Annotated in this window: 57 protein-coding genes (1 of these 57 running past the window's edge); 24 read left to right on the top strand and 33 right to left on the bottom strand. The window is 69.5% G+C overall.

Annotation, left to right across the window (positions count from 1 at the left end; all coding sequences use genetic code 11):
* From BMZ25_RS03300 to BMZ25_RS03285, 4 genes are all read right to left on the bottom strand, one after another.
* Positions 1-461: the 5' portion of a F0F1 ATP synthase subunit B' gene (locus BMZ25_RS03300; RefSeq protein WP_092688421.1), read on the bottom strand. Its footprint begins 160 nt before the window's first position; only the first 461 of its 621 coding nucleotides appear in the window; the start codon lies at positions 459-461; the stop codon falls past the left edge of the window.
* Between the two features lie 77 nt (positions 462-538).
* Positions 539-775 (bottom strand): F0F1 ATP synthase subunit C, encoded by a 237-nt coding sequence (locus BMZ25_RS03295; protein WP_092688419.1) that lies wholly within the window; start codon positions 773-775, stop codon positions 539-541.
* 51 nt (positions 776-826) lie between these two features.
* The gene (locus BMZ25_RS03290; protein WP_268874188.1) at positions 827-1,600 is read right to left on the bottom strand and encodes a F0F1 ATP synthase subunit A; all 774 of its coding nucleotides are present in this window, start codon (positions 1,598-1,600) and stop codon (positions 827-829) included.
* A gap of 71 nt (positions 1,601-1,671) precedes the next feature.
* Complete coding sequence (locus BMZ25_RS03285; RefSeq protein WP_092688416.1) at positions 1,672-2,013, bottom strand: AtpZ/AtpI family protein; 342 nt, start codon at positions 2,011-2,013, stop codon at positions 1,672-1,674.
* Between the two features lie 209 nt (positions 2,014-2,222).
* Between BMZ25_RS03285 and BMZ25_RS03280 the strand changes: the two genes are divergently transcribed.
* Positions 2,223-2,576 (top strand): ArsR/SmtB family transcription factor, encoded by a 354-nt coding sequence (locus tag BMZ25_RS03280; protein ID WP_092688413.1) that lies wholly within the window; start codon positions 2,223-2,225, stop codon positions 2,574-2,576.
* A gap of 12 nt (positions 2,577-2,588) precedes the next feature.
* Here the strand turns inward: BMZ25_RS03280 and BMZ25_RS03275 are convergent, their stop codons facing one another.
* From BMZ25_RS03275 to BMZ25_RS03265, 3 genes are all read right to left on the bottom strand, one after another.
* Positions 2,589-3,017, bottom strand: coding sequence for a hypothetical protein (locus tag BMZ25_RS03275; RefSeq protein WP_092688411.1), 429 nt, complete (start codon positions 3,015-3,017; stop codon positions 2,589-2,591).
* 64 nt (positions 3,018-3,081) lie between these two features.
* Positions 3,082-3,975, bottom strand: a complete 894-nt coding sequence (locus BMZ25_RS03270; RefSeq protein WP_092688408.1) for a LysR family transcriptional regulator — start codon at positions 3,973-3,975, stop codon at positions 3,082-3,084.
* 137 nt (positions 3,976-4,112) lie between these two features.
* Positions 4,113-4,361 (bottom strand): hypothetical protein, encoded by a 249-nt coding sequence (locus BMZ25_RS03265; RefSeq protein WP_092688405.1) that lies wholly within the window; start codon positions 4,359-4,361, stop codon positions 4,113-4,115.
* Positions 4,362-4,778: 417 nt separating this feature from the next.
* On the opposite strand from BMZ25_RS03265, the gene ffh reads away from it, so the two are divergent.
* The 11 genes from ffh to BMZ25_RS03210 all read left to right on the top strand — a co-directional run bounded on the left by ffh (position 4,779) and on the right by BMZ25_RS03210 (position 11,343).
* The gene (gene ffh / locus BMZ25_RS03260; protein ID WP_092688402.1) at positions 4,779-6,299 is read left to right on the top strand and encodes a signal recognition particle protein; all 1,521 of its coding nucleotides are present in this window, start codon (positions 4,779-4,781) and stop codon (positions 6,297-6,299) included.
* 8 nt (positions 6,300-6,307) lie between these two features.
* A complete protein-coding gene (locus BMZ25_RS03255) occupies positions 6,308-6,814 on the top strand; it encodes a GNAT family N-acetyltransferase (protein WP_235859764.1) in 507 nt (168 codons plus the stop codon).
* Complete coding sequence (locus BMZ25_RS03250; protein WP_092688397.1) at positions 6,811-7,116, top strand: chorismate mutase; 306 nt, start codon at positions 6,811-6,813, stop codon at positions 7,114-7,116. The genes BMZ25_RS03255 and BMZ25_RS03250 overlap by 4 nt, the downstream gene beginning before the upstream one ends.
* Before the next feature lie 14 nt (positions 7,117-7,130).
* Positions 7,131-7,496 carry a 30S ribosomal protein S16 gene (gene rpsP, locus BMZ25_RS03245; RefSeq protein ID WP_092688394.1) on the top strand — a complete coding sequence of 122 codons (366 nt, stop codon included), beginning with the start codon at positions 7,131-7,133 and terminating at the stop codon, positions 7,494-7,496.
* A gap of 60 nt (positions 7,497-7,556) precedes the next feature.
* On the top strand, positions 7,557-7,976 hold the full coding sequence (locus BMZ25_RS03240) for an EVE domain-containing protein (RefSeq protein ID WP_092688391.1): 420 nt from the start codon (positions 7,557-7,559) through the stop codon (positions 7,974-7,976).
* A complete protein-coding gene (rimM, locus tag BMZ25_RS03235) occupies positions 7,973-8,491 on the top strand; it encodes a ribosome maturation factor RimM (RefSeq protein WP_092688388.1) in 519 nt (172 codons plus the stop codon). The genes BMZ25_RS03240 and rimM overlap by 4 nt, the downstream gene beginning before the upstream one ends.
* Positions 8,492-8,561: 70 nt before the next feature.
* Complete coding sequence (locus BMZ25_RS03230; protein WP_092688385.1) at positions 8,562-8,723, top strand: DUF1328 family protein; 162 nt, start codon at positions 8,562-8,564, stop codon at positions 8,721-8,723.
* A gap of 52 nt (positions 8,724-8,775) precedes the next feature.
* On the top strand, positions 8,776-9,606 hold the full coding sequence (gene trmD / locus BMZ25_RS03225) for a tRNA (guanosine(37)-N1)-methyltransferase TrmD (protein ID WP_092688382.1): 831 nt from the start codon (positions 8,776-8,778) through the stop codon (positions 9,604-9,606).
* 51 nt (positions 9,607-9,657) lie between these two features.
* Entirely contained in the window at positions 9,658-10,062 is a 405-nt protein-coding gene (gene rplS, locus BMZ25_RS03220) for a 50S ribosomal protein L19 (protein WP_092688379.1), read from the top strand.
* Positions 10,059-10,280: a 50S ribosomal protein L31 gene (gene rpmE, locus BMZ25_RS03215; RefSeq protein WP_092688376.1), complete on the top strand. Its 222-nt coding sequence runs from the start codon at positions 10,059-10,061 to the stop codon at positions 10,278-10,280. The genes rplS and rpmE overlap by 4 nt, the downstream gene beginning before the upstream one ends.
* A 253-nt stretch (positions 10,281-10,533) precedes the next feature.
* Positions 10,534-11,343 (top strand): division plane positioning ATPase MipZ, encoded by an 810-nt coding sequence (locus tag BMZ25_RS03210; protein ID WP_092688373.1) that lies wholly within the window; start codon positions 10,534-10,536, stop codon positions 11,341-11,343.
* Here the strand turns inward: BMZ25_RS03210 and BMZ25_RS03205 are convergent, their stop codons facing one another.
* Positions 11,344-12,210, bottom strand: a complete 867-nt coding sequence (locus BMZ25_RS03205) for a hypothetical protein (protein ID WP_092688370.1) — start codon at positions 12,208-12,210, stop codon at positions 11,344-11,346. It lies immediately after the preceding gene.
* 234 nt (positions 12,211-12,444) lie between these two features.
* A complete protein-coding gene (locus tag BMZ25_RS03200; protein WP_177190368.1) occupies positions 12,445-13,047 on the bottom strand; it encodes a DUF4168 domain-containing protein in 603 nt (200 codons plus the stop codon).
* 321 nt (positions 13,048-13,368) lie between these two features.
* Here BMZ25_RS03200 and BMZ25_RS03195 point away from each other — a divergent pair, with 321 nt between their 5' ends.
* Entirely contained in the window at positions 13,369-13,575 is a 207-nt protein-coding gene (locus BMZ25_RS03195) for a cold-shock protein (protein WP_092688364.1), read from the top strand.
* A 61-nt stretch (positions 13,576-13,636) separates the two neighbouring features.
* On the opposite strand, the gene parA is transcribed toward BMZ25_RS03195, so the two are convergent.
* On the bottom strand, positions 13,637-14,272 hold the full coding sequence (parA, locus tag BMZ25_RS03190) for a ParA family partition ATPase (protein WP_092688361.1): 636 nt from the start codon (positions 14,270-14,272) through the stop codon (positions 13,637-13,639).
* 353 nt (positions 14,273-14,625) lie between these two features.
* Between parA and BMZ25_RS03185 the strand changes: the two genes are divergently transcribed.
* The 6 genes from BMZ25_RS03185 to BMZ25_RS03160 all read left to right on the top strand — a co-directional run bounded on the left by BMZ25_RS03185 (position 14,626) and on the right by BMZ25_RS03160 (position 23,305).
* Positions 14,626-15,594, top strand: a complete 969-nt coding sequence (locus tag BMZ25_RS03185; RefSeq protein WP_092688358.1) for a LysR family transcriptional regulator — start codon at positions 14,626-14,628, stop codon at positions 15,592-15,594.
* A gap of 61 nt (positions 15,595-15,655) precedes the next feature.
* Positions 15,656-17,041, top strand: a complete 1,386-nt coding sequence (locus BMZ25_RS03180; RefSeq protein WP_092688355.1) for an aminotransferase family protein — start codon at positions 15,656-15,658, stop codon at positions 17,039-17,041.
* A gap of 370 nt (positions 17,042-17,411) precedes the next feature.
* Positions 17,412-18,641: a DEAD/DEAH box helicase gene (locus tag BMZ25_RS03175; RefSeq protein ID WP_092688352.1), complete on the top strand. Its 1,230-nt coding sequence runs from the start codon at positions 17,412-17,414 to the stop codon at positions 18,639-18,641.
* A gap of 173 nt (positions 18,642-18,814) precedes the next feature.
* The gene (locus BMZ25_RS03170; protein WP_092688349.1) at positions 18,815-21,640 is read left to right on the top strand and encodes a molybdopterin oxidoreductase family protein; all 2,826 of its coding nucleotides are present in this window, start codon (positions 18,815-18,817) and stop codon (positions 21,638-21,640) included.
* A 61-nt stretch (positions 21,641-21,701) separates the two neighbouring features.
* On the top strand, positions 21,702-22,445 hold the full coding sequence (locus BMZ25_RS03165) for a 4Fe-4S dicluster domain-containing protein (protein ID WP_092688346.1): 744 nt from the start codon (positions 21,702-21,704) through the stop codon (positions 22,443-22,445).
* Complete coding sequence (locus BMZ25_RS03160) at positions 22,442-23,305, top strand: dimethyl sulfoxide reductase anchor subunit family protein (RefSeq protein ID WP_092688343.1); 864 nt, start codon at positions 22,442-22,444, stop codon at positions 23,303-23,305. The genes BMZ25_RS03165 and BMZ25_RS03160 overlap by 4 nt, the downstream gene beginning before the upstream one ends.
* 6 nt (positions 23,306-23,311) lie before the next feature.
* On the opposite strand, the gene BMZ25_RS03155 is transcribed toward BMZ25_RS03160, so the two are convergent.
* The 6 genes from BMZ25_RS03155 to BMZ25_RS03130 are packed head-to-tail and all read right to left on the bottom strand — an operon-like array spanning position 23,312 to position 29,593.
* Positions 23,312-24,313 carry an aldose epimerase family protein gene (locus tag BMZ25_RS03155; RefSeq protein WP_092688340.1) on the bottom strand — a complete coding sequence of 334 codons (1,002 nt, stop codon included), beginning with the start codon at positions 24,311-24,313 and terminating at the stop codon, positions 23,312-23,314.
* A 55-nt stretch (positions 24,314-24,368) separates the two neighbouring features.
* On the bottom strand, positions 24,369-25,220 hold the full coding sequence (locus BMZ25_RS03150; protein ID WP_092688337.1) for an SMP-30/gluconolactonase/LRE family protein: 852 nt from the start codon (positions 25,218-25,220) through the stop codon (positions 24,369-24,371).
* The gene (locus BMZ25_RS03145) at positions 25,217-25,822 is read right to left on the bottom strand and encodes a 2-dehydro-3-deoxy-6-phosphogalactonate aldolase (protein ID WP_092688334.1); all 606 of its coding nucleotides are present in this window, start codon (positions 25,820-25,822) and stop codon (positions 25,217-25,219) included. Before BMZ25_RS03145 ends, BMZ25_RS03150 begins: the two co-directional genes overlap by 4 nt.
* Positions 25,819-26,736, bottom strand: coding sequence for a 2-dehydro-3-deoxygalactonokinase (locus tag BMZ25_RS03140; RefSeq protein WP_092688331.1), 918 nt, complete (start codon positions 26,734-26,736; stop codon positions 25,819-25,821). The genes BMZ25_RS03145 and BMZ25_RS03140 overlap by 4 nt, the downstream gene beginning before the upstream one ends.
* Entirely contained in the window at positions 26,733-27,503 is a 771-nt protein-coding gene (locus BMZ25_RS03135) for an SDR family NAD(P)-dependent oxidoreductase (protein WP_092688328.1), read from the bottom strand. Before BMZ25_RS03135 ends, BMZ25_RS03140 begins: the two co-directional genes overlap by 4 nt.
* Before the next feature lie 14 nt (positions 27,504-27,517).
* Positions 27,518-29,593, bottom strand: coding sequence for an alpha-galactosidase (locus BMZ25_RS03130; protein WP_092688290.1), 2,076 nt, complete (start codon positions 29,591-29,593; stop codon positions 27,518-27,520).
* Between the two features lie 239 nt (positions 29,594-29,832).
* Here BMZ25_RS03130 and BMZ25_RS03125 point away from each other — a divergent pair, with 239 nt between their 5' ends.
* On the top strand, positions 29,833-30,513 hold the full coding sequence (locus tag BMZ25_RS03125) for a DUF6639 family protein (RefSeq protein ID WP_092688287.1): 681 nt from the start codon (positions 29,833-29,835) through the stop codon (positions 30,511-30,513).
* Positions 30,514-30,520: 7 nt separating this feature from the next.
* Here BMZ25_RS03125 and BMZ25_RS03120 read toward each other — a convergent pair whose 3' ends face one another.
* The gene (locus tag BMZ25_RS03120) at positions 30,521-30,967 is read right to left on the bottom strand and encodes a c-type cytochrome (protein WP_092688284.1); all 447 of its coding nucleotides are present in this window, start codon (positions 30,965-30,967) and stop codon (positions 30,521-30,523) included.
* 622 nt (positions 30,968-31,589) lie between these two features.
* Here BMZ25_RS03120 and BMZ25_RS03115 point away from each other — a divergent pair.
* From BMZ25_RS03115 to cynS, 3 genes are all read left to right on the top strand, one after another.
* On the top strand, positions 31,590-32,441 hold the full coding sequence (locus BMZ25_RS03115; RefSeq protein ID WP_092688281.1) for a formate/nitrite transporter family protein: 852 nt from the start codon (positions 31,590-31,592) through the stop codon (positions 32,439-32,441).
* Between the two features lie 63 nt (positions 32,442-32,504).
* Entirely contained in the window at positions 32,505-34,226 is a 1,722-nt protein-coding gene (locus BMZ25_RS03110) for a bifunctional protein-serine/threonine kinase/phosphatase (RefSeq protein WP_092688278.1), read from the top strand.
* Positions 34,227-34,251: 25 nt separating this feature from the next.
* Entirely contained in the window at positions 34,252-34,719 is a 468-nt protein-coding gene (cynS, locus tag BMZ25_RS03105; RefSeq protein ID WP_092688275.1) for a cyanase, read from the top strand.
* 47 nt (positions 34,720-34,766) lie between these two features.
* Here cynS and BMZ25_RS03100 read toward each other — a convergent pair whose 3' ends face one another.
* From BMZ25_RS03100 to tkt, 8 genes are all read right to left on the bottom strand, one after another.
* Complete coding sequence (locus BMZ25_RS03100) at positions 34,767-37,094, bottom strand: Tex family protein (RefSeq protein WP_092688272.1); 2,328 nt, start codon at positions 37,092-37,094, stop codon at positions 34,767-34,769.
* A 70-nt stretch (positions 37,095-37,164) separates the two neighbouring features.
* The gene (locus BMZ25_RS03095; RefSeq protein ID WP_092688269.1) at positions 37,165-37,755 is read right to left on the bottom strand and encodes an exopolysaccharide biosynthesis protein; all 591 of its coding nucleotides are present in this window, start codon (positions 37,753-37,755) and stop codon (positions 37,165-37,167) included.
* A 48-nt stretch (positions 37,756-37,803) separates the two neighbouring features.
* Entirely contained in the window at positions 37,804-38,280 is a 477-nt protein-coding gene (locus BMZ25_RS03090) for a hemerythrin domain-containing protein (protein WP_092688266.1), read from the bottom strand.
* A 91-nt stretch (positions 38,281-38,371) separates the two neighbouring features.
* Positions 38,372-38,812, bottom strand: coding sequence for an ion channel (locus tag BMZ25_RS03085; protein WP_177190367.1), 441 nt, complete (start codon positions 38,810-38,812; stop codon positions 38,372-38,374).
* A 170-nt stretch (positions 38,813-38,982) separates the two neighbouring features.
* A complete protein-coding gene (locus BMZ25_RS03080) occupies positions 38,983-40,008 on the bottom strand; it encodes a substrate-binding domain-containing protein (RefSeq protein WP_092689431.1) in 1,026 nt (341 codons plus the stop codon).
* Positions 40,009-40,182: 174 nt separating this feature from the next.
* On the bottom strand, positions 40,183-41,136 hold the full coding sequence (locus BMZ25_RS03075) for a sugar-binding transcriptional regulator (RefSeq protein WP_092688263.1): 954 nt from the start codon (positions 41,134-41,136) through the stop codon (positions 40,183-40,185).
* Between the two features lie 5 nt (positions 41,137-41,141).
* Positions 41,142-42,599, bottom strand: a complete 1,458-nt coding sequence (xylB, locus tag BMZ25_RS03070; protein ID WP_092688261.1) for a xylulokinase — start codon at positions 42,597-42,599, stop codon at positions 41,142-41,144.
* Between the two features lie 62 nt (positions 42,600-42,661).
* A complete protein-coding gene (tkt, locus tag BMZ25_RS03065; protein WP_092688258.1) occupies positions 42,662-44,653 on the bottom strand; it encodes a transketolase in 1,992 nt (663 codons plus the stop codon).
* 158 nt (positions 44,654-44,811) lie between these two features.
* Between tkt and BMZ25_RS03060 the strand changes: the two genes are divergently transcribed.
* Complete coding sequence (locus BMZ25_RS03060) at positions 44,812-45,552, top strand: sulfite exporter TauE/SafE family protein (protein WP_092688255.1); 741 nt, start codon at positions 44,812-44,814, stop codon at positions 45,550-45,552.
* Between the two features lie 10 nt (positions 45,553-45,562).
* On the opposite strand, the gene BMZ25_RS03055 is transcribed toward BMZ25_RS03060, so the two are convergent.
* From BMZ25_RS03055 to BMZ25_RS03015, 8 genes are all read right to left on the bottom strand, one after another.
* Positions 45,563-47,149 (bottom strand): winged helix-turn-helix domain-containing protein, encoded by a 1,587-nt coding sequence (locus BMZ25_RS03055; RefSeq protein WP_092688252.1) that lies wholly within the window; start codon positions 47,147-47,149, stop codon positions 45,563-45,565.
* 486 nt (positions 47,150-47,635) lie between these two features.
* Positions 47,636-48,223 (bottom strand): L,D-transpeptidase, encoded by a 588-nt coding sequence (locus tag BMZ25_RS03045; protein WP_092688246.1) that lies wholly within the window; start codon positions 48,221-48,223, stop codon positions 47,636-47,638.
* A gap of 125 nt (positions 48,224-48,348) precedes the next feature.
* Positions 48,349-49,377, bottom strand: a complete 1,029-nt coding sequence (iolG, locus tag BMZ25_RS03040) for an inositol 2-dehydrogenase (RefSeq protein WP_092688243.1) — start codon at positions 49,375-49,377, stop codon at positions 48,349-48,351.
* Positions 49,374-50,180: a 5-deoxy-glucuronate isomerase gene (gene iolB / locus BMZ25_RS03035; RefSeq protein ID WP_092688240.1), complete on the bottom strand. Its 807-nt coding sequence runs from the start codon at positions 50,178-50,180 to the stop codon at positions 49,374-49,376. The genes iolG and iolB overlap by 4 nt, the downstream gene beginning before the upstream one ends.
* Complete coding sequence (locus tag BMZ25_RS03030) at positions 50,177-50,404, bottom strand: hypothetical protein (protein ID WP_092689424.1); 228 nt, start codon at positions 50,402-50,404, stop codon at positions 50,177-50,179. The genes iolB and BMZ25_RS03030 overlap by 4 nt, the downstream gene beginning before the upstream one ends.
* Positions 50,405-50,408: 4 nt before the next feature.
* Entirely contained in the window at positions 50,409-51,323 is a 915-nt protein-coding gene (iolE, locus tag BMZ25_RS03025; protein ID WP_092688238.1) for a myo-inosose-2 dehydratase, read from the bottom strand.
* 28 nt (positions 51,324-51,351) lie between these two features.
* On the bottom strand, positions 51,352-53,181 hold the full coding sequence (iolD, locus tag BMZ25_RS03020; RefSeq protein WP_092688235.1) for a 3D-(3,5/4)-trihydroxycyclohexane-1,2-dione acylhydrolase (decyclizing): 1,830 nt from the start codon (positions 53,179-53,181) through the stop codon (positions 51,352-51,354).
* Between the two features lie 26 nt (positions 53,182-53,207).
* The coding region (locus BMZ25_RS03015) for a bifunctional 5-dehydro-2-deoxygluconokinase/5-dehydro-2-deoxyphosphogluconate aldolase (RefSeq protein WP_092689420.1) at positions 53,208-55,091 on the bottom strand (1,884 nt) is incomplete at its 5' end.

Genomic DNA, 55,091 nt, shown 5'->3' with positions numbered 1-55,091 from the left:
GATTCCGACGTGCGCTCGGCAATCTGAGCGTTCGCCTTGGCCAGCGCCTCGTCGAGCTCGGCCTGCATTTCGGCCTTGGTCTCTTCCGAGATGCGGTTGGCCTCGGACCGGGCCTCGGCCAGCGCCTTCTCGTAGGCGGCTTCGGCCTCGGTCGCCTTGAGCTTGAGCTCTTCGGCGGCGGCCACGTCGTTGGTCATCGTGCCCTGACGCTCGGCCAGGACGGCCGCGATGCGCGGCAGCGCGATGCGCGACAGGATGTAATAGATCGCGACCAGCGTCACCAGAAGCCAGAAGATCTGGTTCGGGAAGGTGGTCACATCGAGTTGCGGCATGCCGACCGCTTCGCCGCCGCCGTGGGCGGCGCTGGCGCCGTGCCCGGCGGCCGCATCGGCACCGTGGCTACCGGCGGCCGTGGCGGCATCGGCGCCTTGCGCCTGGGCCTCTTCGGTGTGCTGCGCCATGTCGTCCCCCTGGAACCTGTGATGCACACGGACGGGTGCGATGCACCCGCCCGGTCGTAAGGATCGTCAGGGTCGTATCAGACCGCGAACATCAGCAGAAGCGCGACGAGGAACGAGAAGATCCCCAGGGCTTCCGCGAACGCGATGCCGATGAACAGGGTCGCGGTCTGCGCGCCGGCGGCCGACGGGTTGCGAAGCGCACCCGACAGGAAGTTGCCGGCGACGTGGCCCACACCGATTGCCGAGGCGCCCGAGCCGATCGCGGCCAGGCCGGCACCGATGAATTGACCCATGTTTGCGATATCGCCTTCCATGATTTCTCTCCTTACGATGGAATTGGCTGAGGTTACGTACCGACGGCTGCGTCAGTGATGCGGATGCAGGGCATCCTTCAGGTAGACGCAGGTCAGGATGGTGAAGACGTAGGCCTGGATGAAGGCCACCAGCAGTTCGAGCGCGTAGATCGCGGTGATCGCCAGGATCGGGAAGAACCCGAACAGGCCAAGCGCCCCTGCGAAGCCGGCGAACACCTTGATCACGGCGTGGCCCGCCATGAGGTTGCCCGCAAGACGGATGGAGTGGCTGACCGGGCGCACGAAGTACGAGATGACCTCGATGATGGCGAGCACCGGCCGCAGCGGCAGCGGCGCCGCGCTGACCCAGAACAGGCCCAGGAATTCCTTGCCGTTCAGGACAAAGCCCAGGATCGTGACGGTCAGGAACACAGCCAGCGCCAGGACCGCCGTCACGGCGATGTGCGAGGTCAGCGTGAACGCCATCGGGAGCAGCCCGAGGAAGTTCGCGACCACGATGAACATGAACAGCGTCATCACGTAGGGGAAGTACTTCAGCCCCTCGCGGCCCGTGACGTCCTCGATCATCTTGTGGACGAAGCCATAGCTCAGCTCGGCCACGGACTGCGCCCGCGACGGGATCACCGCCCGGCCCGACGTGCTGGAGACCAGCAGGACGAAGACCGCCGCGACCGCGATCAGCATCCACAGGGTCACGTTCGTGGGCGTGTACCACGCAACGGAGTCGCCGAAGAGCGGCGTGACCACGAACTGGTCCATCGGGTGAATGCTGGTGGCGGCCTCCTGCGGCTGCAGGAACAGCGTGGCGATCACCAGAAGCGCCAGCGCCGCGTACAGGATGATGCGTCCGTATCCGCCGCCTTGGGCGGAACTTTGATCGGTCTGATGGGCCACGCTCAGGTCCTTTCGTCATCATCGCGGGAGGCATCCTCGCCGTCCCGGCCCCGGTTCTGGAATTCTTGGGCGGAGCGAAGCATTGTCTTCACGCCGGCCACGAAGCCCAGCATCGTAAATATCACCAAGAAGATCGGTATCGTGCCGAACACCGCGTCCAGCCCGTACCCGATCCAGAAGCCGATCACCAGCCCGGCAACCAGCTCGATGACCATCCGCCAGCCGAGCTCGGCATTGGAATGGGCATCCTCGGTCGGTTTCGGCTTGGGGGTCTGTTTCGCCTTCGCCGCCGCGATCCGGTCCTCGAGCGCCTTCATGCGCTCCTTCTCCGTCTCGTCGACCATCGAGGCCCCCGTCGCCAGTCGGCGGGAAGCTAGGGAGGGAGGCGTGCCGAGTCAAGCATCGCCGCGCCGCCGAAATAATCCCATTAAGTCATTGGTTTTCAACGATTCCATGAAAGCCGCGCCGCCGCATCGCGCAGCGTGACGCCACAGGGTGCGCGGAAACCATATTCAACCATTCAGTTGACGTTTCGCGCTGCATGAGGCACCGCATGGGCGTGGCACATCATCTCGACCTCGTCTTCGCGGCCCTCGCCGACCCCACCCGCCGGGCGATCCTTCAGCTCTTGCTCGAGGACGACATGGCCGTCACCGACATCGCCGAGCCGTTCGAGATGTCCCTCGCCGCCGTGTCCAAGCATGTCTCCATCCTCGCCGCGGCCGGGCTGATCACGCAGGAAAAGCGCGGCCGGCTGAAATGGTGCATGCTTGATCCCGACGCCCTGCGCGAGGCGTCGGCGTGGATGCAATCCTTCGGGCAGTTCGAGGCGGTGAACCTCGACGCGTTCGAGCGCTTTCTCAGCACCGAACTGGCCGCGCCGCCCGCCGCCGATCCGGCGGGCTGACGCCGACGTCGCCTATTGCGCCAGCGGCACCGTCGCCGGGGTCGAGCCGCCGCCGTCGTCCGACAACACGCCGAACAGCACCGCCGCGCCGATCAGGCCGCCCGCGATGGCGCCCTGCCCCACGGCCCCGGCCCCTTCGGGCAGGACCGGAGAACTGGCCGGCGTGCTGACGCGCTGATCCGTCGCCGCGAGACCGACGAAATCCGACGCCTCGCACTCCGGCACGTCGATCGTCACGATGTTGCCGCCCGTCGGCACCGGGGCCCGGATGCCGTATTCCGCGGCGAGCACATCGCGCAGCGCGGCGTTCTGGCCGGCAACCTCGGCGTTGCCGCGCGGATCGGGCATGCGCACCTCGCAGGTGGCCGCCTGTGCGACCCCGGTCGCGGCGATCGCGGCGGCGGCCAGCGCCCCGCGCGTCAGAATGGTAATGCGTGTCATTGTCCCTCGCTCAACTCTCGTGCTTGCGTCGTTTGTATCAGGACGGGCGCGCCGGGCAACGCCGCTACGAGGTGGCGTCGGACCGCCACTCCTTCGACGCCTCCTTCAGCGCGGCGAGAAAGGCCTGCACCTTGGTGGTGCGGTGGAGGTCCACGTGGGTGACGATCCACAGCCGCGCCTGCCATTCCGGGCGCGACGGCATCACCTGCACGAGATCCGGCACCGCGTCGCGCTGCAGCATCGAGATGAAGCCCAGCCCCACCCCCGCCTGCACGGCCTCGCGCATCACGCGGTCGTCCGTGGCGCGGAAGATCACGTTGTCGGGCCCGATCGTGTCATAGAGCCAGCGGAAGAACGGGGCGCGGGTCGTGGCGATGTCGTCGTTCGCCACGAAATCGTGGTTGGCCAGGTCGGCGTCGCTCTGCGGATACCCCTTGCGCTCGAGATACCCGCGCGAGGCGAAAAGACCGAACTGCTCGGTCAGCAGCGGTTGCACGACGTTGTCGGGCTCGTCCGGGGCGGCACCGGCACGGATGGCGACATGCGCCTCGCCGTATTCCAGCCGGAACACGCGCGCATCGGCCAGGAAGCGGACGATCAGGCCGGGATGGTCGGCTTGGAACTGCGCCAGCACCGGCGTCAGCTTGTAGGACATCGAGGGCAGCGTGGTAATCACCAGCTCGCCCGTGACGGTATGGCCGCGTCCCTTGATTCGCCCTGCAAGCTGCGTGAACTGGTCGTCCGTCGCCTGCGCGACCTGCAACAGGTCCGAGCCCGCCTCGGTCGGGGTGTAGCCGCGCGCATGCCGCTGGAACAGCTTGACCCCCAGCCGCCCCTCGAGCGCGTCGATATGCCGGATGACCGTCGCGTGGTGGACGCCCAGCACCTCGGCCGCGCCGCTCACCGTGCCGCGCTTGGCCACCTGGAAGGCGGTGCGGATTTCGTCCCAGTTGTCCATCACGCCCACCTATGCGCGAAACCGCCCATTTCGGCAAGACGGCGCGACGGGGCCAACAATAACAGGCCCCAAAACAAGACGGGCGCCCCGTTGGGGGCGCCCGTCATTCGGTCACGAGACCGGCAATCCTGAACGGATCACTCGGTGGTCGTGGTTTCCGTGTCGTCGTCGTCGTCGTCGTCCGCGAGGACGGCGGCGGCCAGGGCCGCGGTCGCCACACCGGCGCCGATCACGACGGGGCTGATGCCGCCCGCGCCAGCGGGAAGCGCGGCCTGGCCGGTAACCGGAGCAACCGGGGCCGGCTCTTCAGCCGCGGGGGACAGGCCGCCGGCGAGCGCCGGAGCAGCTGCGAGGCACAGGGCCGAGATAGATGCGATAAGTTTCATGTCTGCCTTCCTTCAGGAATTGCCAGTGTCGGAGGCTAGTAGATTCTGCACGTTTTACCAGACCCCTCTTTCACGAAGTCCGCGAGATCAGCACGACACCGCCGCAGCGTTGCCGGAATCCCACGTATTCAGCCCCCGACGCGAGGGCGCGCGGCTTGACTCGCACGGCCGCTTGGGCCACAAGCGCGCGCAATTCCGGATGGTTCCACACCTTCCGGTCCCGGTCCATAGGCCGGGATCGCCCCCCGCCAGCGAGGATTCGCCCGCGGGGGCATTTTTGCATTGCCTCCCCCCGGAGGCGTTTATCGCGCGCCCGCCGCTCCCTAGATCGGGGTGGACTGGCATCCGCTCCGGCCTTCGGAGCGGTCCCACACGCCTCCGCGGGGGCCCGAACGAAACGGTGGAAGGAGCCGAGACATGTTCGAAAATCTGTCCGAACGCCTCTCCGGCGTCTTCGACCGCCTGACCAAGCAGGGCGCGCTGAGCGAAGATGACGTCAAGACCGCGCTGCGCGAAGTGCGCACCGCCCTGCTCGAGGCCGACGTCTCGCTTCCGGTGGCCCGCAGCTTCATCAAGCGCGTGCAGGAAAAGGCCACCGGTCAGGCGGTGACGAAGTCGGTCACGCCCGGCCAGCAGGTCGTCAAGATCGTCCATGACGAGCTGGTCGCAACCCTGACCGGCGAGGGCGAGCCCGGCGCGCTCAAGATCGACAGCGCTCCGGCGCCGATCCTGATGGTGGGCCTCCAGGGCTCGGGCAAGACGACGACCACCGCGAAGCTCGCCAAGCGGCTGAAGGACACGCAGAACAAGCGCGTGCTGATGGCCTCGCTCGACACCAACCGCCCCGCGGCGATGGAGCAGCTGCAGGTGCTGGGCCAGCAGATCGGGGTCGACACCCTGCCCATCGTGCAGGGCGAGGATCCGGTGACGATCGCCAAGCGCGCCAAGACCCAGGCCAGCCTGGGCGGCTACGACGTCTACATGCTCGACACCGCCGGCCGCCTGCACATCGACCAGGAGCTGATCGAACAGGCCGCCGCCGTGCGCGACGTGGTCACCCCTCGCGAGACTCTGCTGGTGGTCGACGGCCTGACCGGCCAGGACGCGGTCAACGTGGCCGAAGAATTCGACGGCCGCATCGGCGTCTCCGGCGTCGTCCTCACCCGGATGGACGGCGACGGCCGCGGCGGCGCCGCGCTGTCGATGCGTGCTGTCACCGGCAAGCCCATCAAGTTCGTCGGCCTCGGCGAGAAGATGGACGCCATCGAGGAATTCCACCCCGAGCGGATCGCCGGCCGCATCCTCGGGATGGGCGACATCGTCAGCCTGGTCGAGAAGGCGCAGCAGACGCTCGAGGCCGAACAGGCCGAGCGCATGATGAAGCGCATGGCCAAGGGTCACTTCACCATGAACGACCTGCGCATGCAGCTCGAGCAGATGCTCAAGATGGGCGGCATGGAAAGCATGATGGGCATGATGCCCGGCATGGGGAAGATGGCCAAGCAGGTCGAGCAGTCGGGCTTCGACGATTCGATGCTGCGCCGCCAGATCGCGCTGATCCAGTCGATGACCAAGAAGGAGCGCGCCAATCCGCAGCTCCTCCAGGCCTCGCGCAAGAAGCGCATCGCCAAGGGCGCCGGCCTGGAAGTGTCCGAGCTCAACAAGCTTCTCAAGATGCATCGCCAGATGGGTGACATGATGAAGAAGATGGGCAAGATGGGCAAAGGCGGCATGATGAAGCAGGCCATGCGCCAGATGTTCGGCAAGGGCGGTATGCCCTCCGAGGCCGAGATGCAGCAGGCCGCCGGCCAGATGGGCGGCGGCGCCGGTGGTGGCGGTGGCGGCGGCATGCCGCCCGGCGGCTTTCCGGGCATGGGCCCCGGTGCCGGCGGACAGGGCCTGCCCCCCGGCCTGTCGGGATTCGGCAAGAAGAAATGACGCCGCCGGTGCTGCATACCCGGCGCCTGCGGCTGCGCGCGCCCCATACGGGCGATTTCGACGTGCTGTCGACGTTTCTGATGTCCGAGCGCGCGCGCCATGTCGGCGGCCCTCTGTCGGACGCGACGCAGTGCTCGCGCACGCTGGGAAACCTGGCGGGGATGTGGATGCTGCGGGGCTTCGGCGCGTTCGTGTTCACGCAGCGCGATGACGACCGGGCGCTCGGCATGGCCGGCCCCTGGCAGCCGATGACCTGGCCCGAGCCCGAGATCGCCTGGTCGGTCTGGGCGCCAGAGGCCGAGGGCACCGGGCTCGCCCACGAGGCCGCGCTGGCCGCCCGCGACCACGCGTTCCGCGACCTCGGCTGGACCACCGCCGTCAGCTATATCGACCCCGAGAACGTGCGCTCGATCCGCCTGGCCGAGCGGCTGGGCGCGACGCGCGACACCGGGGCGACCCCGCCTCCGGGCAGTGGCCCGATCCACGTCTACCGCCACGCACCGGAGGCCGCATGACCGATCACACCTCTCGCGCCGCCGAGCTTCTGCGGGACCACCGCGAAAGCATCGACCGGCTGGACGCGATCCTGATCTACACCCTGGGCGAGCGGTTCAAGCACACCCAGGCGGTCGGACGCCTCAAGGCGGCGCACGACCTCCCCCCGAGCGATCCCGAGCGCGAGACGCAGCAGATCGCCCGGCTCGAAGACCTGGCGGAGCGGGCCGATCTCGACCCAGCCTTCGCCAAGAAGTTTCTGGCTTTCGTGATCGCGGAAGTCATTCGCCACCACGAAGCACACAGCAAGACAGACCCCTAGGAAGGAACACCGACATGGCCACCAAGATTCGCCTTTCCCGCGGCGGCAGCAAGAAGCGCCCCCACTACTCCATCGTCGTCGCCGACAGCCGCAAGCCGCGCGACGGCCGTTTCCTGGAGAAGCTGGGCACCTACAACCCGCTGCTGCCGAAGGACCACGAAGAGCGCGTGCGCATCAACCTCGAGCGCGTGCAGGCCTGGCTCGACCACGGCGCCGTCCCGACCGACCGGGTGAGCCGCATGCTCGAGGCCCGCGGCGTGCTTTCCACCAAGAAGCGCGACAACCCGAACAAGGGCACGCCGGGCAAAGCCGCGCAGGAACGCGCCGCCGCCCGCGCCGAGAAGCAGGCAGCTGCCGCCGAGAGCGAAAGCGCCGAGTGATCGGCCCGACGGCCCGCCCTCTGGCGGGCCGTTTCGCGTCGGACCGGCGGGAGAGGAGCGATGGCGCACTGGATCGGCGTCGTGCACCGCGCGCAGGCCCGGATGGCCCGCGAGGCCGGACAGGTCGCCTTCAGCCACGGCCGCGAGTCGCTGGTGCGTGGCCTCGACGTGGATGACACGGTGATCTACTACGCACCGAAATCCGACAGGGACGGCGTCCCGGTGCAGGCCTTCGTGGCCCATGCCACCGTGACCGGCGCCGCCCCCTACGAGACCGAGTTCCGCCCCGGCCTGACCGGCTGGGTGCGCGATGCGCGGTTCGACGACGTGCGCGAGGTGCCGGTGAAGCCCATGCTCGACAGCCTGTCCTTCGTTCCCAACAAGCGGAACTGGGGCCTGACCTTCCGCGGCGGCCGGTTCTCGATCCCGCCCGAGGATTACGCCCGGATCGCCGGCGCGATGCTGGGAGGTGCGGCATGAGCGGCGACGACAGGGTCGTGGTCGGCGCGATCGCCGGCGCCTTCGGCGTGCGGGGCGAGGTGCGGCTCAAGAGCTTCTGCGCCGAGGCCGAGGCGATCGCGGACTATGCCCCGCTGACCACCCAGGACGGCGGGCGCAGTTTCGACGTCACGCTGACCGGCAACGCCGCCAACGGGCTGACCGCGCGACTGTCCGGGATCGACACCAAGGAACAGGCGGACGCGCTGAAAGGGGTGCAGCTCTACGCCCCGCGCGACCGCCTGCCCTCCCTGCCCGACGACGAGTTCTACCACGCCGACCTGATCGGGCTGGAGGTGATGGATACCGGCGGGCAGTCGCTGGGCCATGTCCGTGCGGTGATGAACCACGGCGCGACCGACCTTCTCGAGGTGCACGCCCCCGGCCGCCGCGCCACCGTCCTTCTGCCCTTCACGCTCGAGGCGGTGCCGACGGTCGACCTGGCCGCCGGGCGGCTCGTCGCCGACCCGCCCGAGGGGCTGTTCGACGACGAGTGAGGAACGAAGCACCGCGCGGCCGAGTTACCGCGGCGACCAATGACAGAACGTCGCACGCGAAAGGACCGCAATGCTTGAAATCATCCTCATCCTCCTCGTCGTCGCCGCGATCGCCGGCCTCCTGGGCTTCGGCCGCATCTCGGGCCTCGCGCTGAGCGGCGCGAAGATCCTGATCGCGATCGTGCTGATCCTGTTCCTGCTGGTGCTGCTGGGCATCATTTCACTCGCCTGACCCGCACGATCCCCCTACCGCGCGCGTCCTGCGCGCGGTAGGAGACCGGGCCATGACAGCGCCCACCCGATCCCACGGCCGACTCACCATCCGCCCCAGCGCCGAGCCGCGCGACCTGATCTCCGAACGTCCGGACCTGAAGGACGCATGGGAGGCCAAGGTCGTCACCCTGTTTCCAGACGCCTTTCCCGGCGTCCTCGGCGCGTCGCTGACCGGCAAGGCCCTGCAGGAGGGGCTGTGGCGGCTGACGCCCATCGACCTGCGCATCTTCGGCGAGGGCAAGCACCGCAATGTCGACGACACGCCCGCGGGCGGCGGCGCTGGCATGGTGATGCGGCCCGACGTGGTGCATCGCGCGCTGCGGATGGCGGCGCGCGGCACGCCGCAGGACCACCGGCGCTGGCCGGTCGTGTATCTCTCGCCGCGGGGCCGCCCGTTCGATCAGCGCATGGCCGAGCGCTTTGCCGAGGCCGAGGGGATGACGCTGCTCTGCGGCCGGTTCGAGGGCGTCGACGAGCGCGTGATAGAGCATCACGGCATCGAAGAGGTGAGCCTGGGCGATTTCGTCCTGACCGGTGGCGAGATCGCCGCGCAGGCCTTGATCGACGCCACCGTGCGCCTTATACCGCGCGTACTTGGGAATCAGGCATCGGCCGAGGAGGACTCCTTCTCGGATTTTTTGCTTGAGCACCCCCAGTACACAAAACCCGCCGTCTGGGAGGGCCGCGCGATACCCGACATTCTCCTGTCGGGGCACCACGCGAACATCGCCGACTGGCGCCGGGACATGGCCGAAAGGCTGACAAAGGAACGCCGCCCTGATCTCTGGCGGGCTTACTGTGAGAAACACGGTAGGGACCCGGACGGAGACCGAGAGCTCTGAGGGCGCCACACGTCGCGGGGAACCACCCGCGCCAGTAGAGGAGCGCGACAGATGGATCTGATCGCACAACTGGAAGCCGAGCAGATCGAAGAGCTCGGCAAGGACATTCCCGACTTCAAGGCGGGTGACACCGTGCGGGTCGGTTACAAGGTGACCGAAGGCACTCGCAGCCGGGTGCAGAACTTCGAAGGCGTCTGCATCAGCCGCAAGAACGGCCATGGCATCGCCGGCACCTTCACCGTCCGCAAGATCTCGTTCGGCGAAGGCGTGGAGCGTGTCTTCCCGCTGCATTCAACCAACATCGAGGCGATCACCGTGATCCGCCGCGGCCGGGTCCGCCGGTCTAAGCTGTATTACCTGCGCGCGCGCCGGGGCAAGTCGGCCCGGATCGCCGAGGACGTCCACTACAAGCCCAAGAGCGACGGCAAGAAAGCCGCGCAGGGAGTGAAGAAATGAAGCGCGACACGCATCCCGATTACCACCTCGTCGACGTCAAGCTGACCAACGGCGAGATCGTGCAGATGAAGTCGACCTTCGGCTCCGAGGGCGACACGATCACTCTGGACATCGATCCCAGCGCGCACCCGGCCTGGACCGGCGGCTCGCAGCGCCTGATGGACACCGGCGGCCGCGTCTCGCGGTTCAAGAACAAGTACGAAGGCTTCGGCTTCTGAGCCATCCGGCCATTCGATTTCGGAGAACGCCGTCCCGTCGGGGCGGCGTTTTCTCGTTTCGCGCGAAACATTAGAAGCGCCGCATGTTTCGCGCGCGAAACGCACCTGCCGCGCCCGCCAAGCGCCGGGAAGCGCGGGATTTTCGCACCATTTCCCCGCCTCATGCCGCCCGCGCCTTTCACTGGCGAGTCGCCCCACATAAAGTGGCCCGCGAGACGCGAAGGCGCGGCCATCAGGGGAAAGAGGACAGGACGTGGCGCATATCATCGTCGTGGGCAACGAAAAGGGCGGGTCCGGCAAGTCGACCACCTCGATGCATGTGGCCACCGCCCTCGTGCGGCTCGGATACCGGGTCGGCGCGCTCGACCTCGACCTGCGCCAGAAGAGCTTCGGCCGCTACATCGAGAACCGCCGCGTCTATACCGAACGCCACGGCCTCAGCCTGCCCTGCCCCGAGTATCGCGACCTCCCCGAGATCGACCAGTCGCATCTCGAGCCCGGCGAGAACGTGCACGATCGCCGCCTCTCCGCCGCAGTGTCGGGAATGGAGGAGGGCGCCGATTTCATCCTGATCGACTGCCCCGGCTCTCACACCCGGCTCAGCCAGGTCGCGCACAGCTTGGCCGACACGCTGATCTCGCCGCTGAACGACAGCTTCGTCGATTTCGACCTGCTGGCCCATATCGACCCGGAGACGAACAAGATCCTCGGCCCCTCGGTCTATGCCGAGATGGTCTGGAACGCCCGGCAGCTGCGGGCGCAGGCGGGGCTGAAACCGATCGACTGGATCGTCGTGCGCAACCGCCTGGGCGCGCAGCAGATGCACAACAAGAAGAAGATGGGCGACGCGCTGGAAAACCTCAGCAAGCGCATCGGCTTTCGCGTCGCGCCCGGTTTTTCCGAGCGCGTCATCTTCCGCGAACTGTTTCCCCGCGGCCTGACCCTGCTGGACCTCAAGGATATCGGCGTCGGCAACCTGAACCTCAGCAACATCGCCGCCCGTCAGGAACTGCGCGACCTGATCAAGGAGCTGCGGCTGCCGGGGGTGACCGTCGACTTCTGATCACGAGGTCCGGTGCACCCCGCGCAGCCGTCCCAGCCGCGTCACTGGCGCGGCGGGTGGCTCGGGAAGCAGTTCCTCCTGCTCGGCGAGCGGGGCGAAGCGGTTCTGTGCGCGGGCGGTGCGCGGCGAGCGGTGACGACGCGGCGGCTGGTGGCGCACCATCTCGTTGATCCGCCGCACCTCGGTCCGCCGCGCGCGGCTGTGGCGCAGCACCACGCTCGACACCATCAGCACCAGCGCCAGCAGGAACAGCGCGGTCCTCATGTGCGAGGGCACGGGCGCCTCCAGCGCGGCGGCGCGGCCCTCGGGGAACGGCGTCAGCGCGACCTGGGACGGCGCCAGCGCGAACCCGGCGGCGGCGAAGGCCTCGGTCGCCCGCGCTTGCAGCGCGTCGGGCGCACCGGGAAATCCCGACAGTCGCACGACCGGCCCGACGGCGCCCTCGCCGATCGGCTCGGGCAGCAGCGTGTCGGCGGCCATCGGCTCGACCGTGCGGGCGCGGTCGGGGTAGTAGACCAGCCCCAGCACGACCGGCTCCGCGCCGCCGGTGGCGCGCGAGGACAAAAGGGGATAGACCACGGCCCGCATCCGGGTCAGGCCCTCGCGGTAGCGGACGGCGATCGCGGCGTCGGGATCGATCTGCGCCAGCAGCGTCGCCTCGCCTGCAGGGCCCTCGTGGCGCGCGGGGTCGAAATCCTGGATCGCCACGCCCGCGGGCGCCTCGGCATGGAGAGCGAGGCGGTTCGACGCCGTCTTCTGCGCGGTCACGTAGCCGACCGCGACCGCCCCTGCGAGCGCCACGACCGCCCCGAGTTGCAGAAGCCGCGGCGCCGCGTGCGCCAATCTGGACAGACCCGTCGATGTCATTGCCTGCGCTACCTCCGCCGCATGTGTCGTTTTGGCCCGGATTGTCCGCCGAGAACGGCGATACGAGGGCAGCCTTCACGGCAAACGAGGCAATTTCTGGACACTGTGACCGGCGCCGATTCAATCTCGGAGCGATGGGCAGATTATTGCCGGCACGCGATCGGAAGCGCGCAAAAAAACGCGCGGCCCGAGGGACCGCGCGCTTAGATGAGCTCTTTCAGAAAGCCTGGGCGATTAGCCTTCGTTCTGCTCGCCCTGCTGACCGCCGCCCTGCTGCTGCTGGGGCATGCGCTCCTGAACCATCGCGGTGATCGCCTGGTTCAGTTCCTCGTTCTCCGACGAGGCCTCGCCGATCTCGATGTACTCGTCGATGCTGATGCCGTCGGTGTCCTCGACCGCCGTGCGCATCTCTTCCGTCGCCTCCTGGGCGATGGTCTGACGCTGCTCTTCGCTTTCGGCCGACTGCATGCGGACCGCGTAGGTCTGGCGCAGCGAGGCGACGTTCATCGCCGCGTCGACGAAGGACGACAGCGTCTCCTCGTCGTAGCCCGCGACCGAGCCTGCACCGTCCGAGCTGGACGAGTCGTTCTGAGCGGTGGTCATGTCGCCGCTCTCGCTCTCGCTGTCCGACATCGAATCGCTCTCGGCCGTCATGCTTTCGCCGTCGCTGCCGCCGTCATCCGACATCATGTCGTTCTGCGCGGTGTCGCTGGACTGCTCCATCGCGGGCTGGTCGCTCGACATCTCGCTGCTGCTGTCGCTCTGCGACAGTGCGATGGCCGGGGTCAGCGCCAGCGCGATGGCCGGAACGAGGGCAGTGGTCTTGCGGAAGGTCATGGACTTTCCTCTCATCTGGTTTGGCTTTCGTACGGTGCGAACCGCACATCATCGGGGCCTCAACGTGCCAGGGTGACACATAGGTTCCTGAAACGGGGTTACGAAACCCCGGAGCGGAAAGCCGCCAGTCACCATTTCTCACGCAGGCGAAAGCGTGCAGAAATATCTTGCGCGATCCCGGATTCGGCCTCATAGAACAGTCCGCGACGTTACTCTCTATCGACCCTGTCTGCTTCACCGGCAATCAGCGCACTCGATCTAGCACTGACAACGCCGAGCCGTTGCAATACCGCGAACGGCAAGACTGAAGGAGACCACGGAATGGCCAATGGCACCGTGAAATGGTTCAACACCACCAAAGGCTACGGCTTCATCGCGCCCGAGTCCGGTGGCAAGGACGTGTTCGTCCATATCTCGGCCGTCGAGCGTTCGGGCCTGACCGGCCTGCAGGACGACCAGAAGGTCACCTATGACCTCGAGAAGGGCCGCGACGGCCGCGAGAGCGCCGTCAACCTCGCCCTCGCCTGAACCATTTCCGCGCTTTAGCGCGGGAGACTGAGATGACGATCGCGCCGGAGCCCCGGCGCGGTCACCCGGCCCCGGCGGCTGCGAGCACCTCGTCCGCCAGCGCCTCGATTTCCGGAGCCCAAGCGCCCTTGCCGCGCTCCAGCACGCCCTTCCCCTGCCCCAGCGCCTCGGCATAGACGACACGGTTGCCCAGAATCGTCTGGGCCCGCGCGACCCCGAGATCCGCGATGGTCTGCGCCACCTCGATGGCGATGCGGGTTCCAGGACGGGCGCGGTTCAGCACCACCAGCGTCTCGCGCCCCTCGCGCCCCGCAAGGTCCAGGACCGATTCCGTCGCCCAGACATCCACCTGGCTGGTCGCCACAGGCACCAGCACCAGGTCGCTGGCCCTGAGAGCCGGGCGCAGGTCGGCGTCGACCTTGGGCGGCGTGTCGACCAGCACCACGTCGGCCTGTCGCTTCAATTTGTCGCACTCGTAGCTGACGCCCCAGGCGCTGGCGGTCGAGAACTCCATCCCCGGGTCCTCACCGCTTTCGACCCGCGTCATGAACCAGCGGCCGAGCGAGCCCTGCGGATCGGTGTCGAGCAGCGCCACCGTCAGGCCGCGCCGATGGAATGCGACCGCCAGGTTCAGCGCGATCGTGGTCTTGCCCGATCCGCCCTTCTGCTGGGCCACCGTGATGACATGTCCGCTCAAACGACACTCTCCCCCTGCCTTTGTATGCTGCGGCGCAGCGTAGAGTGCCCCGTGCGTCAAGACAATGGCGGGGCCCCGGGCGGGCGTCCAGCCCGCGTCGCGGGCCCTTTCCGATCCGCCTTGCTGCGGGGGTGTTCCGCGCCTGAGCAATGTTGCGGCGCACCGCCTTATCGGTCACATCTAAAGCATCGGCCCCGGGAAAATCGCCCAGAGCCGCAGACGGGGTCGTCAAAAACATTCATGCCGGCATGGCGGAATGATATGCCGGCCCCACATTGAAGCAAGGCGGCTGGACGCTGACGCTTCTGCCGGCCCGCGTATACCCGCAAGCCGGCAAGACATGGACGGACTTAATGATCGCCAAGGGTATCTCGCTCCGTGGCCTGGAGCTTTTCGAGATCATCGCTCGGACCGGATCGGTGGCCAAGACGGCCGAGCGCGCGGGCTTGAGCCTCCCGGCGGTTTCGCAACAGCTCAAGACGCTCGAGGACAGTATCGGACGGCCGCTGCTGGATCACTCGCGCCGGCCGATGTCGCTGACCCCCGCCGGACAGGTCTTCCTGCGGCGCACGCAGGAGGCGCTGGCCCAGATCCGGCAGGCCCAGGCCGAGGCGACGGTGCTGGAGCTGTCGCACCTGACCGAGCTGGGGCTGGGCGTGATCGACGATTTCGAGAGCGAGATTACCCCCGCGCTCGCCACCACGCTGGCCGGGACGCTGACCAACTGCCGCTTCCGCATGCGCACCAAGCCGAGCCACGTGCTGGTGCAGATGTTGCAGGATGGCGAGATCGACGTGGCGATCGCCGCGACACCGGATTCCGGGGCGGACGGGCTGAAGGTGCGCCCGCTGATCGACGACCCCTTCGTGCTGGCGCTTCCCGCCGGCATCCCGCTGGACCCCGCCGCCCTGTCGGATACCGTGACGGGCCTGCCAATGCTGCGCTACAGTCAGGACCAGCTGATCGGCCGGCAGATCGAGCGCGCGCTGCAGATGATGCAGTTCGAGATACCCAACCGGTTCGAGCTGGACAGCGTGCAATCGCTGCATGCCCTGGTCGCCGCCGGGGCGGGCTGGGCAGTGACCACGCCGCTGTCGTTCCTCAGGGCCAAGCGATTCCGCGACGACATCGACCTGCACCCGGTGCCGATGCCGCCCTTCGCCCGCACCATCTCGGTCTTTTCCAAGGGCGACTGGATCGACGACGTGGCCCGCGACTTGGCCGAGGCGCTGCGCCAGATGCTGCGCGACCGGATCGTCACGCCCATGCTCGACCGCGAGCCGTGGCTCGAGGGAAGCCTGGTTCTGCACGATCCGGACTGAGCCCCCCTTGACGGCGCGCGCCATTGGGCGTCGACTTGGCGAGCTTCAATCGGAGGATGCGATGACCTTGCCGCTCAACGCCAACGACCCGTGCGCCGTGATCGAGGCGGACCGCGCCCATGTCTGGCACCACCTCATCCAGCACAAGCCGTTCGAGACGGTCGATCCCAAGATCATCGTCGAGGGCAAGGGCCTGCGCGTCTGGGACATCGCCGGCAAGGAGCATATCGACGGCGTCTCGGGCGGGGTGTGGACCGTCAATGTCGGCTATGGCCGCGAGCGGATCGCCGATGCCGTGCGGGACCAGCTGGTCAAGCTGAACTTCTTCGCCGGGGCCCAGGGCTCGATCCCCGGCGCGCGCTTCGCCGAGGCGCTGGTGGCGAAGATGCCGGGGATGAGCCGGGTCTATTACGCCAACTCGGGGTCGGAGGCGAACGAGAAGGGCTTCAAGATGATCCGCCAGATCGCGCACAAGCGCCATGGCGGCAGGAAGAACAAGATCCTCTACCGCGAGCGTGACTACCACGGCACCACGATCGCCTGCCTGTCGGCCGGCGGCCAGGAAGAGCGGAACATGCAGTACGGGCCGATGACGCCGGCCTTCGTGCCGGTGCCGCATTGCCTGGAATACCGCGCCCAGTGGGACCTCTCGGGCGAGGAATACGGCCAGCGCGCCGCCGACGCGATCGAGGAAGTGATCCTGCGCGAGGGCCCCGACACCGTGGGCGGGCTGTGTCTGGAACCGGTCACCGCCGGGGGCGGCGTGATCCCGCCGCCGCCGGGCTACTGGCCGCGGGTGCAGGAGATCTGCCGCAAGTACGACGTGCTCTTGATGATCGACGAGGTGGTCTGCGGCGTCGGGCGCACCGGCACCTGGTTCGGGTACCAGAACTACGGCATCGAGCCCGACATCGTGACGATGGCCAAGGGCGTGGCGTCGGGCTATGCCGCGATCTCGTGCTGCGTCACGACCGAGGCGGTGTTCGAAATGTTCAAGGACGATCCCGACGACCCGCTGAACTATTTCCGCGACATCTCGACCTTCGGCGGCTGCACCGCCGGCCCCGCCGCCGCGCTGGAGAACATGGCGATCATCGAGGAGGAGGGCCTGCTGGAGAACACCGTCGCCATGGGCGAGCGCGTGATCGCCAATCTCGAGGCGCTGTCCGACAAGCACGCCGTCATCGGCGACGTGCGCGGCAAGGGGCTGTTCTGCGGCGCCGAGCTGGTGGCCGACCGCGCCACGAAGGAGCCGATGGACGAGGGGCGGGTGAAGGCGGTGGTCGCCGACTGCATGCAGCAGGGCGTGATCATCGGCTGCACCAACCGTTCGGTCCCCGGCTTCAACAACACCCTGTGCCTGTCGCCGCCGCTGATCGCCACCGCAGACGACATCGACGCGATCACCGGCGCGATCGACGGCGCCCTGTCGCGGGTCATGGCCTGACCCTGCGGAGGCGCGCCCGTTCGGGCGCGCCGCGCGATCTTGGCGCCCGCCCGAGGCGGGCGCGCGAGGGGGCTCTGCCCCCGCCGCCTGCGGCGGCTCCCCCGAGATATTTCCGGGTCCCAAGAGAGCGTCGGGATTGACATGGAGCGCCCCGCGGCGCATGTGGCGGGGACGCCGACGGCTGCCGCGTGAGCAGCGGGCCCCGCGAGGGCCCATCGTCCGCCGGCCGATCTGTTTCCCGAATTCACGCGCGGGGGGCAGCGCCCGCAACGACCGGGCGCAACCCGACCGCCGCGCCGCCGCGACCTTTCGCGGCCGCCTCTTCCGTACAAGCCGGACGGCGATGCCGCCGGCCGTTCAAGGAGTCCTCATGGATTTCGACATGTTGGGGCTTGCGCCCCGCCTTACCGCCGCCCTCGCCGAGCAGGGCATCACCGACCCGACCCCGATCCAGAAGCAGGCGATCCCGCCCGCGATGGAGGGCCGCGACGTCCTGGGTCTTGCCCAGACGGGGACCGGCAAGACCGCCGCCTTCGGCCTGCCGCTGGTCGACGCCCTGCTGAAGGTCGGGACAAAGCCGGCACCGAAATCGGTGCGCGGGCTTGTCCTGGCGCCGACGCGCGAGCTGGCCAAGCAGATCTCGGACAACGTGAAGGGTTTCACGGGGGGCACGCACCTGAAGGTCAACCTCGTCGTCGGCGGCGCCTCGCTGAACGCGCAGGCGCAGCGCCTGGCGCGGGGCACGGACCTGCTGGTGGCGACGCCCGGCCGGCTGATCGACCTTCTGGACCGGGGCGCCGTGTCCCTGTCGGAGACGCGTTTCCTGGTGCTGGACGAGGCCGACCAGATGCTGGACCTGGGCTTCATCCACGCGCTGCGGAAGATCGCGCCGCTGCTGGCGCGCGAGCGGCAGACGCTGCTGTTCTCGGCGACGATGCCGAAGCAGATGGGCGAGCTGGCCGACACCTACCTGTCGGACCCCGTGCGCGTCGAGGTCGCGCGGTCGGGCCAGGTGGCCGACAAGGTGAGCCAGGAGGTGCATTTCGTCGCCCAGACCGAGAAGACGGCGTTGCTGAAGGACCGGCTGTCGGGCCACCGCGAGGAGCGGGCGCTGGTCTTTGCCCGGACCAAGCACGGTGCCGAGCGGCTGATGAAGTCCCTCGTCTCGGCCGGGTTTCCGGCGGCGTCGATCCACGGCAACAAGAGCCAGGGCCAGCGGGGCCGCGCGATCGACGCGTTCCGCTCGGGCGACACCCGGGTGCTGGTGGCCACCGACGTGGCGGCGCGCGGGATCGACATTCCCGGTGTGGCGCATGTATACAACTACGACCTGCCGAACGTGGCCGAGAACTATGTCCACCGCATCGGCCGCACCGCACGGGCGGGCCAGTCGGGCCGCGCGGTCGCGTTCTGCGCCCCCGCCGAGATGGGCGAGCTGCGCGACATCGAGAAGGCGCTGAAGGCGTCGATCCCGGTCGCGGGCGGCACGCCCTGGGAGGCGCCGCGCGGCGGCCGGCCCGCCCCGGCCGGCAAGCCCGGCGGCAAGCAACAGCGCGGGCCCCGGCGTGGCGGGCGCGGCCGCGGGCGCAAGGCCGCCTGATCCGCTTGCACAAGGGGGCCGGGACGGGCCAAGCTTCGGCGCATCGGGGCGGGTCCACGACAGAGTCGGCTCCGGGGCTCGTCTGACGCGGCGGGCCGGGAGATTGCGCCCGGCCCCTCGCATATGGCGGTGGATCTGCTAATTGATACACGAATGATCCACATGGGGCCGTGATGCGCCAGCCCGATCCCGACCGCTCGCCGAAAGTCTCGGACGAGGTCCGCAAGACCACATGCTACATGTGCGCCTGTCGCTGCGGGATCGACGTGCATCTCAAGAACGGCGAGGTCGCCTATATCGAGGGCAACCGCGATCACCCTGTGAACCACGGCGTGCTGTGCGCCAAGGGTGCCTCGGGGATCATGCAGCACCTGTCGCCCGCCCGCCTGCGCGCGCCCCTGAAACGCACCGGGCCGCGGGGATCGGGCGAGTTCGAGGAGATCAGCTGGGACGAGGCGCTGGAGCTGGCGGTGTCCTGGATGAAGCCGATCCGCGAGTCGGCGCCCGAGAAGCTGGCGTTCTTCACCGGCCGGGACCAGAGCCAGAGCTTCACCTCGTACTGGGCGCAGGCCTTTGGCACGCCGAACTATGCCGCCCATGGCGGCTTCTGCTCGGTCAACATGGCGGCGGCGGGCATCTACACGATGGGCGGGGCGTTCTGGGAGTTCGGCCAGCCGGACTGGGAGCGGACCAAGCTGTTCCTCCTGTTCGGCGTCGCCGAGGACCACGACAGCAACCCGCTCAAGATGGGGCTGGGGCGGCTGAAGGAGCGCGGCGTCAAGACCATCGGCGTGAACCCGATCCGCACCGGCTATAACGCGGTGGCGGACGAATGGGTCGGCATCACGCCGGGGACCGACGGCCTGTTCATCCTGGCGCTGGTGCATTGCCTGCTGGAGGCGGGCAAGATCGACCTCGACTACCTGGCGCGCTGGACCAACGCACCGGCGCTGGTGGACGAGGATCCGAAATCCGACCGCTACGGCCTGCTTCTGCGCGATGACGAGGACCGGCTGCTGGTCATCGACCGGCGCACCGGGCGGCCGGCCCCCTATGACGGCGCGGGGGTGAAGCCGGACCTGCGGGGCAAGGTGCGGCGGGCCGGGATCACCCATCGCAGCGTGTTCCAGCTGATCGCCGGGCGCTACCTGTCGAAGGACTTCGCGCCCGAGGCGGTCGAGGGCCGCACGGGCGTGCCGGCGGCGCGCATCCGCCGCATCGCGGCCGAGCTGGCGCATGTCGCCTTCGACCAGGCGATCGAGATCGACCAGCCCTGGACCGACTTCCGCGGGGAACGGCACGAGAAGATGATCGGGCGGCCGGTCAGCGTCCACGCGATGCGCGGCATCTCGGCTCATTCCAACGGGTTCCAGACCTGTCGGGCGCTGCATTTCCTGCAGATCCTGCTGGGCAGCGTCGAGACGCCGGGCGGGTTCCGGTTCAAGCCGCCCTACCCCAAATCCGCCGAAGCGCACCCCAAGCCCTGCGCCGATCCGCATCCCGGGCAGCCCCTGGACGGGCCGCATCTGGGCTTTGTCCACGGGCCCGAGGACCTGCTCTACCGCGAGGACGGCACGCCGGCGCGCATCGACAAGGCGTTCACCTGGGAGAACCCGATGTCGGCCCACGGGCTGATGCACATGGTGATCTCGAACGCCCATGCCGGCGATCCCTACCGGATCGACACGCTGTTCCTCTACATGGCGAACATGGCCTGGAACTCGTCCATGGGCACGGGGCGGGCGATGGAGATGCTTTCGGACACCGACGAGGACGGCGAGTACGTCATCCCCCGGATCATCTATTCCGACGCCTATTCCTCGGAGATGGTTGCCTATGCCGACCTCGTGCTGCCGGACACGACCTATCTCGAGCGGCACGATTGCATCTCTCTTCTCGACCGGCCGATCTCGGAGCCGGACGCCGCCGCCGACGCGATCCGCTGGCCGGTGGTCGAACCCGACAGGGATGTGCGCGGGTTCCAGTCCGTGCTGGTGGACCTTGCCGCGCGGCTGGGGCTGCCCGGCTTCGTCGAAGAGGACGGCACGCCGCGCTATGCCGATTATGCCGACTACATGATCCGGCACGAGCGGCGCCCGGGTGTCGGGCCGCTGGCCGGCTGGCGCGTGGGCGAGACGGGGATGACCCACGGGCGCGGGGCGCCGAACGAGGCGCAGCTCGACTCCTACATCGCCAATGGCGGCTTCTGGATGGGCCATGTCCCGGCGGAGGGGGCGTTCTACAAGCCGTGGAACATGGCCTACCAGGATTGGGCGGTCGAGACCGGGCTGACGGATGCGCCGCGGCCCTATCTGTTCGACCTGTTCTGCGAGCCGTTACGCCGGTTCCAGCTGGCGGCCGAGGGCCGGACCGAGCCGCAGCCGCCCGACCACCTGCGAGAGCGGATCAAGCTGACGCTCGATCCCCTGCCGATCTGGTATCCGCCGATGGAGGACGGCCACGCCGACCCGGTGGAATACCCGCTGCACGCCCTGACCCAGCGGCCGCCGGCGATGTACCACTCGTGGGGCGGGCAGAACGCGTGGCTGCGCCAGATCCACGGGTCGAACCCGCTCTACCTGCCGTCGCATCTCTGGCAGGCGCACGGGTTTTCCGAGGGCGACTGGGCGCGGGTCAGCTCAGCCCATGGCGAGATCGTGGTGCCGGTCGCCGAGATGGCCGCACTGAACGACAACACGGTCTGGACGTGGAACGCGATCGGCAAGCGCAAGGGCGCCTGGGCGCTGGACGACAAGGCGCCCGAGGCGACCAAGGGCTTTCTGCTGAACCACCTGATCCACGAGCTGCTGCCCGAAAAGGGCGATGGCCTGCGCTGGTCGAACTCGGACCCGGTGACCGGACAGGCGGCGTGGTTCGACCTACGGGTGCGGATCGAACGGGTCGACCGCGATCCGGGGGAAAGTTATCCGGTGACCGAACCGCAGGCCTCACCCGTGGGGCGCGGGCCGAAGACCGTGGCGCAGAAGGTGGGCGAATGACCGTCCGCCTGCCCGTCCGCGGCCCCTGCGGAACTGACCTTGCCACGACGAGAGGGGCGCCATGACCGACCTCCCCGAAACGACGGAGCGCAAGCTGGGGCTGGTGATCGACCTGGACATCTGCGTCGGCTGCCATGCCTGCGTGACGGCTTGCAAGGGCTGGAACACCGAGAATTACGGCGCCCCGCTCGCCGATGACGACGCCTATGGCGAAGAGCCGGTCGGCGCGTTCCTGAACCGCGTCCACTCGTTCGAGGTCACGCCCGAGAGCGGGCCGGCGCAGCTGGTGCATTTCCCGCGCTCGTGCCTGCATTGCGACGACGCGCCCTGCGTCACCGTCTGCCCCACCGGCGCAAGCTGGAAACGCGCCGAGGACGGGATCGTCCTGGTCAACGAGGACGAGTGCATCGGCTGCGGCCTGTGCGCCTGGGCCTGTCCCTATGGCGCGCGCGAGATGGACCCGTCGGCGCAGGTGATGAAGAAGTGCACGCTCTGCGTCGACCGGATCGACAACGAGAACCTCGACCCCATCGACCGAGAGCCGGCCTGCGTGCGAACCTGCCCCACGGGCGCGCGGCATTTCGGCGATCTGGGCGACCCCGAAAGCGCGGTGTCGCAGCTCGTCGAAGAGCGCGGCGGCATGGACCTGATGCCGGAACAGGGCACCAAGCCCGTGAACAAGTACCTGCCCCCGCGCCCGAAGGACGAGGAGATCGACGTGCTCGCGCCGCTCCTGGCCCCGGTGGCCGACGAGCCGCGCGGTTTTCTCGGCTGGCTCGACAAGGCGCTGGAGCGCATGGGATGAAGCCTGCCGCCTCGCTTCTGGCCTTCACCACGCTGTCGGGGCTGGGCCTCGGGCTGCTGGTCTTCCTGTCGCTGGGGCTGCCGCCGGTGTCGGGCTGGGGGGCGTTCGCATTCTTCGCGATCAGCTTCCTGCTGGCTGGGGGCGGGCTGTCGATCTCGGCCCTGCACCTGGGCCGACCGGAACGGGCGCTGAAGGCGTTCCGCGAATGGCGGACATCGTGGCTCAGCCGCGAGGCCTGGGCGTCGGTGACGGCGCTGGGGCTGACCGGGCTCTATGCCCTGCCGCTGCTGTTCGACGGGCCGCGGCTCTGGCCGATCGGGATCCTCGCCGCGGCGGCCTGTATCGCGACGGTGATGTGCACCGGGTCGATCTATGCGGCGCTTCGGGCGGTCCCGCGCTGGCATCACTGGTCGACGCCGGCGATGTTCGTCGCCTATGCGGTGACCGGCGGCGCGCTGTTGGCGGGGCAGGTGACCATGGCGATGGCGCTGCTGGCGGCGACCGGGATTGCCCAGTTCCTTGCGTGGCGGACGGGCGACGCGCGGGTCGCCCGCCGGTTCGGCACGCGCAACACGGCAACCGGCCTGCACGGCCATGTCCGCCTGTTCGAGAGGCCCCATACCGGCGAGAACTACGTCACCGAAGAGATGGTCTTCGTGGTAGCGCGCAAGCACGCGACCAAGCTGCGCTCGATCGCGCTGGTGCTGGCCTTCGCGCTGCCGCTGGTGCTGCTCGCCCTGCCCTTCTCGCACCTCCTCGGCGTGGCGGCCGTGCTGTCCCACGCGGCGGGCGTGGTCGTGGCGCGGTGGCTGTTCTTCGCCGAGGCCGAGCACGTGGTCGGGCTGTATTACGGCCGCTGACGCCGCTCAGTCCGGCAGGGCGAAGCGGAACACGCTTTCGGCGCGATAGGTCTCTCCGGGGCGCAGGGTGATGTCGGTGAAGCCCTCGTGGTTCGGCGCGTCGGGCCACATCTGCGGCTCGATCGCCATGCCGGCGCGGGGGCCGTAGGGCTTACCGTGGTGGCCGGCATGAGGCGAGGTGTCCATCGGGCGCCCGTCGAACACCTGCAATCCCGGCTCGGTCGTCTCGATCGTCATCGACAGGCCGTCGGTCGCGGTCAGCCTCATCACCGGGCGGCTGGCGACCCGCGTGTCCGACAGGCAGAAATTGTGGTCGAGCGGTACGGTCGTCTCAGGATCCAGCACCTGCCCCGCGCGGAAATCGTAGCCCGTGCCGTCGACGGCGCGGATCTCTCCGGTGGGCACGGTCGCGTCGTCGACCGGCAGTACACGATCCGCCGCGATCTCGAGCCGCTGGCCCGTCCAGTCCAGATCGGGGCCGAGGCTCCAGTAGGCGTGGTGCGCCACGTTCATCAGCGTCGGCCGGTCGGTGGTGGCCGTGACGGCAAAGCGCAGCGCCGCCCCGTCGAGCGCGTAGACGGCCGTCAGGGACCGGTGGCCGGGGAACCCCGACAGCCCGTCCGGCAGGTCCAGGGTCAGCGTCACCGCCGTCTCGGAGCGGTCCGAGATCTCCCACAGCTGCGCATGGGCGCCGGCGGCCCCGCTGTGCAGGTTGTGAGGCGCGTCGGTGTCAAAGCTGCGCCGCTCGCCGTCGATCGGGGCTGTGGCGTCGCGCAGGCGGTTCGCCACGGGCGCGATCACGGCGCCGAAAAAGGCCATCGGCCCCTCGTAGGCCGCAAGGTCGGGCGAGCCCAGCACCAGCGGACGGTCGAGACCGGCCAGCCTGAGGTCCTGCAGGATCGCCCCGCGCGTCAGGATCGCGGCCGAGATCCGATCGTTCGACAGGCGCACGACCTCGACGGTGCGGCCATCGGACTGGGTGCCGAACAGGTCTGTTCCGGGTATCATTCTGTCTCCATTTCCGAGTTCAACGGCCCCCGCGCGCCGGCGTTCCCCGCCGCGGTCAAAGCCTGATCTGCGGCTCGGGCCGGCCCGTTGCCACGTCCTCGATGGCGAAGGTGCGGCCGTGGTCGGCGTTGGAGTTGATCTGAGCTGCATCGAGCCCCTCCTGCGCCGAAGTGCAGAAGAGGGTCGACAGGTCGGGCCCACCGAAGGCCGGGCATGTCGTCTGCGATCCGGTGAGCGTGACCGACCGCACGAACTGCCCCCGCGCGTCGTAGGCGGCGACGCGGCCCGCGCCGAACTGCGCGTTCCAGAACACCCCCTCGGCGTCGATCACCGCGCCGTCGGGGCGTCCGTCCCAGTCGGTCAGGTCCACCCACGGCTCGGGCTCGCCGGCGAACCACCCGTCCTTGTCCATCGCGACACGCCAGATCGTGCCGGTGGGGGTGTCGGCGAAATGGGCGTGCCCCGCATCCGGTGTGAAGCAGATCGCGTTGGGGATCGAGATCGGCGCGACCAGCGTCCGCAGCTCGCCCTTGTGATAGCGATAGATCGCCCCAGCGCCCGGTTCGGCGTTCAGACCCATCGTGCCGATCCAGAACCCGCCCCACGGGTCGGCCCGCCCGTCGTTCGAACGGGTGGCGGGATTGTCGGCCTCGAGCGGGCAGACCGTGGTGCAGGTGTCGCCTTTCAGGTCAAGCGTCAGCAGCCGGCGGTCCGACGCGATCAGCAGCGTGTCGCGGTCCACCCATCCGGCGGCCGAGACATGCTCGTCGAACTCCCACACGAGCGGCGTGTCGCCCTCGCGGCTGAGCAGGCGCTTGCCCATGATGTCGAACCAGAAGAGCTGTTCACGGACGGGATGCCAGAGCGGTCCTTCGCCCAGGGTGCAGTGGCGGTCGTCGAAGATCATGGTGCAACCTCGTCATAAGCGGCGACCATGTCGACCGCGCGGGCCTTGACGTCCGCCGCCGCGTCGCCGGGCCGGTAGAGCGACGTGCCCAGGCCGAACCCGCTGGCGCCGGCGGTCAGCCAGTCGCCGAACTCGCGCGGGCCCACACCGCCCACCATGTAGACGAGCGTTTCCGCCGGAAGCACCGCGCGCAGCGCCTTGAGCCCGTCGATCCCCATCTGAAAGGCCGGAAACACCTTGAGCCCCGTCGCCCCGGCCCTGAGCGCCGCGAAGCACTCGGTGGGCGTCAGGACACCGGGCAGGCACTGCATCTCGCGCTTGAGGGTGGCCGCGATCACGTCGGGGTCGCAGTTGGGCGCCACGACGAGACGCCCGCCCGCGGCACGCACCCGGCCCACGTCCTCGCGGTCGAGCACGGTGCCCGCACCAATCAGCGCGTCGGTGCCGTGCGCGTCGGACATCGCGGCGATGCTGTCGAAGGGCGCGGGCGAGTTCAGCGGCACCTCGATCCGGGTGATACCGGCCTCGATCAGCGCGGTCGCGACGGGCACCGCCTCGCTCGGGTCGATACCCCGCAGGATGGCGATCAGCGGTCGGCTCATGAAACCTCCTTCAGGCCGTTTCGGGCGGCGGTGAGGCCCGCCAGGGTCATCTCGGTCGCGTCGGCGGCCTGTGGTGCGAGGCCCTGCGCGCCGAGCGCCTCGGCATAGGCGGCCGACAGCGCGGGCGCCCCGATCAGCGCCACGTCCTGCCCCAGCCAATAGGGACGCGTCGCGGCCAGCTCGATCCCGATCAGCAGGCCCGACAGCCGCGCCCGCGCCGCCGCCCCGTCGAGCCCCTTGAGCAGCGCCTCGGCCCGCAGGGAAAACAACCGCAGTGCAAGCGCCTGGGGGCGCGACATGGCGTCGGAGACCGCCTCGGAAAAGGCGTCCTCGTCCCAGCCGTCGTCCGGGATGGTCTGGCGCAGGATCGTCGCGCCGGTCAGGGCGGAGAACAACTCGCCCGTCATCGCGGTCTGAAAGCTCACGACCTCGCCGGCGCTGATCTGCGCCCACTTGGTATGGGTGCCGGGCAGGCAGATGACGCCGTCGAAATCCGGCGTCCGCGACAGGAAGCCGGCGATCTGCGTCTCTTCCCCGCGCATGACGTTCGCCGGGTCGTCCTGCCGCAATCCGGGCAGCACCCGCACGTCGATGCGGCGGTCGGTGCCGCTGATCTTCAACGGCTGATCGCCGCGCGGGGCGCAGGGCACGCCGCGATAGCCCGCGTCGACCCAGCCGGTTTGCGCCCCGACCATGCCGCAGGCCAGCACCAGCGTGCCGTCGCCGCCCAGCCACCCCTCGATCAGGCCGAGGAGCGCGGACTGGAACTCTTCGGGGGCGAGCCTGGACATGCCGTAGGCGTTGCTTGCCTCGGACAGGCACCGGCCATCGGACGCCATCGCCCAGGCCCGGCAGTGGCTGGTGCCCCAGTCGACCGCGATCCAGTCGCAATGCAATCCGCTGCCGTTCTTCATCCCGAGACCACCACGCCGCCGTCGACCGCCATGCACTGCCCCGTCATCCGGCGCGATGCATCGGAGGCAAGATACAGGATGCCACCGACCATGTCCCGGGGTTCAAGGTGCTCTTTCAGTGCGGTCTTGGCGAGATGCGCCTCGAGCCCCTCGGGGGTCGCCCACATCTCTTTCTGCTTTTCCGTCAACACCCAGCCGGGCGCGAGCGCGTTCACGCGGATCTTCTGCGGCCCGAATTCGCGCGCGAGGCTGCGGGTCATGCCGGTGATCCCGGCATTGGCCGTGGTGTAGGCGGGATAGTCCGGGCTGCCCATCATGTAGCTGATCGAGGACATGTTGACGATCGCACCGCCGCCGGCCTCCTGCATGCCGGGGATGACGGCCTGCGCCGCGAAGAAATACGCCTTGAGATTGATCGCCATCGACCAGTCCCAGAACGCCTCGTCGACCTCGAGCGTGCTGTGCCGCTGGTCGTTGGCGGCGTTGTTCACGAGGATGCGGATCGGCCCCTGCGTTTCGGCGGCCTTGGCGACGCAGGCGCGCAACTCGGCGACTTTGGTCACGTCGCACCGCATGGCGAGGGGACGGCGGCCGTATTTCTCTTCCATCACGTCGGCGAAGGTGTGGCCGTCCGAGCGCTGAACGAAGGCGACGCGCGCGCCCTGTTCGAGGAACCCCTCGGTGATGGCGGCGCCGATTCCAGAGCCTCCGCCGGTAATGAACACCGAGGCGTTCTTGAGATCGGGATAGATTGCAGGCGGGGTCATAGGCGTCTCCTCTGTCACAGGCGCTCTCCCTCGACGACCCACATCGTCGCGGGCCACGACCAGGGCAGTCGGATCCCCGACTGCATCAGAGCCGCGCCGCTGAGGGTCAAGGGCCCGTCGAGCAGCGCCGAGGGACCGTGGGCCTGACGCGGTAGGTCCTCGGGGTTGGTCAGACTCAAGCGATAGCGGGCGTCGGGTTGCAGGGCGGTTAAGCGAAGCGGGCGCGGCAGAGTCTGGTCGCTGGCGCGGGACTGGCCCGCGAACAGCACGAACCGGTCGCCGTCGCGGGCGATCTGCATCTCGGCGGTGACCGCCGGATCGGCGCTGTCGAGCGTCCGGATCTCGCCCGCCATCCGCCACGCGCGGGTGGATTTGTACCACGAAATCACGCGCTTCAGCGTCTCGGCCTCGTCCGGCGTGATCTCGCGCGGGTCCATCTCCAGCCCCATGTGGCGCTGTGCGGCAACCCAGGCGCGGAAGCTCATGGGCAGGATGCGGCCCGAGTTGTGACATTCCCGCGGGCCGACATGGGCGCCGGTGATGGCCGCCGGAAGGAACAGGGCGGCGTCGTGCTGCATGCGCAGGCGTTCGAGCGCGTCGTTGCTGTCGGAAAGCCAGACGCGGTGGGTGCGCGAGAGGATGCCGGTGTCGATCCGCCCCCCGCCCGAGGCGCAGCTTTCGATCTCGACCTGCGGGTGCGCGGCGCGAAGCCGGTCGAGAAGGTCATATATTCCAGTGGTTTGCGCGGCGTCCGGGGCGGGAAGGACGCGGTTGTGGTCCCACTTGAGGTAGTCGATGTCGTTCGCGGTAAGGAGGGCGTCGAGGGTGGCGAAGAGGTGGTCGCGGACCGCCGGGTTGGCCATGTCCAGCAGGCGCTGACCGCGGCCCTCGATCTGGTCCTCGGCGCCGAGCGCCCAGTCGGGATGGGCGCGGTAGAGGTCGCTGTCGCGGTTCACCATCTCGGGCTCGACCCAGAGACCGAAGCTCATCCCCAGGGATTTGACGTTTTCTATCAATGGCTTGAGGCCATCGGGATACTTCCACGCATCGACCTGCCAGTCGCCGAGAGAGCTGGTGTCGTCGTCGCGCCGCCCGAACCAGCCGTCATCCAGCACGAAGCGTTCGGCCCCGAGCGCGGCGGCCCGTTCGGCGATGTCGGAGAGCACGGGCAGGTCGTGATCGAAATAGACCGCCTCCCAGCAATTGTAATGCACAGGGCGTGCACCGGGCGTGCACGGCCAGTGCACAACCCTGTCATACAAATGGCGTTGAAAGGCTGCGGCGGTGCCGCCCATCCCGGCCTCGGCCGAGACGGCAAGCTGCAACGGACCGACCGTCCAGTCGCTCTGCGCCCCGACCGAGCCCGCGGCGTGGCCCCACTGGATCTGGCGGCGCCCCTCGGGCAGCTCTTCGGCGATCATCCGGTGGCCGCCGGACCAGCCGAAGGCCATCGCGCGGACCGTGCCCGAGGTCCGGCCGGCGCCGGTGTCGGGGAACAGGGCGAAGGGCGGATGCTCGTGCCCGGACCGGCCCGTCGTCGCCTCGCGCAGGCGGATGCCGGGGGCCCAGGGGGTGCGGACCAGCTGGAACTCTCCGATCCAGCGGCCGGCGATGTCGACGATCTCGTCCGCCTGCTGCGGGCCGGGCAGGACCGGCGCGGCGAGCCAGTGGATCTCGACCGGCTCGGACGCTTGCAGGCGGGTGGCGGCCGTGATGAGCCCGGTGTCGGCGTCGGCCTCGAACGAGAAGGTCAGCGCGAGGCCCGCGTCACCATCGGTGACGGTGAGGGACAGGGTACCCGCGCCCGCCTCGGCCGTGCATCCACCGAACTTTGGGTGCAGCGGAACGCCCCGCCGCGACAGCGACAGGCCCGGCTGTCCCGGAAAGCTGCGCCGCGCCTCGGGGCAGAGGGTCAGCGGAGGAAGCGCGTCCAGCATACCACCGGTCAGCATGCTCTGCCCCGCCGCCTCGAGCGCGGCGAGGTCCTCGTCCGCCGGCAACGGCGGCCCCCAATAGAGCGCCGCCGGCATGCCGTCTGCGAGACCGAAGACCAGTGTCTGATGGTGGGTATCGAGGCGCCAGTGGCTCATGCGGCCTCCGACGGGCCGCGCCGCACGGTCCGCGCCAACACGGCGCGGCGCCCGGACTGCGCTCCGGGGGCCGGTCGATCCTGCATTGCTGCCCTCCCAAGTCCCTGTCGCCGGGGCCCCGTCTTCGTCGTGTCAGGATACCTGCGGAGCGTCGGAGGTTGTCAACACGGAAACCGCACGACGCCGTGCCGGGGGCGAACGGCTTGCCGCATCGGAGCGCCGCAAGGCAAGCTTTCACAATGGGACAAACGGGACCCAGCTGGCTGCTCTGCCTGCTCGTCGCGGCCATGCCGGGCGCGACGGCCCTGCGCGCGCAGACCGTCTGCCCCGATGTCGATGCCAGCGTCGAGACGGACAGCCCGGAGCTGGCGGCACGGGTGTGCGCGGTGGTCGAGGAAGAGACCGAGTCCCTGGCGCAGTGCAACCTGGTGGTGCCGCTGCCGTTGACGATAGAGGTGCAGCCCAGCCTCGAGCAGGGCTGCCTGGGCCTCTGCCATTGCGACACTTCCCTGATCGAACTGCTGGACCCGGCGTCTTTCGCGGAGGCGATTTCGGACCAGGGCCCCTTCGCGGCGATCCCGGTCGAGGGATACTATGACAGCATCGTGGCGCACGAGCTGGCCCATGCGGCCTATGACGAGCGCAACTGTCCGCTCGAATCCTGCCTCGTGAACCAGGAGTTCATCGCCTATGCGATGCAGGTCCGGTCACAGTCGCCCGAGGACCGCGCCCTGTTCGAGGCCGCCTCTCCGATCAACCCGGACGAAGCGCTGAGCTATCTCAGCGAAGTGATGCACGCGATGGCGCCGCAGCGGTTCGCCACGACGGCGTGGCGGCACTTTGCCAGACAGCAGGATCCCTGCGGCTATGTCGGGTCCATCGTGGCGGGCGACGTCCTGCTGGACCGCGAGCGGTCCTAGCCCGCGCTCAGGGCTCGGGCGTCTCTTCGGCGCCGCCCTCGTCCTGCAGGGTGCGGACGTATTCCGCGACCTTGATCAGCGGCAGCGGCGTGGGCGTCAGGATGCCGTCGCCGATGTCGTAGAGGACGGTCTGGCCTTCGAAATCCTCCCCGAACTGCGGCATCACCTCGTCCGGGGCGTCGCGGCGGTTGTAGCCGTGGACGTAGCCCATGATGTGCGCGGTTGGGAACGGCTCGCCGATGTCGGGCTTGCGCGTCAGGTCGGCGGGCCGGCGGTCCAGCCCATCGGCCAGCGGGCCATCGCCGCGGCCGCTTTCGCCGTGGCAGGAGGCGCAATTCTGCAGGTAGAGCTGCTTGCCGCTGGGCCCGCCCATCTGCTGCGCCGCGCACCCCGCGAGAACCAGTCCAAGTGCGACCGTACCGCCGAGGCCGGTCCATGCCATCTTCTGTGCCATTGTCTCTGCCTGCTCTTTTCTCTGCCTCGTCCAGCTAACGTCGGTGCCGGTGCGCCGGCGTTGACGTGCATCAATGCCTCGGCCCACTGGATAACAGGCCGGCGGCGGGGGAACGAGTCGCGCGGCGCGCGAGCGGGGGCAAAAAGCGTCCGGCGTGACAGAACCGCGACTCGCCCCTCAGACGACATCTCCCGCTACGCGGATGGAACGTGCCCATTGTCTACGCAACGCGCCGCCGGAGCGCCGCCGTGTTGGGCAGATCGCGGCAGGCGCGGGCGTTCCGGGGCGGAAGAGGGGAAAGATCTTGAGCCAGCGCCGCCGCCCTCGCTAGCGAAAGGGTGACAGGGAACGGCGCGACCGTTCCCCCGCCGCAATGGCGCGGCGATCCGAGCTTACGGCCCGCGACGGGCCCGCAGCAACGGCGCTGCATCTTCTGTCCGACAGGATCGGGACGAGGACGCGCGGCCAACGCGACCATTCCGTGCGCACTCATCGCCCGCCCCGCGCCAACCAGGCCGCGCGTGCGATCCCGACCTTTCGGCCCGTCACCGCCCGCCCCCACAGCCCTTTGCGGGCGGGCCCGCAGCACCGAACCCATCCGAGCTCTGAAAGGGAGAATGGAATGTCATACATCCAGCCAAAGGAATTCGCGGCCAAGATGGTCGACGCCGGCGAGTCCAAGGTCTTCATGTCGACGAAAGATACGCTGATCCGCGCCTTCATGGCGGGCGCGATCCTGGCGCTCGCCGCCGGTTTCGCGATCACCGTCACGGTGAACACCGGCAATCCGCTGATCGGGGCGCTGCTGTTCCCCGTGGGCTTCTGCATGCTCTACCTGATGGGCTTCGACCTGCTGACCGGGGTGTTCACGCTGGTGCCGCTGGCCCTGGTGGCCAAGCGTCCGGGGGTCGACATGAAGGGGATGCTGCGGAACTGGGGGCTCGTCTTCGTCGGCAACTTCGCCGGGGCGATGACCACCGCGTTCTTCTTCGCCATCATCTTTACCATGGGGTTCACCCAGGCGCCGGATGCCGTCGGCCAGAAGATCGGCGAGATCGGCGAGGGCCGCACCGTGGGCTATGCCGCCGCCGGCGCGGGCGGGATGCTGACGCTCTTCGTGCGCGCGGTGATGTGCAACTGGATGGTCTCGACCGGGGTGGTCGCGGCGATGATGTCGTCCTCGGTCTCGGGCAAGATCATGGCGATGTGGATGCCGATCCTGGTGTTCTTCTATCTCGGCTTCGAGCACTCGGTCGTGAACATGTTCCTGTTCCCCTCGGGCATCATGCTGGGCGGGGCGTTCACCTGGGTCGACTACCTGCTGTTCAACGAGATCCCCACGGTGATCGGCAACCTCGTGGGCGGCCTGACCTTCGTGGGCGCGATGCTGTACATGACCCACTTCAAGGAATCCCCGTCGCGCCGGAGCGCGGCGGCGCGGAACGACGACACCGCGACCATGCCGGCCGAGTGAGGCCCGCAGACAGGGGCCCCGGTGCCGGGGCCCCTGCCCGTCCTTTCCGCCGGAGACCGTGACATGCCAAGGGACACCACCGCCCCGGATGCGCTGCGCGTCACCATCGGCCAGTTCTCGTCGGCGGGGCGCAGGGGCGAGAACCAGGATTTCCACGGCGCGCTCGTGCCCACGGGCGCGGCGCTGACGTTGAAGGGCGTCACCCTGGCCGTCGCCGACGGCATCAGCCCCAGCCCGGTGAGCGCACGCGCCGCCGAGACGGCAGTGGCCAGCCTTCTGTCCGACTATTACGCCACCCCCGACGCCTGGACGGTGCGGACCGCCGCGACGCGGGTGATCGCCGCGACGAACGGCTGGCTGCATGGTCAGGGCGCGGGTGGCGATCCGGACGGCGGCTGGGTCTGCACGCTGTCGGCGCTGATCCTAAAGGGCCGCGCGGCGCATGTGCTGCATGTCGGCGACAGCCGGGTTGGCCGCTGGCGGGACGGAACGCTGGAACCGCTGACCGAGGACCACCGCGTCACGCTGTCGGGCGGGCAGACCTACCTGGGTCGTGCGCTCGGGACCGGCGAGGGCGTCGAGATCGACTATCGTCGGGTGCCGGTCGCGGTGGGCGACGTCTTCGTCCTGACAACCGACGGCGCGCACGACCACCTGGATGCCGCGGGGCTGGCGCGGGCGCTGGAGGCGCCCGACCTCGACGGCGCGGCGCGGCGGGTCGCAGAGGCCGCGGTGGCCGCGGGCAGCGACGACGACGTGACCGTGCAGATCGCCCGGATCGACGCGCTGCCGTCCGCGGATGCCGCGCTCGACCCTGGACCTGCCGCGTTGCCGGTACCACCCCTGCCCGCGACGGGCGACGTCATCGACGGGTTCCGCATCGTGCGCGAGGTGCAGGTCACACCGCGCAGCCACGTATTCCTGGCCACCGATCCCGCCGGCGGCCGGGTGGCGCTGAAGATTCCCGCTGGCGAGACGGCGCGCGATGCCGACTACCTGCGTCGCTTCGCGCTGGAGGACTGGATCGCGGCCCGGGTCAGCTCGCCCCATGTCCTGCGTGCCGCGACGCCGCCCGAGAGGCGCAGCGCTCTCTACGTCGCGACCGAATGGGTCGAGGGGCGGACGCTGCGCCAGTGGATGACCGACACGCCGCACCCGCCGCGCGAGACGGTGCGCGGCATCGTCGAACAGATCGCCGCCGGGCTGCGGGCGCTGCACCGGCGCGAGATGATCCACCAGGACCTCCGCCCCGAGAACGTGATGATCGACGATGAGGGCACGGTGAAGATCATCGACCTCGGCTCGGTCAGCGTGGCGGGCGCGGAAGAGGCCGTGCCGGGCACGCTGGGCGCGTTGCCGGGCACCTTCCAATACACCGCCCCGGAATACCTGTCGGGCGACGCGGTGAGCTGGCGGTCAGACCAGTTCGGGCTGGCAGTGATCGCCTACGAGATGCTGACAGGCCGGCTGCCCTATGGCGCGCAGGTGGCGCGCGTGCGCTCGCGCACCGACCAGCGGCGGCTGCGCTATCGCCCCGCGCGGGACGACGACAGCGGTGTGCCCGAATGGATCGACGCCGCCCTGCGACGGGCGCTGCATCCCGATCCGCTGCGCCGCTACGACGCGCTGTCCGAGTTCACCGCCGACCTGCGGCGACCCGGCGCCGGTTGGAAAGACGGGCGCCATGTCCCGCTGGCCGAGCGCAATCCCGTCCGGTTCTGGCAGACCGTGTCTGCCGTGCTCGCGCTATCCTGCGCGATCCTCGCCGCCCAGATCGGCGGCTGACCCACCTCAGGAAGGAGGACCACCGATGAAAGACCTCAAGTTCACCGAAGATCTCAGCCGGGACGACGTGACCCTGATGGCGCTGAGCGCCAAGAAGAAATCCGGCCTGACATGGGAGGACATCGCCAAGGAGGTCGGCATGTCGCCGGTCTGGACCCACGCCGCCGCGACCGGAATGGCCGGGATGCCGCAGGACAAGGCCGAAACGCTGGTGCGCGTGCTGGACCTGCCGGCCGAGGCGGTCGACGTGCTGACCGAGTGCCCCAGCAAGGACTGGAGCCGCGACATCCCCACCGATCCCTGCATCTATCGCCTCTACGAGATCGCCGGCGTCTACGGCCCCTCGTTCAAGGCGCTGGTGCACGAGAAGTTCGGCGACGGCATCATGTCGGCGATCGACTTCGACATGGAGGTCACGCGCGTCGAGGATCCCAAGGGCGACCGCGTAAAGGTCGAGATGACGGGCAAGTTCCTGCCCTACAAGCAGTGGTAAACTGACCGCGGCGGGCGGCGGCGCGTGCCGCCGCCGCCCGTGCCGCCTCAGCGCTTGCGCTTCATCGCCTCGGAGAGCGCATCCCCGAACGAGCCCTTGCCGCCGTCCTTGGCCGGGGGCTTGCCGCCCCGTCCCGATTTCTGCGGCGCGCCCTTGGCCGGTGCCTTGCGCTCCTTGGCCGGCTGCGGCCGGTCGCCGCCCGCGCCGCCGTCCTTGCGCATGCTCAGGCCGATGCGATTGCGCGGCACGTCCACCTCGGTGACGCGGACCTTCACCACGTCGCCCGCCTTCACCACCTCGTGCGGGTCCTTCACGAACCGGTCGGCCAGCTGGCTGATATGCACCAGCCCGTCCTGGTGCACGCCGATATCCACGAAGGCGCCGAAGGCGGCCACGTTCGTCACCGTGCCCTCGAGCGACATGCCGGGCTTGAGGTCGGTGATGCTCTCGACGCCCTCGGCAAAGCTCGCGGTGCGGAAGCTGGGGCGCGGGTCGCGGCCCGGCTTTTCCAGCTCGGCGAAGATGTCGCGGACGGTGGGCAGGCCGAACGTCTCGTCGACGAAATCCTCGGCCCGGAGCCCCCGGAGCGCACTGTCGTCCCCCATGATCGACCGGATGTCGCGGCCGCAGGCCTCCACCACCCGCCGGGCCACGGCGTAGGCCTCGGGGTGGACGGCCGAGGAATCCAGCGGTTCGGCCCCATCGCGGATGCGCAGGAAGCCGGCGCATTGCTCGAACGCCTTGGGCCCGAGCCCGCCGACCTTGAGCAGCGCCTTGCGCGAGGCGAACGCGCCCTGTGCGTCCCGGTGGCTGACGATCGACTGCGCCAGCGACGGCCCCAGCCCCGCCACGTGCGCCAGCAGCGGGGCGGACGCGGTGTTGAGGTCGACGCCGACGGCGTTCACCGCATCCTCGACCACCGCCTCGAGCGATTTCGACAGGCGCCGCTGGTCGACGTCGTGCTGGTACTGGCCGACGCCGATCGACTGCGGCTCGATCTTCACCAGCTCGGCCAGCGGATCCTGAAGACGCCGCGCGATCGAAACGGCGCCGCGCAGCGACACGTCGACGTCCGGAAACTCGCGCGCGGCCAGTTCCGACGCGGAATAGACCGAGGCCCCCGCCTCGGACACGACGACCTTGGTGGGCCGCGCGGCGCCGTCGGGCAGCCGGCCCAGCAGGTCGGCCACGAAACGCTCGGTCTCGCGGCTGGCGGTGCCGTTGCCGATGGCGATCAGCTCGACCCCGTGGGTGCGGATCAGCCGCGCGATCACCTCTTCCGCGCCGCGCAGGTCCTTGCGCGGGGCGAAGGGATAGAGCGTCGCCGTCTCGACCAGCCGCCCGGTCGCATCCACCACTGCGGCCTTCACGCCGGTGCGCAGGCCGGGATCGAGGCCCAGCGTCGGGCGGGCGCCGGCGGGCGCGGCAAGCAGCAGGTCCTTGAGATTGCGGGCAAAGACCTCGATCGCCTCGTCATGGGCGCGGCGTCGCAGCTCGGTCATCAGGTCCATGTACATCGTCAGGCTCAGCTTGACCCGCCACGTCCACTCGGCCGCCTCGCGCAGCCAGCGGTCGCCGGGGGCGCCGTCACCGGACAGGCCCAGCTCGGCCGCGATCATGCCCACCGCGCGGGGCACGCCGGTGTCGGGGTCTGGGGCAATGTCGATGGTGACGATCTCTTCCTTCGACGCCCTGAGGATCGCCAGTGCCCGGTGGGAGGGGATCTTCGACCACGGCTCGCGGTGGTCGAAATAGTCCGAGAACTTCGCCCCCTGCTCTTCCTTGCCGGGGGTGACGCGGGCGGCGATCATCGCCTCCTGCCGCATGAAGTCGCGCATCCGGCCCAAGAGCGCGGCGTTCTCGGACAGCTCTTCGCCGAGGATGTCGCGCGCGCCGGTCAGCGCCTCCTTCACGCCGGGCACCGCGTCCGAGACATAGCCCTGCGCCAGCGCCTGCGGATCGGCCGAGCGGTCGGCCATGATCGCGCGCAGCAGCGGTTCGAGCCCGTTCTCGCGCGCGATCATCGCCTTGGTGCGCCGCTTGGGCTTGTAGGGCAGGTAGATGTCCTCGAGCGCGGCCTTGGTCTCGGCCTTGGCGATGTCGCGGGCCAGCGCGTCGGTCAACTTGTCCTGGTCCCGGATCGACTGGAGGATCGTCGCGCGGCGGGATTCGAGGTCGCGCAGGTAGGTCAGCCGGTCGGCCAGCGTCCGCAGCTGTGTGTCGTCGAGGCCGCCCGTCACCTCCTTGCGGTAGCGGGCTACGAAGGGAACGGTCGCCCCGCCGTCAAGCAGGCCGACCGTGGCGGTGACCTGCGCGGGCGTGGCGCCGATCTGGCCGGCGATGGTGCGGGAAATGCGGTCTGCGACGCTGTCCAAGGCATGCTCCTGCGCTGGTGGGGAGTGCGGTGATACCGCCCCCGGAGCCCGCCGCCAAGGGCCGTGCCGCCTACATCGCCGATGTCACGGCATAGCCCACGACCCCCGCCGCGACCACGACCAGCAGGTAGCCCAGCATCATCAGCGCCCCGTCGCGCAGGGTGATCGCCAGCCCGAACGCCGCGATCGCTGCCATCGGGGCGGTGCTGGCGAAGGGCACGAGTTCCAGCGGCGGGACGGTCACGCAAAGCGCGACGCACATCACCGAGGCCAGCCACCGCATCGTCGCGGTCGTCAGCTGCGGAAAGCGGCCGGGAAACCAGCGGTCGATCCGGCGCGCGACCGGCATCAGCTTGTCCGCCGCGGTCCCGACCCGCTCGCCATTGGTCGACAGACGCCACAGCGGACCGGGAAGCCACATCGACCTGCGGCCGATGGCGACCTGCCCGGCAAACAGGATGACCAGCACGGCGAGCAGCGTGGGCAGCCCCGGAATCCCGCCGAGGGGGGTGATCTCGATCAGGGCGGGGATGAAGATGAAGGGACCGTAGCCCTTCTCGCCGACCGTCTCGACGACGTCCCCGACCGAGACCTTGTCCTGTCTCCCGGCGAGCGAGCGCATGGCGCCGAGGATGTCCTGAATCGTGCCGTTGCTGCTCACGGAGCCTCCGTTGCGGCGTGTCCCGAGCGGGGGGCCCTGCCCCGCGCCTCAATCCTCAAGGCTGTCTTTCTTCTTCTCCTCGACGAGCTTGCGTTCCTCGGCCTTGCGCTCGAGGAAGCGGTCGCCATAGCCCTCGACCTCGTTCTCGGAAATCTCTTCGCGGGCGCGCGCAAACACCTCGTCCTCTTCCTCGTCGATATGGTGCAGGTAGTCATGCTCGAGCGTGCGGAACTTCTGGATCCAGCCGGAGCTCGACATGTCCATGCCGTTGAGCTCTTCCATCAGGTCGTCGAGTTCCTGGTGCTCGTGCACGGAATGGCGCGCGGCGTCCTGGCCCCAGGTCTGCGAGATCAGCTTGGAATAGAACGTCTCTTCCTCGGCCGCGGCATGGGACTTCACCTCGTGGTAGAAGGTGTCCCACGCCTTTTTCCGCTTGTCGCTGGCGCCCTCGGTGTCGCCGATCGTCCTGAGCAGCGCGCGGTGCTCTTCGTGGTCCTGCTTGATGGCGTCGTAGATGGATGGCATCGCATACTCCTTGGCTTGTTTCCTGGCTCGCAGAGAGGTTAGCCCACGGCGACCGATAGGCCACACCGACGCGCGGGCGGACGTGGCGCCGTCAGCCGGTCTGGCCGGCGAGACGGAAGGCGCGCTGCCACGCCGAGTAGATGTAGGTGGCGGACCACGTCAGCACCATGAACCCGCCGAGCGACTGCATCAGCCCGACGAGACGGATCGCACCGGCGCTCTTCATCTCGGTGTAGCCCAGCGTCACGAAGCTCATCCCCGAGAAATAGACGAGGTCGCCGAAGGTGCGCCCCCCGGTCTGGATCAGCTGGCCGAAGACCGGGCGCAACGGGTCCGATTGCAGGGCGAGATAGGCGACGGCCCACAGCAGGATCTCGGCGGTGTGCAGCACGAGCAGGCCCATGAACACGGTGAGGATCGTCCGGTTCGGCTGCCACTTGTCATAGCCGCTGATGCGCTCGAGCGCGCGCAGGCCGAAATGGTGGATCACCCCCATGACCGCCACCAGGATGAAACCGACGATAAGTCCCAAGACGCGCCTCCGCTCTGCGATACACGAGTGCGCAATGGCGCTCGGGCGCGATGCGTTCCCGAAGCGACGGCGGGGAGGCTGAAAATGGTGGACCGGGATGGACCGCATGCCCCCGCGGTATCGGGGTCAGAGAAGGCGACGGGGCGCGGGACCCCGCCGCAAGGCCGGGGTCAGCCCCAGCAGATCTCGGACGCGCGGTCGGGCGTGATGGACCCGACACCCTCGGCCGGATCGTCGGTCACGAGGTTAACGCCGGTGTCGTAGAAATCCTTGCCCTCGGTCGTCTCGAACGCCTTGCCCTCGCGCACGGCGGCGGCGATGGCGGCGATGCCCTCGGACGCCATGCGCAGCGGGTATTGCTGGGCGGTGGCGTCGATCACGCCGTCGGCCACGTTGGCCACGCCCGGACAGCCGCCGTCCACGGCCACCACCGTCACGTCACCGGCCAAGCCGAAGGCGTCGAGTGCCTCGTAGGCGCCGGCGGCGGCGGGTTCGTTGATCGCGTAGACGACGTTGATGTCCGGATCGCGCTGCAGGAGGTTCTCCATCGCGGTGCGGCCGCCTTCCTCGCTGCCCTGGGTGACGTCGTTGCCGGAGATCCGCTCGTCCTCTTCGTCGCCCCAGACGTCGGGATCGTTCAGGTCGATGCCCATCCCGTCCAGGAAGCCCTGGTTGCGCAGGACGCCGACGCTGGACTGGCTGGTCAGGCCGTTCAGCAGCGCGATATGCGCGTCCGCCGCCCCGTCGCCCAGCTTGGCCCTGGTCCAGCGACCGATGGCCTGCCCGGCGGCGAAGTTGTCGGTTGCAAAGGTGCCGTCCGCCGCATCGAGCGGGTCGAGCGGCGTGTCCAGGGCGAGTACCATGATCCCCGCCTCCTGCGCCTGCTGGACCTTGGGCACGATGCCGCTGGTATCGGAGGGGACCAGGAGGATTCCGTCGACGCCGTCGGCGATGCAGGTCTCGATCGCGCCGATCTGGCTCTGGCTGTCGCCGTCGATCCGGCCCGCGAAGGTCTTGAGATCGACGTTCAGCTCTTCGGCCTTCTGCTGCGCGCCCTTCTTCATCGCGACGTAGAACGGGTTGGTGTCCGTCTTGGTGATGAGGCAGGCGGACACGTCCTGCTGATCCTGCGCCATGGCGGCCGCCGGAATCAGCGTGGCCGCCGCCGCGAGCACTCCCCAAAGCTTTTGCGTCATCATCGTCGTCTCCTCCCTAAGATCCTGTCACGCCGTTCGAACACGCGATGCGCGACCCTGCCGGACGGGGGCGCGTCACGGCGCTGATGCGCGCGGACCCCGGAGCCGGATGGAGGAAGCGTAGGAAGACGGAGATTTCTTGCAAGAACTTCGGCCGGCTGCAACTTCTTGCAGTTACTCCGCCGCGGCCGCCAGCAATCTTGCCGCCGTCTCGGCGTCGGTGGCCAGCGCGTTCACCAGGCCGCCCCGAACGGCCGCACCGATCGCGTCCACCTTCTCCGGCCCCATCGCCACGCCGAAGCGGCAGGGCACGCGGCGCAGCTCGTCGAAGGTGATCGAGATCGTCCGCGCCTCGAACGCGGCGCTCACGGGGCGGCCCATGTGGTCCATGAAGCGGGCGCAGATCGTGCCGGCCCCGCCCTCGGAAATCACCTGCGCCAGCTGCGCCTCGGTGAACAGACCGTCCTGCACCGTCGACGATTGCGGTGACAGCGTGCCGATCCCCACCACCGCGATGTCGAGCGCGGCATAGAGCCGTTCGAGCACGCGGAACGCCTCGGTCCCGCGCAGAACGGCGGCCTGCTCTTCCGAGTCCAGCAGCGCCGGCAACGGCAGGATGCGCGCCCGGCCCTTGAGCGTGTCGGCGAAGCGGCGGCAGATGCGACCCGTGTGACTGTCCTCTTCGGCGCGGCCCACGCCGCCGATCAGCGTGACGACATCCGCGTCCCGCGCCGCCAGCGGCGACAGCTCGGCGGCGACATGCGCGACGCTCTGGCCATTCGACACGCCGACGACGCTACCGTCCTCGATCCGGTCGACGATCGCGCGGGCGGCGGCGCTGCCCAGGATGCGCAGGGTCTCGGCGGCGGTGCCCCGGCAGCGCACCGCAATCGCCTCGTCCAAATCGAACCGCGACCGCAGCGCGCGTTCCAGGTCGAAGTCGCGGTAGGCGCTCTCGACCACGCGGATCTCGATCAGGCCGCGCTCGCTCGCCTCGGACAGGTAGCGGCTCACCGTGGCGGCGGAGACACCCAGCGAGTCCGCGATCTCGGTCTGCGTGAGGTTCCGCTCGTAGCGCATCCGCGCCACCTTGAGCAGCGTCGCCAGGTCACGGGCGGGCCGCGGCATCCCTCTCAGGCCCCCAGGCTTTGAAAAGTGGGCGACAGCGCGGGGTAGAGCGCGCGGAATTGCGCCAGCCGCGGGGCATAGGCGGCGTGGCGCGCGGGGTCGGGCGCGATGCGCTCTGCCGTTTCCCACGGCGGTCCGAGATCGTCGAGCGCCGCGCCCGTCGCCGCGGCGCGGGCCAGCCGGGCGGCGCCGAGCGCCGGGCCCACTTCGCCGCCTTCGCCCCGGACGAGGGTGGCGCCCAGCACGTCCGCGATGGTGCGACACACCACGTCCGAGCGGCTGCCGCCGCCGATCACCAGCATTTCGTCCGGCGCCGCCCCGATCGCGTCGCGCCCGTCGGCCAGGGAAAAGGCCAGCGCGTCGATCATCGCGCGGGCCAGCTCCCACCGCTCGGTCCCGCCTGACATGCCCACGAACGCCGCGCGCGCGCTCATGTCGTCGTGCGGCGTCCGCTCGCCCGAAAGGTAGGGCAGCGCAAGCAGCGCGCCGGGGCCGTCGGGCTGCGCCTCGACCTCTGCCAGCAGGGCCGCGACATCCGCGTAGCCCAGCCAGTCTGCGGTGGTGTCGAGCGCGCCGGAGCCGTTCAGAAGCGCCGCCATGTCGAACCATGTCCCGCCGACCGCATGGGCGAAGGAATGGACGAGCCGTCCGGTATTGGGTCGATAGGCCGCGCGGGCCGCGAAGACCTGCGCCGACGTGCCGAGCGAGATCATCGCGTCCCCCTCGCGCACGACACCCAGCCCGACGGCCCCGGCCGCGACATCCCCCGCCCCCGTGGCGACCGGCAGGCCCGGCGGCAGGCCCCAGCGCCGGGCGAGCGGCTCTCGCAGGTGCCCGGCCACGTCGCCCGAGGGCAGCAGCGGCGGACAGGTCAGCCCGTCCGCCCCGCAGGCCGAGAGGGTGGCCGCGTCCCAGCACCCCGACGCCTGATCGTAGAGCCAGCTGCCCGCCGCGTCCGACGGATCGGTGGCCCAGGCGCCGGTCAGGTAGTGGCGTAGGACATCCTTGGGAAAGACAAAGCGTTCGGCTGCGGAAAGGGCGTCTGGATCGTGACGCGCGGTCCACAAGAGCTTCGGCCCGGTGAACCCCGCCATCGGGCGCACACCCAGCCGGTCGTCGTAGCCCAGGCCCGCAAGCTCTCGCGCTTCGTCGTGGGCGCGGAAGTCGTTCCACAGGGATGCCGGGCGCACCGGAGCGCCCAGGGCGTCGAGCAGGACGAGGGCGTGCATGTGCCCCGCCACCCCGATCGCCCCGACCTGCGGCAGCAGCGCGCCGTCCGACGCGGCCAGCGCATCCATCGCGGTCTCGAACGCCGCGATCCACTCGCCGGGCGCCTGCTCGACCCGTCCGGGCGCCGGGCGGGCGGTGGCGACGGGGCACCGTGCGCTGGCCAGGACTCGGTCGGCGGCATCGGCGACGATCACCTTGATCGACGAGGTCCCCAGATCCACACCAAGATACATCCCGTTCCTCCGGGGCGGTCGCTGCCGGCGAACCGAAGCATGGGGGGCCGGCGACGGCAAGATCAGCGCCCGAGACGCTTTCGGATCGCGTCCGCCACCGCGTCGACGGTCAGGCCCATCGCGGTGAACACCTCGGACCCCGGTGCCGACAGGCCGAACCCGTCGAGGCCGAAGGCATGGTGCCGATGCATCACGTAATCCGACCAGCCCTGACGTGACCCGGCCTCGACCGAGAAGCGGGGCACGTCGCCCAGCACGGCCTCGCGCAGGGACGCGGGCTGGTCCTCGAATACCGCGCAGCACGGCATCGAGACGACGGCGATGTCGATGCCTGCGTCGGCCAGGCGCGTGCGGACATGCAGGGCCAGCGCCACCTCGGTACCCGTGGCGATCAGCGTCGCCTCGCGCGTGCGCTCGGCCTCGGCGACGACGTAGGCGCCCTGCCGCGCGGGCATGCCCTCGACCGGTCCGGAGCGCACGGCAGGCGTCTTCTGGCGCGACAGGATCATCGCGCTCGGGCCTTCGCCGGACAGCGCGTCGAGCCAACATTCCAGCGTCTCGGCCGCATCGGCGGGGCGGTAGACGCGCAGGCCCGGTATCGCCCGCAGCGCCGCGATCTGCTCGATCGGCTGGTGGGTCGGGCCATCCTCTCCGACGCCAATGGAATCGTGAGTGAACACGAACACCGCCCTGAGCTTCATCATCGCGGCAAGCCGCAGGGCCGGACGGGCATAGTCGCTGAAGGCGAGATAGGTCGCGGCATAGGGCACCAGCCCGCCGTGACAGGCGATCCCGTTCACCGCGGCCGCCATCGCGTGTTCGCGCACGCCATAGCTCATGTGCTGCGCGGCGAATCCCGTCTCCGAGCGGTCCTTCATCCCCGGCGCCAGCGACAGGACGCTGCCGGTCAGGTCGCCCGATCCGCCGAACAGCCGCCCGGGCATGACGCCGAAGGCCACGCCCAGGGCGCGCTGGCCGGACTTCCGCGTAGGCTCGGCCGGCGGTGCCTTCCGCAGTTCGTCGAGTTCCGACAGGATGGCGGTCTCGAGCACGGCGGGCATCTCGGGACCGTGGGCCGCGCGGAACGCGTCCGCTTGCGGGTGATCGGCAAGGCGGGCCTCCCAAGCCTCACGCGCGGACTGGCCCCGGCGGCCGGCCGCATGCCAGGCGCCCGCGATCCTGTCTGGCACCTCGAACGGGCCCGCCGTCCAGCCCAGGGCCGCGCGCAGCCCCTCCAGCTCTTCCGCGCCCAGGGGGGCGCCATGCGCGGTGTTCGAGCCCTCTTTCGTGGGCGCGCCGAACCCGATCCGCGTGCGGGCGGCAATCAGGGTGGGCCGCGGGCTGGCGGCCGCCTGATCGAACGCCCGGCGGATCTCGTCGTAATCGTGCCCGTCGATCCGGATCGTGTCCCAGTTCGCGGCCGCGAAGCGCGCGACGTGATCCTCGGACGTGGCCAGCGCCGTCGGCCCGTCGATCGTCGTGGCGTTGTCGTCGAACACCAGCGTCAGCTTCGACAGCCCCAGGTGCCCGGCCAGCGAGACCGCCTCCTGCGCGACGCCTTCCATCAGGCAGCCGTCGCCGCAGAACGCGAAGGTCCGGTGATCGACCAGATCGTCGCCCCACCGCGCGGCCAGCAACTGTTCGGCCAGCGCCATGCCCACCGCGTTGGCCACCCCCTGCCCCAGCGGCCCGGTCGTCACCTCGATGCCCGGCGGCTCGTTGAATTCGGGGTGTCCCGTGGCGCGCGAGCCCAGTTGGCGGAAGCGCCGGATGTCGTCGAGGTCGGGCGCAGCGTAGCCCGCGAGGTGCAGCAGGCTGTATTGCAGCATCGAGCCGTGGCCGTTCGACAGCACGAAGCGGTCGCGGTCGGGCCAGTCCGGCCGGGCGGCATCGTATTTCAGCACGTCCGTGAACAGCACCGTCGCAATGTCGGCCATCCCCAGCGGCATGCCCGGATGTCCCGACTGCGCGGCCTCGACCGCATCGGCCGAGAGGAACCGGATCGCATTCGCCATGTCGCGCACCGCGACCCTCTCGTCGAAATCGACCGCCATCGGGTTCCTCCTGGTTCCACACCCCGCGTCGACGATCACCCGCCGTGCAGGTTATTGCAATTTGGGTTTCATTCTGAAAATCGTTGCATATTGACGCTACGGAGCCCGGGCCGCACATGCGGCTCGACCTTCGGCGGGCATTTTCCTAGACAGTGCGGATGGATTACTTCGGAATCGCCGTCGCGGTCGTGGCGCTCGCCTTTGGCGGTGTGCTCAAGGGGGCCACCGGTGCGGGTGCGCCACTCTTGGCGATTCCCCTGCTGTCCATGCTCTACAACGTGCCGCTGGCCGTCGCAGTGTTCACCGTGCCGAACCTCGTCTCGAACCTGTGGCAAGGGTGGCACTTTCGCCACGACCGGCCGCGCCCGGTGCTGACATGGGGGTTCGCCATCGCGGGCGCCGTGGGCGCGGCACTCGGCTCGGCGATCCTCGTGTCCTTCGCGCCGGAGATGCTGCTGCTGACGGTCGCGCTGGCGGTGGTGCTGTACGTGGCGTTCCGGCTCGCCCGCCCTGACTGGTCGCTCGGGCTGGACCTCGCGGCGCGGATCGCGGCGCCGGTGGGGTTCTTGGGCGGCATCCTCCAGGGGGCCACGGGGATCTCGGCGCCAGTGTCGATCACATTCCTCAACGCCACGGGGCTGGAGCGGCGGCAATTCATCGCCACGATCGCGGTTTTCTTCTCGGCCATGTCGTTCGTGCAGATTCCGTTTCTCTACGCGTTCGAGGTGCTGACGCCAACGCGGCTCGCGCTGAGCGGGCTGGCGCTGGTGCCTCTGCTCGCGGGGATGCCGCTGGGCGCGGCGCTGGCGCGGCGGTTCGACAAATCGACCTTCGACACCATCATCCTCGCGATTCTCGCGGCGATCGCGCTGCGTCTGTTCTGGTCCGCCCTGGCCTGACCGGCCGCCGCTAGACCGTCTCGGCCTGCCGCAGCACTGCGCGGGTCTCTTGCGGGACGACATCGCGGCCGAACCGCGACACCAGCGCCGACATCACCCCGCCAAGGACGTTGCGGCGATGCTCGGGCGCGACGAACAGGCGGCCCGAGACATAGGTGACCCAGCGCAGCTTCCCCCGCGCCGTCGCCACGTCGAGGGAGTCGAGCACCCGGTCGAAATCCGCGGTGTCGAGCCGTCCATCCGGCGAGCGAAAGAGCAGCGACAGGCGCTTCACCGCCTCGGGCTGCGCCCGTCCCAGCCGGTCCAGCGCGCGGGCAAGGCCGGCCCAGTCACCCGCGGCCTGGTACGTCGTACATTCCAGCACCTCGACATAGCCCTTCACGAAATCCATTGGCTCCGGCGCCTGGATCGCCATCGCGCGCTCGTAGCACTTCAGGGCCGTCGGGATGTCGCCCTCGAACATCCGGAACTGGCCGTAGGCGACATAGGCACTGGCAAGGGCGGTCGAGCGCGCATAGGCGTCCTCGGCAATCTCCAGCGCCATGCTGCGGTACCCGCGATCGAGGAAATACAACAGCTTGGCCGCCATCAGGACGAGAGAGGGATTGTCCTGCACGCCGGGCAACGCCTCGAGGACGAGGCGCTCCATCTCGTCCTCGTCCTGCGCGCGGAAATCCTGCTCGGGGAGGATGGTCAGCGCCTTGACGTATTTCGAATGGATGTTGAGCGCCAACAGCAGCCGAGATTGCGAATCCTCCGAGGACGACACCACGGTGCGCAGCCGGCGCCGAGTCTCGACCCAGGTCTCGCGCGCGGCGAACGGACTGGTCGCGACGTGCAGCCGGACGGGCAGCGAATGGTCCGAGGGGGTCAGGTCGCTGTCGACGAACGCCTCGGACCGCCACAGCGCGCCCTCGACCTCCTGCGCGACCGTCTGCGCCGCATCGCGCAGCTGGGGCAGCGTCCGGTCATCGGTGTCGGTCACGCGGTAGCGCGACAGGTGCAGCACGCGCACGCCATCGCGGTAGAGCGCCACGACCGCGTCGAGGCCGCGACCCCCAGGTGCGAAGGTCACCTCGACATGGAATTGCGGCCCCTCCGTCATGCGCGAGGGCGCGTAGTCGTATGCCACGACGACCTCGCGCCCGCCGACGAGGCTCAGCTGAATCCGGCGGGCAAGTTCGTCGCAGAAATCGCCGGCGCAGGCAGCCAGCCCCGCCTGTTCGGGGAGCCCCCGCACCGGGCCCACCGCCAGGAAGGCGTTCGCGACGTCCGCGCCCGCCGGCGTCTGCGCCGCGATCCAGGCATATCCCTCGCCGTATTGCGTGCGAATAAACGTGGGCGTCCGCGCCGAATCCGACAGCTTGCGCCGCAGACGGTTGATAAGGAAATCGACGTTGCGGTCCGCGCTTTCCAGCCCCGCCTCTTCCAGCACGTCGAGCAGGCGCTCGCGCCCCACGACGCGGCCGGCATCCTGCACGAGACGTTCGAGAACGAGGCGTTCGGAGCGGGTGAACGTGATCTCCTCGCCGGAGGGCCAGCGTCCCCAGGAAAAGTCCGGTGCAAAGTCGATGGGTCCGGCGCGCCGAGTCTGCATGGCGGTTTCCCCCTCAAACGTATCGTGTCTCAAATCACTGCACGGCCACCGGCCGGGGCCAGCAACGCGTTCGAAATGCCACCGCCGCGCCACTTGACGCTGCGGCAAGGGGAAACGGTCGCACAGAAAAAGGGCGGCGCATAGAGCGCCGCCAGTTTGGTACCACTTAGAGAGATCGTGTGCCGCGACCCTCAGCTCTTCCGGACGCAGTCCGGACAGAGCGACTCCGCCTGCCTCAGGGCCGTTGACGGAGCCGCCTCAAGCACCTCCCAGAACTCGCGAAAGGGCGAGCGGCACTGGCGGCACAGTGGGACCTCGGCTCGCGGCATCACGCGACGCCCACTGAAAAAGACACGAAAGAAATGACGGATCATCACCGGGTCCTCCTCGATCAAGCGTCGAGGCCCAGACCACACCAGGATTCTTGCGAGAATATTTGAGATCGGGCCGGTCCCGCCCTCTTTTGGACGGGACCGCGATGCGGCATCAACCCGAGCGGGTCGTGGCCCTCTTGGGATACAGCACGACCCGCGCGCCCTCGGGGACCTGCTTGTACAGCAGCTTGATGTGCTCGTTGGTCAGGCCCGCGCATCCGTTCGAGACGGCGCGGCCGATCGTGTTGACATCGTTGGTGCCATGGATCCGCAGGAACGTGTCGCCCCGCCCGTCCTGGAAGAGATAGAGCGCGCGCGCGCCCAGAGGGTTGTCCGGTCCGCCCTCCATGCCGTCCTCGGCGTATTTCTCGTACTTCTCGGGCTCCCGCTCGATCATGCCGGGCGTCGGCGTCCAGGAGGGCCATTTCTTCTTGGCGCCGACATAGAACTCTCCGGCCTCGTACAGGTCGTCGCGCCCCACCCGGATGGCGTATTCCCAGGCCTTTCCCTCGGGCAGCGTCCAGTACAGGCGGAAATGATCCGGGGCGACATGGACTTCGCCTGCCGGAAGGGCGTCGCGCAGGGTAACGATGCGGGGCGGCATGACCGCCGGCTCCGAGGCCTCTTGCGCGAAGGCGGGCGTCATCAGCCCGAGGCCGAGACTGCCGACAGCCCCCGTGATCAATTCTCTGCGGTTCATGGAACACCTCCTTTCCGGCATGCTTCGTCAGGCGCAACGTGCCGGACACCGTTCGGGGGCCAACCTTATGAGAAACTTAACGACTTTGCCGTCCGACACGACGCCCCAAGCCGGTCCTCAGGGGTTCAGGGTCTCCAGTCCGGGGAGATCTGCACCGCCGCCCCGGTTTCGTGCGAGACGATGGCCGCCTCCACCAGACGCTGCGCCTCGAGCCCGTCGCGCATCCCGGCCAGCGGCTGGGTACCCTCGGCGATCATCGACGCGAAGGCGTCCATCTCGTCGCGGTAGGCCTGGGCGAACCGGTCGATGAAGTAGTTCTCGGGCGGCGGGGCCAGGGCACCGTCGGGCGTATCGACCCGCAGAGTGGTACGGGGCCTGTTCTCGACGAACAGCACCTCGCCGGCGCAGAGCGCCTCGAGCCGCTGGTCATAGCCCATCGGCCCCCGCCGGCAGTTCACGACCTGCGCAAGCCGGCCCGAGCGCGTCGTCAGGGTGATCATCAGCGTGTCGATGTCCCCGGCCGCCCCCAATTCGGGCGAGATCAGGCACGAGCCCACCGCGTAGACCGTGGCGATGTCCTCATCCAGCAGGAACCGCGCCATGTCGAGGTCATGGATCGCGGTGTCGCGGAACATGCCCCCCGAGGTCGCGACATAGGCGGCGGGCGGCGGACCGGGATCGCGCGACTGCATGATCAGGTGCTCCAGCCGCCCGGCCGCGCCGCTTGCGATCCGGTCGCGCGCGGCCCGGAACGAAGCGTCGTAGCGGCGCTGGAAACCCAGCATCGCCGGGATGCCCGCCTCCTGCACCTTCTCCGCCACCTCCTCGACCTGGGCGAAATCCAGACTGATCGGCTTTTCGCAGAACACCGCCTTGCCCGCGTCGGCCGCGCGGCGCAGCAGGTCGGCGTGGCTGTCGGTGGAACTGGCGATGACGATGCCATCCACGCGGTCATCGGCGAACACGTCGTCGGCACCGGCCACCTGCGCCCCGGTCTCGGCGGCCAGCGCCGCGCAGGCCGCATCGGCGACCGGATCGACCAGGTGGCTCAGCGTCACCGCCGGATGGGCGTCGGCGTTGCGGGCATGCACCCCGCCGATGCGGCCTGCGCCGAAGACGGCGATGCGGAGGGGGGTGTTCTTGGTGTCGGTCATCCGTCGCGTTCCAGGATCCATTCGACTTCCGGTGCGGGGAGGAAGCGCCATTTTCGCAGGGGTCCGGCCATGACGTTGAGGTAGTACATCTCGAAGCCGTGGGGGGCGCCGCAGGGGTGGTGGCCGCGGGGGACGCAGACCACGTCGCCGTCCTGCACCGCCATCGTCTCGTCGAGGGAGCCGTCGTCGGTATAGACCCGCTGCACGCCGAAGCCCGAGGCCGGGTTCAGGCGGTGGTAATAGGTTTCCTCCAGGTAGGTGACGCGGGGAAAGTCGTCCTCGTCGTGGCGGTGGCTGGGGAACGACGACCAGTGGCCCGCCGGGGTGAACACCTCGGTCACCAGCAGCGCGTCGCAGTAATCCTCGGCCTCCATCGCGATGTTGTTGATGTGGCGGGTGTTGGTGCCGGTGCCCCGCTCGGTCAGCGCGATCCCCTCGGGGCCGATGCGCCGGGCGGCATGGCCGCCGCGGCCGGGGGCCGAGCAGACCGCGACGACGCAGTCGGTCTCGGCCGTGGCCTGCCACGCGCTGCCGTCCGGCAGGTAGAGGCAATGCGGCGGCGTCTTCTCGAACACGTCCATCCGGTCGCCGAGCACGCCCCAGTCCCGGCCCGCGCCGGTGATCGCGGCCTTGCCCTCGACCATCACCAGGACGACCTCGCGGTCGCCGGTCGCGGCGCCGGCGCTCTCGCCCGCCCGGAGCCGGTGCAGCGCGAAGCCGACATAGCGCCAGCCCGCGCTCTCGGGCGTGATCCGGTGGACCTCGCCATGGGTGCCGAAGGGTCTGTGCAGCAGATGGCTCATGTCTCGCCGTCCTTGTCGTGGTCGTCGGGTGTGTCGGTGGTGTCGGGGCCGGGCGTGTAGGTGACGAAGAGCGCCCAGGTCACCCAGGCCGCCAGCGCCAGGAACAACAGCGCCCAGCCGGCATTGCCGGCCGAGAGCTCGACCAGCCCCCAGCCGGCGGTCACCGCCAGCAGCACGATCCGCACCCAGAGCGGGCGGAACCACGGATGGGTGGTGTCGAACATGCGCTCACGCCCCCCCGGCCGCGGCGGCATCGAGCCCGGTCTCGGCCGCCATGCGCCTGAGCACCGCGAGGCCCATGGACTGGTAGCGCACCGGGTCGCGCACCGCGCTGTCCTGTTCGGCCTCGATCACGAGCCAGCCGGAATAGCCGCCCTCGGCCGCCGCGCGCAGCACCGGCTCGAAGGCCACGGCGCCCTCGGGATCGCCCGGCACCGTGAAGGCGCCGCGCCGCACCCCCTCGAGGAAGGACAACCCGCCCGCGCGCACCTCGGCGGCGATGTCGGCGCGGACGTTCTTGGCATGGATGTGGCTCACCCGACCGATGTACTCCCGCGCCAGCGCCGCCGGGTCGGCGCCGCCGAACCAGGCATGCCCGGTGTCGAGCAGCAGCCGGGTATGGGGGCCCGCCATCTCCATGAAGCGGCGGATGTCGGCCTCGCTCTCGACGATGGTGCCCATGTGGTGATGATAGCCCATCGCCATGCCCTCCTCGTGGGCCACCCGGCTCAGTTCCTCGTAGCCGGCCGAGAAGCGGTCCCACTCGGCCCCGGTCATCACCGGGCGGTCGTTCACCGGCACCCCGTCCGAGCCGTGCACCGTGTTCGAGCATTCGCAGGCATTGATGTGGTCGCCCCCCGCCGCCCGGGTGAACGCGATCCATTCGCGCAGGGCCGCGACCTCGTCCGCGATGTCCCGGACGAGCAGGTTGGTCGAGAACCAGCCCGCGGCGAACCGCAGGCCGTGGCGCTCCAGCGCCGCCTTCAGTGCGGCGCCGTCATCGGGCATCTTGTGGCCCTTCTCGATCCCCTCGAAGCCGATCCGCGCGGCGTCCGAGAGGCATGTCTCGAGGCTGATGTGATCGCCGATCGACCAGTCGTCGTCGTTCGACCAGGCGATGGGGTTCGTGCCGTACAGGATCATTCCGGTCCTCCCTGCCGTCCGGCGCGCGTCAATCGTGGACGCGCTGCTGCGCGGCGTTTGCGTCGTAGCGCTCGCGCGCCTCTTCCAGGCGCGCCGGGCCGCCGGTCCGGGGCACCGCGACATCCCACCAGGCGCCGCCGGCGCCGGTGCCGGGACCGGCATCGGTGTCGATCACGATGACCGAGGGGACATCGCGCCCGCGGGCCTCGACGATCCTCGCCTCGAGATCGGCGATCCCCGCCGCCTTCACCGCATGAGCCCCCATCGACGCGGCATGGGCGACGAAGTCGATCCGCGGCCACACGTCGCTGTCCTTGTACAGGTTGTTGAACTCGGCCCCGCCGCAGCCGATCTGCAGCCGGTTGATGCAGCCGTAGCCGGCGTTGTCGGTCAGAACCACGGTGAACGGCACGCGCCGCGCCGCCGCCGTGGCCAGCTCGGAGTTCGCCATCATGTAGCTGCCGTCGCCGACGAAGCAGATCACCTCCTTCTCGGGCGCGGCGAGCTTGATCCCCATCGCCCCGGCGACCTCGTAGCCCATGCAGGAATAGCCGTATTCCATGTGGTAGCCGCCCGGCGCCGCCTGCCACAGGACCTGCAGCGCCCCCGGCATCGTACCGGCCGCGCACATCGCCACGGTGTTCTCCCGCGCGACCCGCTGCACCGCGCCGATCACCTGCGCGTCGGTGGGCAGATTGTCCGGGCCGTCGTTTTCGGGCAGGGCGGTGACGGTCGCGACCGCCGCGTGCCAGTCGGTCCGCGCCTTCGGATCGTGCGCCTCGAACCGCGTGTCATCCAGCAGACCGGTCAGCCGCTCCAGCGCCACCCGCGCGTCGGACACCAGCGGCGTGGCCATGTGCTTGGCCGCGTCGTGGGGATGCAGGTTGATCGACACCAGCCGCCTCTCGGGGTTGCGGAAGGCCGTCCAGCTCGCGGTGGTGAAGTCCTGGAACCGCGTGCCCACCCCGATCACCAGGTCCGCCGCGGCGCAGAGATCGTTGCCGCAGGCCGACCCCGTCACCCCGGGCGAGCCGAAGTTCAGCGGATGCGCCGCCGCCAGCGCGCCCTTGCCCGCCTGGGTCTCGACCACCGGCACGTTCAGCGCCTCGGCGAAGGCCGCCAGCGCGTCCTCGGCGCCGGAATAGAGCACTCCGCCGCCCGACACGATCACCGGCGTCTCGGCGGACCGGATGAGATCCGCCACCTCCGCGACCTCGCGCGGGTCGGGTTCGGGCCGGCGGATGCGCCAGACCCGCGGCTCGAAGAAGTCCGCCGGATAGTCGAACGCCTCGGCCTGCACGTCCTGGCAGAAGGCCAGGCAGACCGGCCCGCAATTCTGCGGATCGGTCATCACCTGCAGCGCCCGCGGCAGGCAGGTCATCAGGTGCTCGGGCCGGCTGATCCGGTCGAAGTAGCGGCTCACCGGCCGGAACGCGTCGTTCGCGCTGACCGTGCCGTCCTCGAAGTCCTCGATCTGCTGCAGCACCGGGTCGGGCCGCCGGTTGGCGAAGACGTCGCCCGCGATCAGCAGCACCGGCAGGCGGTTCACATGCGCCAGCGCGCAGGCCGTCACCATGTTCGTCGCCCCCGGCCCGATCGACGAGGTCACCGCCATCGCCTTGCGCCGCTTCTGCGTCTTGGCATAGGCGATCGCGGCATGGGCCATGGTCTGCTCGTTCTGGCCGCGCCAGGTGGGAAGCGCGTTGCCCATCCCCTGCAGCGCCTCGCCGATCCCGGCCACGTTGCCGTGCCCGAAGATCGCCCAGACGCCCTCGATGAAGCGCTCGCCGTCTTCCGTCATCTGCGCCGCCAGCCAGCGCGTCATCGCCTGCGCCGCGGTCAGCCGGATCGTCGTCATCGCCCGGTCTCCTTCCCTGTCGTCCCTCATGCCGCGTCCCGCTCGGCCGCGGCGCGCGCCGCGTCCCAGATCCCGCAGAGCCGCGCGTAATTGTCCCGCATCCGCGCCACCGCCGCCTCGTCGCCGATCCGGCCCGCGAACCAGTCCCGCGCCGCCGCCCCGAAGATCGTCCGCCCCACGGCAAAGCCCTTCACCAGCGGGAACCGCGCCGCGCGGGCAAAGCGCGCCGCCAGTGCCTCTTCCGCCGCGTCGAGCCCCAGCACCACGATCCCGCGCGTGTGCCGGTCGTGCCGCTCGATCGCCGCCACCGCCGCCGCCCAGGCGGCATCGCTGTCGAACGGCTCGAGCTTCCACCAGTCGGGATGCACACCCCAGCCATAGACCCGCTCGATGATCCGCGCCGTGGTCTCCGTGTCGACCGGGCCCACCGTCGAGGGGATCACCTCGAGCAGGAATTCCAGACCGTTGCGGCGCGCGGCGTGGAACAGCCGCGTCACCGTCGCCTCCTGGTCCGCCCACATCCCGGCATCGTCGTCGGGATGGCAGAAGCACAGGCACTTCACCACCTGGTCGCGCGGCCAGTTCCGCAGCCCGCCCAGGTCCGGCCCCGTCTCGGGCTCGAGCCGCAGCGGCCGCGACCCCGGCCATTCCACCGGCCGCCCGGTCCACAGGCCGGTGCCCGCGGCGCGGAACAGCGCCTCCTGCCCCAGCCGCCCGTCGCACAGGATGCCGTGGCCGCCCTGCCCCCGCGCGACCGCCTGCGCCGCCTCCAGGCACAGCTCCTTGAACCGCCCGATCCGCGCAGGATCCGCGCCCTCCATCTCTTCGAGCTGCGCCCGGTGGTCGAAGGCGAAGACCCGCATCGTCGACCAGTCGCCGTGCCGGTTGGTCGCCCAGTGGACCTGCTCCAGTTCGGCGTCGTTGCGCAGGTCGGGGCGCACGATGCCGCGGTCGAAGAAGAATTGCAGCTCTTCCCAGCTGGGATAGGCCGGCGTGCAGCCATGCCGGCTGACCGCCAGCGCGCCGCAGGCATTGGCGTATTTGAGCGTCACCGGCCAGGCCTCCCCGTCGAGCCAGCCCTTCAGCAGACCCGACATGAACCCGTCGCCCGCGCCGAGCACGTTGAACACCTCGATCGCGAAGCCCGGCCCCGACTGCCCCTCGTCGAGGCTCTCGGGGATCGCGCCCTCGAACGCCACCGCCCCCATCGGCCCCCGCTTGCAGACCAGCGTCGCCGCCGACACCGCACGCACCGCCCGCAGCGCCTCCAGCGTGTCGGTCGAGCCGCCGGCAATGTGGAACTCCTCCTCGGTGCCCACGATCAGGTCGAAATGGGGCAGCACCTCCTGCAGCGCCCGCGTCACCTCGGCGGATTCCACGAACCGGCTCTCGCCCTCCCCGTGGCCCGCCACGCCCCACAGGTTCGGGCGGTAGTCGATGTCGAGCGCGGTCCGCCCGCCCTGCGCCTTCGCCAGCTCCAGCGCCTTGAGCACCGCCGCGCGGGGCGTCGGGTGGCTCAGATGCGTCCCCGTCGCCACCACCGCCCGCGCCGCGCCGACAAAGGCCGGGTCGATGTCGTCGGCGCACAGCGCCATGTCCGCGCAGTTCTCGCGGTAGAAGATCAGCGGGAACCGCTCGCGGTCGCGGATGCCCAGGATCACCAGCGCCGTCAGACGCTCGGGGTCGGTCCGCACCCCCTCCACCGACACCCCGTGACGCTCCAGCTCCTCGCGGAGAAACCCACCCATGTGCTCGTCGCCAACCCGGCTGATCAGACCCGACCGCAGCCCGAGCCGCGCCGTCCCGCACGCCATGTTCGTCGGGGACCCGCCAATATACTTGTCGAACGACCCCATGTCCTCAAGACGACCCCCAACCTGGCTGCCGTAAAGATCAACCCCAGAACGGCC

Origin of the sequence: Tranquillimonas rosea (genome assembly GCF_900111315.1) — a bacterium.
Lineage (GTDB): Bacteria > Pseudomonadota > Alphaproteobacteria > Rhodobacterales > Rhodobacteraceae > Tranquillimonas > Tranquillimonas rosea.
Note: the sequence above shows the minus strand (reverse complement) of the source record. Positions and strands in the feature narration are given on the sequence as shown.

Coding starts and splice junctions, on each gene's coding strand:
- BMZ25_RS03295 (WP_092688419.1), bottom strand. CDS start 775: ATGGAAGGCGATATCGCAAACATGGGTCAATTCATCGGTGCCGGCCTG.
- BMZ25_RS03285 (WP_092688416.1), bottom strand. CDS start 2,013: ATGGTCGACGAGACGGAGAAGGAGCGCATGAAGGCGCTCGAGGACCGG.
- BMZ25_RS03280 (WP_092688413.1), top strand. CDS start 2,223: ATGGGCGTGGCACATCATCTCGACCTCGTCTTCGCGGCCCTCGCCGAC.
- BMZ25_RS03275 (WP_092688411.1), bottom strand. CDS start 3,017: ATGACACGCATTACCATTCTGACGCGCGGGGCGCTGGCCGCCGCCGCG.
- BMZ25_RS03270 (WP_092688408.1), bottom strand. CDS start 3,975: ATGGACAACTGGGACGAAATCCGCACCGCCTTCCAGGTGGCCAAGCGC.
- BMZ25_RS03265 (WP_092688405.1), bottom strand. CDS start 4,361: ATGAAACTTATCGCATCTATCTCGGCCCTGTGCCTCGCAGCTGCTCCG.
- ffh (WP_092688402.1), top strand. CDS start 4,779: ATGTTCGAAAATCTGTCCGAACGCCTCTCCGGCGTCTTCGACCGCCTG.
- BMZ25_RS03250 (WP_092688397.1), top strand. CDS start 6,811: ATGACCGATCACACCTCTCGCGCCGCCGAGCTTCTGCGGGACCACCGC.
- rpsP (WP_092688394.1), top strand. CDS start 7,131: ATGGCCACCAAGATTCGCCTTTCCCGCGGCGGCAGCAAGAAGCGCCCC.
- BMZ25_RS03240 (WP_092688391.1), top strand. CDS start 7,557: ATGGCGCACTGGATCGGCGTCGTGCACCGCGCGCAGGCCCGGATGGCC.
- rimM (WP_092688388.1), top strand. CDS start 7,973: ATGAGCGGCGACGACAGGGTCGTGGTCGGCGCGATCGCCGGCGCCTTC.
- BMZ25_RS03230 (WP_092688385.1), top strand. CDS start 8,562: ATGCTTGAAATCATCCTCATCCTCCTCGTCGTCGCCGCGATCGCCGGC.
- trmD (WP_092688382.1), top strand. CDS start 8,776: ATGACAGCGCCCACCCGATCCCACGGCCGACTCACCATCCGCCCCAGC.
- rplS (WP_092688379.1), top strand. CDS start 9,658: ATGGATCTGATCGCACAACTGGAAGCCGAGCAGATCGAAGAGCTCGGC.
- rpmE (WP_092688376.1), top strand. CDS start 10,059: ATGAAGCGCGACACGCATCCCGATTACCACCTCGTCGACGTCAAGCTG.
- BMZ25_RS03205 (WP_092688370.1), bottom strand. CDS start 12,210: ATGACATCGACGGGTCTGTCCAGATTGGCGCACGCGGCGCCGCGGCTT.
- BMZ25_RS03200 (WP_177190368.1), bottom strand. CDS start 13,047: ATGACCTTCCGCAAGACCACTGCCCTCGTTCCGGCCATCGCGCTGGCG.
- BMZ25_RS03195 (WP_092688364.1), top strand. CDS start 13,369: ATGGCCAATGGCACCGTGAAATGGTTCAACACCACCAAAGGCTACGGC.
- BMZ25_RS03185 (WP_092688358.1), top strand. CDS start 14,626: ATGATCGCCAAGGGTATCTCGCTCCGTGGCCTGGAGCTTTTCGAGATC.
- BMZ25_RS03180 (WP_092688355.1), top strand. CDS start 15,656: ATGACCTTGCCGCTCAACGCCAACGACCCGTGCGCCGTGATCGAGGCG.
- BMZ25_RS03175 (WP_092688352.1), top strand. CDS start 17,412: ATGGATTTCGACATGTTGGGGCTTGCGCCCCGCCTTACCGCCGCCCTC.
- BMZ25_RS03170 (WP_092688349.1), top strand. CDS start 18,815: ATGCGCCAGCCCGATCCCGACCGCTCGCCGAAAGTCTCGGACGAGGTC.
- BMZ25_RS03165 (WP_092688346.1), top strand. CDS start 21,702: ATGACCGACCTCCCCGAAACGACGGAGCGCAAGCTGGGGCTGGTGATC.
- BMZ25_RS03160 (WP_092688343.1), top strand. CDS start 22,442: ATGAAGCCTGCCGCCTCGCTTCTGGCCTTCACCACGCTGTCGGGGCTG.
- BMZ25_RS03155 (WP_092688340.1), bottom strand. CDS start 24,313: ATGATACCCGGAACAGACCTGTTCGGCACCCAGTCCGATGGCCGCACC.
- BMZ25_RS03150 (WP_092688337.1), bottom strand. CDS start 25,220: ATGATCTTCGACGACCGCCACTGCACCCTGGGCGAAGGACCGCTCTGG.
- BMZ25_RS03145 (WP_092688334.1), bottom strand. CDS start 25,822: ATGAGCCGACCGCTGATCGCCATCCTGCGGGGTATCGACCCGAGCGAG.
- BMZ25_RS03140 (WP_092688331.1), bottom strand. CDS start 26,736: ATGAAGAACGGCAGCGGATTGCATTGCGACTGGATCGCGGTCGACTGG.
- BMZ25_RS03135 (WP_092688328.1), bottom strand. CDS start 27,503: ATGACCCCGCCTGCAATCTATCCCGATCTCAAGAACGCCTCGGTGTTC.
- BMZ25_RS03130 (WP_092688290.1), bottom strand. CDS start 29,593: ATGAGCCACTGGCGCCTCGATACCCACCATCAGACACTGGTCTTCGGT.
- BMZ25_RS03125 (WP_092688287.1), top strand. CDS start 29,833: ATGGGACAAACGGGACCCAGCTGGCTGCTCTGCCTGCTCGTCGCGGCC.
- BMZ25_RS03120 (WP_092688284.1), bottom strand. CDS start 30,967: ATGGCACAGAAGATGGCATGGACCGGCCTCGGCGGTACGGTCGCACTT.
- BMZ25_RS03115 (WP_092688281.1), top strand. CDS start 31,590: ATGTCATACATCCAGCCAAAGGAATTCGCGGCCAAGATGGTCGACGCC.
- BMZ25_RS03110 (WP_092688278.1), top strand. CDS start 32,505: ATGCCAAGGGACACCACCGCCCCGGATGCGCTGCGCGTCACCATCGGC.
- cynS (WP_092688275.1), top strand. CDS start 34,252: ATGAAAGACCTCAAGTTCACCGAAGATCTCAGCCGGGACGACGTGACC.
- BMZ25_RS03090 (WP_092688266.1), bottom strand. CDS start 38,280: ATGCCATCCATCTACGACGCCATCAAGCAGGACCACGAAGAGCACCGC.
- BMZ25_RS03080 (WP_092689431.1), bottom strand. CDS start 40,008: ATGACGCAAAAGCTTTGGGGAGTGCTCGCGGCGGCGGCCACGCTGATT.
- BMZ25_RS03075 (WP_092688263.1), bottom strand. CDS start 41,136: ATGCCGCGGCCCGCCCGTGACCTGGCGACGCTGCTCAAGGTGGCGCGG.
- xylB (WP_092688261.1), bottom strand. CDS start 42,599: ATGTATCTTGGTGTGGATCTGGGGACCTCGTCGATCAAGGTGATCGTC.
- tkt (WP_092688258.1), bottom strand. CDS start 44,653: ATGGCGGTCGATTTCGACGAGAGGGTCGCGGTGCGCGACATGGCGAAT.
- BMZ25_RS03060 (WP_092688255.1), top strand. CDS start 44,812: ATGGATTACTTCGGAATCGCCGTCGCGGTCGTGGCGCTCGCCTTTGGC.
- BMZ25_RS03055 (WP_092688252.1), bottom strand. CDS start 47,149: ATGCAGACTCGGCGCGCCGGACCCATCGACTTTGCACCGGACTTTTCC.
- BMZ25_RS03045 (WP_092688246.1), bottom strand. CDS start 48,223: ATGAACCGCAGAGAATTGATCACGGGGGCTGTCGGCAGTCTCGGCCTC.
- iolG (WP_092688243.1), bottom strand. CDS start 49,377: ATGACCGACACCAAGAACACCCCCCTCCGCATCGCCGTCTTCGGCGCA.
- iolB (WP_092688240.1), bottom strand. CDS start 50,180: ATGAGCCATCTGCTGCACAGACCCTTCGGCACCCATGGCGAGGTCCAC.
- BMZ25_RS03030 (WP_092689424.1), bottom strand. CDS start 50,404: ATGTTCGACACCACCCATCCGTGGTTCCGCCCGCTCTGGGTGCGGATC.
- iolE (WP_092688238.1), bottom strand. CDS start 51,323: ATGATCCTGTACGGCACGAACCCCATCGCCTGGTCGAACGACGACGAC.
- iolD (WP_092688235.1), bottom strand. CDS start 53,181: ATGACGACGATCCGGCTGACCGCGGCGCAGGCGATGACGCGCTGGCTG.